This window comes from Streptomyces sp. NPDC017979 (genome assembly GCF_044328175.1).
Lineage (GTDB): Bacteria > Actinomycetota > Actinomycetes > Streptomycetales > Streptomycetaceae > Streptomyces.
The window spans coordinates 114,759-171,489 of sequence record NZ_JBIRGU010000017.1; the positions used below are offsets into that span (position 1 = coordinate 114,759).

Genomic DNA, 56,731 nt, shown 5'->3' on the forward strand with positions numbered 1-56,731 from the left:
CGCAGGAGCGTTCCGCTGCGGGGCGCTCGGCTACGGCGCGTTCGTGCACGCAGCCGGCCGCGGGCTGTTGGGGGAGGGCCTGGAGTTGGTGTTGGACCACGCCTTCGGACCGGCGATGTCCCTGCACCGGCTGGAGGCCAACATCCAGCCGGGCAACGCCGCCTCCATCGCCCTGGTGAAGCGGGCCGGCTTCCGCCTGGAGGGCTACTCGCCCGACTTCCTCCACATCGCCGGGGCGTGGCGCGACCACGAGCGCTGGGCGATCACCACCGAACTGCGCGAAGCCCTTGGGCCCAGAGCGAACCCCCGTTGAAGCGCCCGCCCCTTGAGGTGAGGATGGGGCCATGCGAGACATCGTGGTGATCGACGCGCCCTCCAACCTCGGGCTGCGGCCGCCCGCCCCCGGCACCGTCCCCGGCTGCTACAAGCTCGCCGGCGCCCTGCGCGAGCAGCGGATCGTGCAGCGGCTGCGCGCCCTGGAGGGCGGGGTCGTCGTGCCGCCGCGCTACGACCGCGGCACGTGGCAGCCCGGCGACGGCGTCTTCAACGCGGCCGCGATCGCCGCGTACACCCCCCGTCTCGCCGACCGGATCGAACAGCACGTGCGCACCGGTGCGTTCCCGCTCGTCCTCGGCGGCGACTGCTCCATCCAGCTCGGAGCCTCGCTCGCGCTGCGCCGCCTGGGGCGCTACGGACTGGCCGCCGTCGACGCCTCCGCCGACTTCCGGCACGTCGGCAACTCCGGCGCCGAAGCCGTCGGCGCGGCCGGCGGCGAAGAGCTGGCCATCGCCACCGGCCGCGGCCAACGGGACCTCACCGACCTGGAGGGACTCGGCCCCTACCTGCGCGACGAGGACGTGCGACTCATCGGCATCCGCGACGGCGACGAGGACCTCGTCGAACTCGCCGAGCTGAAGATCCCGGTGCTCACGGTCGGCGAGCTGCGCCGCTGGGGCACCGCCGAGACCGTCGCCGGCGTGGTGACCAGCCTGGAGACCGAAGCGCTCGACGGCTTCTGGGTGCACCTGGACGCCGACGCGCTCGACCCGGAGGTGATGCCCGCGGTGGACGCCCCGGACCCGCACGGACTGCTGCCCGACGAGGCCGCCACCGTGCTGCGGGCCCTGGTGCGCTCGCCGCGCTGCGTCGGGATGAACGTCACCATCTACGACCCCGACCTCGACCCGGACGCCACCGCCGCGGCCCTCCTCACCGACCTGCTGGTGGCCGCGTTCGCGGAGTGACCCGGCCGGCGGGCGCGGCGCGGGACGGCCGCCGTGGGCCAGGCGGGATCTTGACGACACGGCCTGGTGCGCGGGCCCTGTTCGCCGCGCCCCGGAACCTGTTCCATGGTCACCGAACCCCCGGGCGCACCGGGCCCCTGAAGAAGGCGCGAACGAAGCGAGGTTGCCTTGGCCACCACCGTGCGGCGTACCGTACTGACCCTGCCCGCGGCCCCCGTGGGCGCGGCGAATCCACTACCCGCCCTCCGGCCGCTCGACGAGGTGCACGTCCTCGACGAGCACGCGAAGCGGGACCTGCCGCGCGACATGGCGCGGCAGATCGGGTACGAACCGCTGCGCACCCTGCTGCCGGTGCGGATACTCGACGGCTACGGCCGCGACCGCGCCCCCGCCGAACTCGACGCGATCGTCATCGAGAACGACCGGCTGCGGGCCACCGTGCTGCCCGGTCTCGGCGGCCGGATCCACTCGCTGCACCACAAGCCGACCGACCGCGAACTCCTCTACGTCAACCCGGTGTTCCAACCCGCCGACTTCGCGCTCAACGGCGCCTGGTTCTCCGGCGGCATCGAGTGGAACATCGGTGCGACCGGCCACACCGCCCTGTCGTGCGCCCCGCTGCACGCCGCGGTGGTGCCCGCGCCCGACGGCGGCGAGATGGTGCGGCTGTGGGAGTGGGAGCGGCTGCGCGACCTGCCGTTCCAGGTCGACCTGTGGCTGCCGGCGGACTCCGACTTCCTCCACGTCGGCGTGCGGATCCGCAATCCGCACGAGCGGACCGCGCCCGTGTACTGGTGGTCCAACATCGCCGTCGAGGAACACCCGAGGACCAGGGTCGTCGCCCCCGCCGACGAAGCCTGGTACTTCGGCTACGAACGCACCCTGCGCCGGGTGCCGGTGCCCGAGTTCCGCGACGTGGACCGCACGTACCCGCTGCGCAGCGAGTTCCCCGGCGACTACTTCTACGAAGTGCCCGCCCCGGCGCGCAAGTGGATCGCCTCGCTCGACGAGGACGGCCGCGGGCTCGTCCAGACCTCCACCGACCTGCTGCGCGGCCGCAAGCTCTTCGTGTGGGGCGCGGGGCGCGGCGGCCGCCGCTGGCAGGAGTGGCTGACCGAGCCCGGCACCGTCGGGTACGCCGAGATCCAGGCCGGTCTGGCCCGCACCCAGTTGGAGCACGTGAGGCTGGAGCCCGGCGAGGAGTTCAGCTGGCTGGAGTCGTACGGTCCGCTGGCCGCCGACGCGGGCACCGTGCACGGCGACAACTGGCCCGCGGCCGTCGCCGAGGTGGAACAGAAGCTCGCCCGCGCACTGCCCAGGTCGGCCGTGGACGCGGCGTACGAAGCCTGGCGGCCCAGCGCCGACGCCGAACCGGCCCGCACCCTGGCGGTCGGCTCCGGCTGGGGCGCGCTCGAAGCGCTGCGCTCCGGGGTGAAACTGCCCGGCACGCCCTTCGACGAGTCCACCATCGGCGACGAACAGGCGCCCTGGCGCGAACTGCTGACCACCGGCGCGCTGCCGCAGCCGCGCCGCGTCGCCCCGCCGGGGCCCTCGCTGGTCTCCCCGGCCTGGCGCGACATGCTGGAGACCGCGCCCGCCGACCCGCTCACCGAGTACCACCTCGGGGTCGCCCAGTGGCACGCCGACGACCGCGCCCAAGCCGTCCGCAGCTGGGAACGCGGCCTCGAACTCGCGCCGTCCCGGTGGCCGCTGCTGCGCTGCCTCGCCGTCGCCGACCAGGAGGGCGGCCACCCGGAGCGGGCGGCGGAGCGCTGGCTGGACGCCTTCGACGACCTGTGCCAGGAGCGCCGGGACGACGGGGAGGGCTGGACCGCGGCGACGGCCGCGCTGGGGCGGGAGGCGATCGAGGCGCTGCTCGCCGTGGGCCGTACCGCCGACGCCCGCTCCGTGTGGGCCCGGCTGCGCCCCCGGGTCCAAGAGCGCGGACGCTTCCGGCTGATCCACGCCCGGCTGCTGGTCGCGGAGGGCCTTTTGGACGAGGCCCGGGCGATCTTCGACGCCGGGTTCGAGGTGGCGGACCTGCGGGAGGGCTCCGAGGTCCTCAACGAGGTGTGGGCCCGACTGGCCGACGGGCCGGTCCCGGACGCGTACGAGTACCGGATGCGCCCGGGGTCGTGACCCGCCGCCGGGACCGCTCGGCGGCGGTCCCGGCCGGGCTCAGGAGGACGTCTTGCGGTCCGCGTACTCGAAGACGGAACCGTCGGGGTGGACTGCGAGCAGGTTGCGTCCCACCGGCGTGGTCAACGGGCCGGCGACCACCTGCGCGCCCACCGCGGACAGCTTCGCGTGCGTCTCCTCCACGTCGTTCACCGCGATGGTGGCGGTCACCTTGCGCAGCACCTCCAACTCCGCCGCCGGGCCGCTCATCAGCAGGAAGCAGCCGACCGCGGCGGCCGAGACGCCCCCGCGGTCGAAGCGGTGCGCGGTGCTGCCGGTGAGCTGCTCGTAGAAGGCGGTGGCGGTGTCCAGGTCGTCGACGCAGATGCGCAGGGTGGTTCCGAGGATTTCCATACGGGGGAGGGTAGTTCGCACCGCCGGACGGCGGAAACGGGGCCGTGGAACACCCCTTCGGCCGGTGGTGGGCTGTTCGCGCAGTCCCACCCCGTCGGCCCGTCAGGCGCGGCAGAGCAGTTCGCCGTGCGGCACGAGGAACCACGCGTCCTCGTGCGCACCCCACTCGCGCCAGCCGTCGGCGATCGCGGCCAGCTCGTCGCGGGTCGCGTGGCCGCCGTCGACCGCGATCCGGCCGTACTGCGACGCCGTGGTCCGGTCCGCCCACAGCCCGCTCCACCAGGCGCGGTCCTGCGGGGTCGCGAAGCACCACAGGCCGGCGCCGGGGGTGACGTCGGTGAAGCCGGCGGCGCGCGCCCAGGACTGGAGTCGGCGACCGGCGTCGGGCTCGCCGCCGTTGGCGCGGGCGACCGTGCGGTACAGCGCCGACCAGGTGTCCAGGGCGGGCACGGCCGGATACCAGGCGAACGCGGCGTAGTCGCTGTCGCGGACGGCGACCACACCGCCCGGCCGGCAGACCCGGCGCATCTCGCGCAGCGCCCCCACCGGGTCGCCGAGGTGCTGGAGGACCTGGTGGGCGTGGACGACGTCGAACGAGCCGTCGTCGTACTCCAGCGCGTTGACGTCCGCGACGGCGAACCGGACGTTGTCCACGCCCCGTTGCGCGGCGTGCGCCCGTGCCTGCTCGACGACGTCCGACGCCAGGTCCACCCCGGTGACGTGGCCGCCGGGGACCAGTTCGGCCAGGTCGGCGGTGATCGTGCCCGGCCCGCAGCCGATGTCCAGGACCCGCATCCCCGGGCGGAGTTCACCGAGCAGGTACGCGGCGGAATTGGCGGCGGTGCGCCAGGTGTGGGAGCGCAGCACGGACTCGTGGTGCCCGTGGGTGTAGACGGCGGTCTCGCGTACGGCGGGGTCAGACACGGCAGTGGGTCCTCTCGACGGTGGCCGACGGTGACTTCACTTTAGAGGTGCCGTATCGCATTGCGGGATATGCGTCTCACCATGTGAGCCATCGGTTGTGTCAGAGCAGGCGCTCGGGGCGGTACACCACCAGGGCCCGGGGCAGCTTGTCGACGGTGAGCGTGCCCGGGCAGTCGGTCACCTCGCCGTCGTATGCGAGCGGGGTCCCCGGTGCGATGCCCGCGACGCGCACCCGGTGGCGCTGCTGGGCCGCGTGGACGGGGGAGCGGCTGAGCGGACCCGCGAGCGCCGCGGCCACCAGCCGCAGCCCCGGATTGGCGCCGCCGTGCACGATCCGGACGTCCAACAGCCCGTCCGAGAGGTCATGGCGGTTGCCGGGCGCCGGACCCGACTGCCGGTACAGGCCGTTCCCGGCGAACAGCAGCCACACCGGGCGCCGCCGCCCCGCGACCTCGACCACCAGCGGACGACCCCGGCGCAGCACCTTCGCCGCCGCCAGCACCCCCGCGGGCCAGCCGCCCACCCGGTGCTCCCAACGCTCCCGGTAGGTCACCAACTCCGGATAGACCCCCAGGCTGAGCGTGTTGACGAAGTACCCGACCGACGCCCGCCCCGCCGAGGCGACCGGGCCCGGCGTGAAGCGCCCCAGGTCCACCCGCGCCGCCTCGCCGGCCGCGAGCGCACGACAGGTGTCCTGCACCGACTCGATCCCCAGGTCGTGCGCGAAGTGGTTGTACGTGCCGCCGGGGAACACCGCGAGCGGCAGACCGCGGGAGACCGCGACCGTGGCCGCGGCGTTGATCGTGCCGTCGCCCCCGTACACCCCGAGCACCCGCGCCCGCTGCGCCGCCCGCGCCAGCTCCGCGGCCACCTCGTCCGGCTCGCACTCGACGACCTCCGCACGCGGCAGCGCGGCCGTGACCAGGCCCGCCAGCGCCGCCGATCCCGACCGGCGGTTGACCACGACCACCAGGCCGTCGCCGTCCGGCAGCGCCGGTGGATCCACCGCGTGGGCCGCCGGCGGCGACAGTTGGGAACGGGTCGGCACCAGCCCGCGCACCGCGAACGCCGCACCCACCCCGAGCGCGGCGCCCACCAGCACGTCACTCGGATAGTGCACGCCCGTGTAGACCCGGGAGAACGCCACCGAAGCGGCGACCGGGGCGACCACCGCGCCCCACCCCCGCGACTCCATCGCCACGCCCGTCGCGAACGCCGCGGCGGATGCGGCGTGGCCCGAGGGGAACGACGTCGTGAACGGCTGCCGCTTCAACTGCCGCATCAGCGGCACCGAGTCCAACAGCGGACGCGACCGGCGGACCGCGCGCTTGCCGACCGTGTTGATCAGCGCCGATGCGACGGCGAGCGAGGCCACACCGCGCCCGGCCGCGCGACGGGCCCGCGCGTCGCGCCCGACGACGGCGATGCCGGCCGCAGCGCCGAACCACAGCACTCCGTGGTTGGCCGCCCGGCTCAGCCGGGGCAGCACCGGCTCCGCACCCGGCCACTGGTGCCGGGCCACGCCCTGGAAGATCCGTCGGTCCCACCGGCTCATCCACCGGTGTCGGGGTTCGGTGTCGTTCATGGCTCGCGGTTACCCGCCATCGCACCCGTCCACGCTCCCCACCCGCCGATCGGCCCCCGACCACCGCACGGCGGCCCGGCGCGGGTGGCCCCGGTCGACGGGCGGACGGCCCGGGGCGTCCGTATAAAGGGTTGGGGAGGGCGGTACGGCACGAGGACGCCGCGGCACGAGCGACGGAGGTGACGCGCATGGCCCCCGGCCGCACCGAGGGCGACGGGCCCGCACCGGACCACGGGCCGGTCCGCTTCGGCCCGGGTGCGCCCGAGGCGGGACTCCCGGTGGTGGCGGAGCTCGTCACGGTCGTCGCCGAAGCCGCCGCCCGCGTCTCGGGCGAGCCCCCGGGCGGCACCGTAGCGGTGCGCGAGAACGCCGCCGGGTACTGGGCCCGCCGCGGACTGCGCACCCGCCCCGACGAGGTCGTGGCCGCCAACGGGGCGCAGTCGCTGCTGTTCGCCCTGCTCGCCGCGTACGACGGGGACGTGCTGCTGCCCCGGCCGGGCCCCGCCTGGTGGACGCCGCAGGCCCGGCTGCTGCGGCACGCGGCGTACCACGTGCCCACGCCCGCGGAGAGCGGCGGCGTACCCGATCCGTACGCGCTGTTGGAGACCGTGCGCAGGGTGCGGGCCGAGGGCGGCCGGCCCGGCGTGCTGCTGCTCTCCGTCGCCGACGACCCCACCGCGAGCGCGGCGCCGCCCGAACTCGTGCGGGAGGCGTGCGAGGCGGCCGTGTCCGAGGGGCTGCACGTCATCAGCGACGAGACGTGGCGGGACACCCTGCACCGGCCGCACGAGACCGTGCTGGTCAGCCCGGCGGAGATGTGTCCCGACGACGTCACCGTCCTCACCGACCTGGTGGGCGCGCTGTTGCCGTCGTCGTGGCCGGCCGCCGTCGCCCGGTTCCCGGAGTCCGACCGGGCGCACCGGGGGCGGACCCTGGACGTGCTGACCGCCCTCGGCGCGTTCGTCGCGGAGCCCGTCGCGGCCGCCGCCGCGTACGCCCTGGACGAACCGGCACCCGTGTTGGACCGGGCGGAGCGGGCCGCCGCCCTGCACTGCCAGCTCGCGGAGGCGGCCCACCTCGCCGTCCTCGCGTCCGGCGCCCTCGCCCGCCCGCCGCAGGCCGGGCGCCATCTGTACGTCGACCTCGGACCGCTGCGCCCCGCCCTCGCCGACCGCGGGGTGAACGACTCGATGGAGTTGGAGGAGTACCTGACGGGGCGGCTGGGTGCGCCCGTGCCCGGTGGACACCGGTTCGGGGACGAGTTGGGCGCCCTGCGGGTGCGCGTCTCCACCGGGCCGCTCGCGGGGGCGACGCCCGAAGAGCGCGCACGGTCGCTGGCGTCCCCGGCGCCCCTGGAACTGCCGCACGTCGCCGAGGCATTGAGCACTTTGGGCACGGCCTTCGATGAACTGCGGTGATCGGAGCCGCGGATGACGGACGGCATGAGGGGAAGGACCGCAGTCGAGACCGTGCGGCACGCGGCGGCACGCGAGGACCGGGCACAGGGGGCGCTGTGGACACCATGGACCTGGCGAAGACGATGAGCACGCCGAAGACGACGCAGGAGACCGCGTCGAGGACCGCGCAGGAGACGCAGGCCGCCGGTGCGGCGCGTACCGCACCACCCGGCTCCCGCACCCGGAAGATCGGCGAACTGCGCCGCTGGCCCCGGTCGTTCGCGGACCGGCTCACCGCCCCCATGCCGGGCTTCGCCGCCGTGCTGCGGCTCGCCGGCGAGGGCGGACTGCGCCCCGGGGCCCGGGGACTGCGCGACGTGCCCCGGCTGCCGTTCGCGCCCGGCCCGCTGCCCGTCGTGGACGCCGCGACGATCGCCGTGACCTGGGCCGGACACGCCAGTTGGGTGCTGCGGGTGGGCGGGCTGACCGTGCTGACCGACCCGGTGTGGTCACGGCGCATCCTCGGCACCCCGGCCCGGCTCACCCCCGTCGGAGTGCGCTGGGAGGACCTGCCGCCGGTCGACGCGGTCGTCATCAGCCACAACCACTACGACCACCTGGACGCCCCCACCCTCAAGCGGCTGCCGCCCGCCACTCCGGTGTTCGCCCCCGCGGGCCTCGGGCGCTGGTTCCGCAGACGGGGGTTCACCCGGGTGACGGAGCTGGACTGGTGGGAGGGCGCGGAGTTGGCGGGCGTGCGCTTCGACTTCGTACCGTCCCACCACTGGTCGCGCCGCACCCTCACGGACACCAACCGCACCCTGTGGGGCGGCTGGGTGCTCACCGACGGCAGCGGCGGATCGGTGTACTTCGCGGGGGACACGGGCTACGGCCACTGGTTCGGGGAGATCGGGCGCCGGCACCCCGGCATCGACGTGGCGCTGCTGCCGATCGGGGCGTACGCGCCGCGGTGGTGGTTGAGCGACGTGCACACCGACCCGGAGGAGGCGGTGCGTGCCTTCGAGGACCTGGGCGCCCGCCACTTGGCGCCCATGCACTGGGCGACCTTCGCGCTGTCCGCCGAGCCCGTGATGGAACCGCTGGAGCGGCTGCGGGCGGCCTGGGAGGGCACGGGAAGGCCGCGCGAGCTGTTGTGGGACCTGCCGGTCGGCGGATCGCGCGTCCTGGAGGGGTGACCGTACGGCCACGGCGTACGCAGATCCATCAGAAATGCCCTAAGCGTGGCCGCCGGCGGAGTCCGGGCGGTGCGGGCGGCCCTGGCGCAGCCGGCGCCACACCGCGGGGGCGCCGCTGATGACCACCGTGAGCGCGACCGCGAGCAGCACGCCCTTCCAGGGCTCGTCGAAGAGCGAACCGCCCAGGATGCCGATGAGCTGGTACGTCGCCGCCCACGCCAGGCACGCGGGCACGTCGCCGCGCACGAAGGCGCGCAACGGCATCCGGGCGAGCAGGCACGCCAGCATCACCGGGATCCGTCCGGCCGGGACCAGTCGGGACAGCACCAGGACGGCCACGCCGTGGTCCGTCAGCTTCTCTTGCGCCTGCTCCAGCCGCTCGGGGGCGGCGCGGGCGCGCAACTCCGCCAGCCAGCGGGAGCCGTTGCGGGACCGCACGCCGCGCTGACCGAGCCAGTACAGGGTCACGTCGCCGAGGAACGCGGCGGCGGCGGACACCAGGAAGACGTAGAGCAGCGCCAGCGGGTCGGTCTGGTGGAAGGCGACCACGGCGGCGGAGCTGACCACCGCGCCCGTGGGCACCACCGGCACCAGCGCCCCCAGCGCCACCAGGAGGAAGAGGGAGGGGTATCCGACGGCCTGCTGGGTGGACTCGGGCGGCAACCGCGCCACGGTGTCCGACAGCCCGCCCACCGTTTCCGACAGCCGTCCGACGACCTCGGACAGGCGTGCTGTCACCGAGCGGCCTCCGGCCCGAAGCTTTCCCGTTCGCCGTGGCCGAGGCGGTGCACCCGCACCCGCGGGGCGAGCCGGGCCGCCTTGCGGACGAACTCGTCGCCCGGCGAGTGGAACTCGTGCGGTCGTACGCCGTCCATGCCGATGGGCCAGTACGTGCCGTAGTGCACGGGGACCGCGGAGCGGGGCGCGAGGGCGGCGAGGGCCTGGGCCGCGCGCCCCGCGTCGAGGTGGCCGTGCCCGAGGTAGGGGCCCCAGCCGCCGACGGGCAGCAGGGCGACGTCGACCGGGCCGACCTCGTCCGCCATCGCGTCGAAGAGGCCGGTGTCACCGGCGAAGTACGTGCGCGCCGCGCCGTTGATGACGTAGCCGAGCGCGGGCGCCCGACGCGGGCCCATGGGCAGCCGCCGACCGTCGTGGAGCGCGGGCACGGCGCGTACGGAGACGTGCCCGACGTCGACCTCGTCGCCGGGGGCGACCTCGGTGACCCGCAGGTCGAGCCGGGCGAGGGCGGGGACCGCGCGGGGGGCGCCGCGCGGCACCACCAGGCGCGTCCCGGGCGCCAGCCGGGCCAAGGAGGGGAGGTGCAGGTGGTCGGAGTGCAGGTGCGAGACGAGGACGGCGTCCGCCACCGCGGCCTCCGGCGGGGGGAGCGCGCCGCGGCGGCGGCGCAGGTGGGCGAGGCGGCGCACGAACAGCGGGTCGGTGAGCACCCGCACCCCGGAGTCCTCGACGGTGCAGGTGGCGTGCCCCCACCAGGTGACCTCCACCGCCACGCGGCCCCTCCCTCGTCTTCCTCGTCCCTGAACGCGTCTGCGTATCCGAGCCTAGGCCCTTTGCCGCGGTGATGGCCTGCTCCGTCGAACGACCGGACGGCGGGCGCACGGGTGTCGGATGCCGGTATGACCGGTGTCGGCGCAGGTCGGAGGGCGGAGGCTGGTGTTCCATGGCACGTTATCCACAGGGCAGGACGGGGTTGGCGGCGGCTGTGCCAGGCTGGTAGCGGCGTCCTGAGACAGCAGCGAGACGTCAGTGAGGAGCGGGAAGCGGGAAGCGGGACACGAGCACGGCGCAGGCACGGGCGTGGGCGTGGGCAGGGCACAGGCACGGCGCGGGTGAGGCGCCAGCACGGCAACGGGGACGGTACGGGGTGAAGCGGCAGTGACCGAAGGGCGATGGCACAGGGCGGGGGGCGCCCTGTTCCGGGTGATCGTGGTGTGGGCGGTGTCCACACTGACGATGCTGGCGCTCGCGGGCGCCCTGCCGGACTTCCGACTCCAGGCCGCCGACGGCGACAGCATCACCCGTACGGCGCTGACCGCGGCGTGGGGCGCGGGCGCCTTCGGCCTGTTGACCGCGCTGGTGTGGCCGCTGGTGGTGCGGGCGCTGCTGCTCGTGCCCGCGCTCGTCCTCGGCCTGCTGGTCTTCTTCTTGAACGGTTCGTTGTTGCTGGTCGCGCTGCGGCTCATTCCGGACGGCAGGGGCGACGTCGGGCCGGAGACCGCGGTGGTGGTCGCCGCCGTGATGTCCGCGGTCGCGTCGGCCACCTCCACCGCGCTCGCCGTGCGCGACGACAACGCGTACCGGCGCCGGCTCTCCCGCCTCGCCACCCGCCGTAGAAGGCGCCAGGGCGCCGACTGCGACGACTGTCCCGGCCTGGTCTTCGTCCAGCTCGACGGGGTGGGGCACGAGGTGCTGCTGAGGGCGGCCAAGGACGGCCTGATGCCGACCGTCGCCGAGTGGATCGCCACCAGCCACCGGCTCACCCCCTGGCGCACGGACTGGTCCAGCCAGACCGGCGCCAGCCAACTCGGCATCCTCCACGGCAGCACCTTCGACGTCCCCGCCTTCCGGTGGTACGAGAAGGACACCGGCCGGCTCATGGTCAGCAACCGCCCGGCGAGCGCGGTGGAACTCCAGCGCCGCGCGGTCGAGCGGACCGGCGACGGCGGGCTGCTCGCGGTGGACGGCGCCAGCCGCGGCAACCTCTTCAGCGGCGGCGCCGAGCAGGTCGCGCTGGTGCTGTCCGTCGCCGCCCGCCGCGGCCGGGCCAACCGCTCCCGCGCCGGCTACTTCGCCTACTTCTCCGACCCCGCCAACGCCGTCCGGACCGCGGTGTCCTTCTTCGCCGAGGTCGTGCGGGAGGTCGCGCAGTCCCTGCGGGCACGGCTGCGCGACGAGGGCCCCAGGGTGCGGCGGGGCGGGCTGTATCCCTTCATCCGGGCGTTCGCCACCGTCGTGGAGCGGGACGTGGTCGTCGCCGCGGTGATGGGCGACATGCTCGCCGGACGCACCGCGGTGTACGCGGACCTGGTGGCCTACGACGAGGTGGCCCACCACTCCGGGCCGCACGGCCGGGACACGGCCCAGGTGCTGGAGCGCCTCGACCGCTCGCTGGCGCTGATGGCCAAGGTGGCCGAGCACGCCCCTCGGCCGTACCGCATCGTCCTGCTGTCGGACCACGGCCAGAGTCCGGGCGAGACGTTCGAGAGCGCCTACGGCCTGACGCTGAAGGACCTGGTGCGGGCCGGGTGCGGACTGCCCGTGCCCCGGCGCGCCGAGCGGTCCAAGAGCGGTGCGGAGGCGCGCGAGGCCGCCCGGACGGCGCTGCGGAACGCGCTGCACCGCGGACCGGGCAAGGGCGCCGAGGAACGGCCGGACCCGGGCGCCGATCCGCTCGTGCTCGCCTCGGGCAACCTCGCGCTGATCTCCTTCGGCGACACCTCCGAGCGGCTCAGCAGGGAGCAGATCGACGCCCGCCACCCCGCCCTGTTGAGCACCCTGGCGAACCACCCCGGCGTGGGCTTCCTCCTGGTGCGCAGCGAGGAGCACGGCTCGGTGGTGCTGGGCGCTGCCGGACAGGAGGTGCCCGTCGCCGAGTTGTCCGACGACGGTCCGCTGGCCGGCTTCGGCAAGGGCGCGGCCGACGCCGTGCGGCGCACGGACTCCTTCCCCCACGTCGCCGACGTGATGGTCAATTCGATGTACGACCCGGAGACGGGGCGGGTGCACGCCTTCGAAGAGCAGATCGGCTCGCACGGCGGGCTCGGCGGCGAGCAGTCCCAGCCGTTCGTGCTCGCCCCGGTCGAACTGTCCCCGCCCGTCGACGACGGCGCGGAGCTGGTCGGCGCGGAGGGGGTGCACCGGGTCTTCCGACGGTGGCTGCGCGAGTGCGCGGGCCGGCAGATACCGGTCCAGGACACGACGCAGGAGCAGGGGGAGCCGGCCGCGCGCGGTGTGACCGACGCGACCGACGCGACCGGGGGCGCGGACTCCGGGACGGGGGCCTGAGGGTAGCCCTGCGCGGACGCAGTGACGCAGGGGGCTTGGACGCACGGGGGCGCGGGTGCCGGGCTGCGGCGGGTGGGCGTTCGGGTGGCGCCGACGGCGGTGAACGGCGTAACGCGCGTCCCCCGGGAGAGGGGACGGTGACCGGGGTCGGTCGTGTCGGGGCGAAATCCGGGGACAGGATGCCTGTCCAGGAGGTTGCGCCCCATGAATCAGCCACCGGCCGTTGCCCCGCGCGTGCGGCGTCGCGCCCGCGAGTGGTGCGGCACGCGCGGTGGGGCACTCGGACTGCACGCCGTGCTCGTCCTCCTGGTCGCGCTGTTCGCCCTGGCGGGGACCTCGGCGGGGGCGGCCGGAGCGCAGCCCTTGGAAGCCACCGAGGTGCGGGCCCCGATGTCGGCAGCCGGTGACGCCGCCGGTGGGGGCGGAAGCGGTGGCGGCACGACGGGGCAGGCCGAGGAGGCGTACGCGAGTGCCGCGCCCGCTGCTCGGGCCCGTGCCGCCGTGCGACCGTACGGCGCGCGCTCGGTGAACTCCTTCGGCCAGGCGCCGCCCGTCTCTTCGAGGCTGCGGCCCCCGCCGCCCCTGCCCGACGCTCCTCGGTGCGTGGTCCTGCGCTGCTGACCCGCCCGCACGCCCGGTCGACCGCCGACCGGTCGCGTGCCCCGCAGCAACAGGCAGCCACGCACCCCCCCAGAATCACCAGAGGAGCACCGTCATGCCCATCGACCCCTTTGCCGCCCTGAACGCCATGCTGCGCGCCGAGGCCACCCGCGCCGCCGACGAACGGCAGGCGCGCCAGCGCCAGCAGGCCGCCGAGAGCGGCCCCGTCAAGGAGTCCGAACCGCGCCCGCCGTTGGCCCGCACCGTCGACGACCGCAGGCGCTGAACCACCGGCGGGCGGCCGGTCTGGTCCCGCGGGCCGGCCGCCCGCCGGGCGCCTCCATTTCGTCAGGAGGGCCGCTGCGAGCTGGGCATTACCTCCGGCGTAATCGACCGGACCCCGTCCCCACCGGCAGGCTCTGTCCCACCGGAACCCGGGCGGCGCACTCCGTCCGGGCTCCGGAGCCAGCCGGCCCGACGGCCGGTCAGTCACGCTCCCGATGGAGGCTGGTCCCCATGTCCGCAACCACCCTGCTCGCCGGTATCTCCCGCACCACCGAACCCACCGTGATGCTGCGCCGCTTCCTCGGCCTGGACGCGGTCGTCACCGGGACCAACGGCATCGCGTACATCGCCGCCTCCGGCCCCCTCGGGCGACTGCTCGGCGTCGACGCCGGGGTGCTGCTGGGCGTGGGGATCGTCATCCTCGCGTACGGCCTGGGCGTCGCCCTCGTCGCGGCCCGGCGCGAGCCCCACCGGGCCGCCGTGACGGCCGTCGTCGACATCAACCTGGTCTACGCCGTGGTCAGCATCGTCTCGGTGCTGCTCTGGTTCGAGCCCACCACCGCCGGCGCCGTGTGGATTCCGCTCCAGGCCCTGGTCGTCGCCGGGTTCGCGGTGGCCCAGTGGGCGTCCCTGCGGGCCGTCCTCAAAGGCTGAGGGACTGGAGGTGGGCGTGCGTCGCCGGGTCGGCCGGGAGCATCGTCTCGATGGCCAACTCGGCGACGGTCACGTCCATCGGCGTGTTGAAGGTGGAGATGGACGAGACGAAGGAGAGCACCTCGCCCTCGTGCTCGATCCGCAGCGGCAGCGCGAAGTAGGGGTACGGAGCGGAGCCGGGGGCGCCGGCCTCCGGCCCGTCGTCGTCGCCCGACGGCACGGGATAGCCGGCCACCTCGTCGTACAGCGCGCGCAGTTCCTCCGAGCGCACCAGCGCCAACTGGCGCTCCATCTGGTGCAGCAGGTGCTGCCGCCACTCGGGGAGGTTGCGGATGCGCGGCGCGAGCCCCTCCGGGTGGAGGGTGATCCGCATCCCGTTCAGCGGCGGCGTCAACAGGTGCGGTGCGATGCCCTCGATGAGCCGGGTCATCCCCAAGTTGGCGGCGACGACGTTGTACAGCCCGTCCACGATGATCGCCGGATAGGGGTCGTACCCGTGCAGCAACTGCTGCATCCCCTCCCGCAGGCTGCTCATCGCCGGGTCGTCGAGCGAGGTCTCGGTGTAGCGCGGGGCGTAACCGCCCGCCAACAGCAGCGCGTTGCGCTCCCGCACCGGCACGTCCAGGTGCTCCGCGAGCCGCAGGATCATCTCCTCGCTGGGGCGGGAGCGCCCGGTCTCGATGAAACTGATGTGACGGGCCGAGGAGTCCGCGCGCAGCGCCAGCTCCAACTGGCTGACGCGGCGGCGCTCACGCCAGCTCCGCAGCAGCGGTCCCACCCCTGTGTCCGACGCGAGAGTTGTCATAGCCAGACCGTAATACGCCTCGGGCGTGACCTGCGACGACGGTGCTCAGCCCCGGGTCGGCCCCAGCAGTTCGGCAAGCGCCCGGTCGACGTCGACCGCCCGCTCCTCCAACTCGGCGGGGACGGTGGCGTACGAGTGCAGCAGGAAGTGCCGCAGCCGGGCGGTGGTGAACCGCAGCAGCGCCACCCCCTCGGGCGAGCGCAGCTCCACCAGCGTCCGCCCGTCCTCGCACGGCCGCACCCGCACGTCCCCCAAGCCGGCCGGGGCGCGCAGCCCGCGGTCCAGCAGCACGCGGGCGAACGTCCAGGTCACACTGGCGCCGCTGAGACAGGCGGATGCCGGGAAGGTCATCCGTACCGCCAAGGGGTCGTCGACGCGGTACGTCAGGCAGACCGGGACCGACACGGGCTCGGGGGCCTGGCTGATGAGGTGCGCCGGGACGGACTGCTCGACGGTCGGGAACATGAGGTGCTCCTTCGTGGCTGCTGGTGCGGCTCCTCGTGTGCACTACGACGCACGAGGACACCGGAGCACTGCACCCCACCCCACAAACGCCCGGGTGATCTGCGTCACATCACCGTCGCGTCGCTGCTCGCCGCGGGCGGTGGCGCCTGTGACGCCGCCTCGACCAGGTACGGCGAGCGGAGCGCCCCCGACAGGCGCACCAGCCGCTCCCGGCCGGCCGCGAGCGCGGCCGCCAGCTCCTCCGCGCCGGCCTGCGCGTACTCCTGGTCCGCCTCCTCGGGCGGCCGCCCCTGCCCGCGCGCGGCGATCGCGGCGCTCAGCATCGCGGCCACCCCCACGATCCGCGCCTGCTCCGGTTCCGAGCGCTCGGCGAGCGCCGCGTCGTGCACCCGGCGGCGGACCCGGTCGTCCAGGTACGGCTGGAGCTTCAGCAACTCGTCGTGGATGACGGTCTCCCGCACCGTCAGCCGTAGCTCGGGCGAGGCCCACCAGGAGATCCCCGGCAGCGGAGCGAGCCCCACGGGCCGTAGACGCCGCCACAGCACCCCCAGCCGCACATGGGCGACCCCGGCCCGCAGCGCCTCGGAGAGCTGCGGTCCCAGCAGCGGCAGCAGGAAGCCGACCGTGGTCACCACGCCGCCGAGGGCGGCCAGCGGCGGCGCCACCGTGGTGGACAGCCCGTCCCAGTCGCGGCCGTTCCAGCGCGCGACGACCGCGGTCAGCTTGGCGATCCCGAAGCCGAGGTTGAGCACGAAGCCGACCACCAGCACCACCAGGCCCGCGCGCAACCACTGCCGCACCTCCCGGGCCCACCGCAGACACATCACGCAGGTCACCAGCGCCGACGTGACGTGCGCCAGCAGATAGGTGACGACCATCTCGCGGATGAAGGGCGTGTTGGCGTAGTAGGTGTCGAGGTCCCGCAGCCGCTCCACCGGCGCGTCGCCGAGCGCGAACAGCACCGAGATGAGCACGATCGCGGCCCCGTACACCGCTATCCACCGCCGGGTGCTGCGGCGGACCCGCTCGGCCGGCCCGCCGCGCCAGTTCACGATCAGCACGAGGCAGGCGCAGCCGAAGGCGCACATGATGTTGTAGACGAGCGGGCCGGAGAGGTTCGCCACCCCGGTGATCCGGTTCACGGCCGTGATCGACGGCGGCGCGGCGAAGAAGAAGCAGACGCTCGCCGTCAGCAGCAGGAAGTGCACGGAGCGCACCAGTGGGTCGCGCCAACCGCGCAGCAGCGCCGGCAGCTTGGCGACGAAGGCGATGCCGAGGGCGATGGCGGGGAGGTAGTAGTCGCTGTTGCGCATGGCGCTTCCCGTCCGTCAGCCGGCGCGCCCCGCCCGGCGGTTGCCGAGTGAGGTGTGGATCCGTCGGGCGAGTTCGCTGTGAGGTCCGCGGCCCGCCGTCCCCTCCAACCATGACCGCAACTGGGCGCCTAACTCCAGCCCGAAGGTCTCCGCTTCGGTCTCCTGGCGCTGGTGGAAGTCGGTGCGCGCGGCGAGTCCCTGCACCGCGGCGGCGGTCCCGCCCGAAGGCGCACGCTCCTCGGGCGGCGGGACGGCGCCGCCCGGGAGATCGGTGTGACCGCCGCCGTGACCGGCCATCATGTGCCAGACCTCGTGGCCGAATATCACCAGTTGGTGCGAGGGTTGGGTGTTGGCCTGGACGCAGATCACGTCCTGGTCCGTCATGTCCAGGTAGAGCCCGCTGGCGGTGCCGGGCGGAAACTCCACCAGCCGCAGCACCACCGGTCTGCCGCGCCGCTCGCTCAGCCGCGCGCACAGGGCGGCGAACACGTCGTCGGGGCCGTCGGGACCGGCCTGCTCCAGGGCGTGGGCCAGGTCGTCACGGAGTTCGCGCATGGCACTCCGGGTGCTCTTGGTGCTCACTCGCCTCCCCTGCTCGTTCGGACCACACCGTACCCACGCTCGCCCCAGGGCACTATTCTGACCTGCGTTTATGCACGTCAGAATGGCTGTGATTGGTCGCTCTCACAGGTGTGCGGAACCGGGCCACCCCGTGTGCACACGCGAAGCGGTCACGGAACGTCGGCGGCAGCGGCGACGACGTCCGCCGGGGCGAGGAAGCCGAGTTCACGGTCGGTCAGCGGCGGCTTGGCCAACCGGGGGCGCAGCGGGCCGCGGGCCGCGCCGAACAGGACCCGGGGCCGGACCAGCCGCCCGGGGCCCGATTGGAGCGTCATCACGTCCGTGAGCGCCTTCGCCATCGCGTACGAACCGGTGGACGTCCGCACCAGCCGGTTCACGTAGCGGCTGACCAAACGGTCCACCGGATTGGGTGAACGGCCCACGGAGCCGGGGTAGAAGACGTCCTGGCCGGTGGCGAGCCCCCACGCCACCCCGGCCGGCCGGGCGATCGCGCGCCGGATCCGTCGGGTCAGGCCCGGTGCGGTGACGCCCCCTCGGCGCAGTTCGCCGCGGAGCGCGACCGCGCCGAGCGCGGCCACCGACAGCCCGTGGCCGTAGACCGGGTTCAGGGCGGCGGCGGAGTCGCCGAGCGCCACGAAGCCGTCGGGGAGGTTGCGCGCCCGCTCGTACAGCCGCCGGCGGTTGACGGTGCTGCGGGTCACCGCGATGTCGCTGAGCGGTTCCGCGTGCGCGAGGAGCTGCCCGACCAGGGGGTGGCGCACCCCGCGGGCGAAGTCGAGGTACGCGGCCTCGTCGGCGGTGGGTTCGCCGCCGCGGGTGCCCGACAGGCTCACCAGCCACCGCCCGTCCTCGATCGGGATGATCGTGGCGATCTGGCCGGGGCCGCCGCGGCGCGGATCGGCCTGGATGGTGAAGACGGGACAGTGCTCGTCGGCGCCCTTCGGCGCGCGGTAGATCCGACTGGCGTACGCCACCCCGGCGTCGACCGTGAGCTCGCGGACCGGGCCGGCGCCGAGCGCGGCGAGCCAGCGGGGCGCCCGGGAGGCCCGCCCGGAGGCGTCCACCACCAGATCGGCGCAGATCCGCCGCGCCGGGCCGGCGTCCTCACGGATCCACACCCCGTCGACGCGACGCGCGTCACCGGTCAGGCCCAGCGCCTCCGCCCCCGTGAGGACGGTGATCCCGCCGCCCGGCAGCACCCGGTCCCGTACGGCCCAGTCGAGCAGGTCCCGGCTGCACGCGAGGATGTAGTGCGACTCCGGCCAACGCCGGTACCAGCCCTCCGGGGAGAGCGACACCATGCCCGTGGGCAGCGGGATGCGGTGGGCTCCGGCGTCCAACAGCGTGCCCGTGACCCCCGGCGCCAGCGACTCGATCGCGTCCGCGCCGCCCGACCAGAGCATGTGGGCGTGGCGTGCCTGGGGCAGCCCCTTGCGGGGCGCGGGCCGGTCCGGCAGGACGTCCCGCTCGATGACGACGACCTCCTGGACGAAGGCCCGGCACGCGGCCGCGGCGAGGAGGCCCGCGATCCCCCCTCCGACGATCACGGCCCTGCGGGGGGCTCGTTGCCGGGGGGACGAGAAGGGTTCGGTCATGGATTGCCGCTCTCAGACATGGCCGCCCTGCGGCGGCCCGCTTCGTGGACAAGTGCTTCCCGGACCACGGGGCAGCGGTCCAGGGCGAGCGAGGTCCGCACCAGGCCGTCCGCGCCGACGGCCGGCAGCAGGGGCGGTGCGCCGCCGGCGCCCGAGCCGCCGCCGTCCCGCCAGTCCGCGTCGTCCCGGTGGGCGGCGGTGCCGTCGGGGTCGGCGTCCCGGGCGTCGTCGGCCGCGGCGATCATGGCCGCGTCGGCGGCGGCGAGGGCCCGTTCGGGAGTGTGGCCGACGGCGAGCGCCCGCGCGAGGACCTCCCGGTGGATCCGGGCGTCGAAGTACGGGCGCAGGGTGATCAGACCGTCGTGGATGGCGGCTTCGCGCTGGGTGAGCCGCAGTTGCAGGGCGGCCAGCGGCCCGATCGACGCCCGCGCCGCACCGGCGGCCCCCGCCGTCGCCAACAGGTCTGCCAGCGGCTTGAGGTGCCGGTGGCGCACCGCGGTGCGCCACTCGATCACCACCCGCTCGGTGACCAGCGGCAGCACGAACCCCACGGCGATCAGCAGCGCCGACGCGGACGCGAACGGCCGGGCCACGTGCGTGGACAGGTAGTCGAGGTCACGGCCCGCCCACCGGGCGCCGATCGCGGTGAACTTGGCCGCGTCGTAACCGGTGTTCAGGACGTAGCCGACGACGATGAGCACCAGCCCGACCCGCAGCACCCCGCTCACCCGGCGCGACCAGCGCCAGCACAGCACCGTCATCACCACGGCCGCCGTGGTGTGCGCCAGCAGGTAGAGGACGATCATCTCGCGGATGAAGGGCGTGGTGGCGTAGTACGTGTCGAGGTCGCGCAGCCGCTCCACGGGCGCGTCCCCGAGTGCGAAGAGGACGAACAGCGCGACGCACACGGCGCCGTACGCCAGCGAGCACGCCCACGTCGCCCGCCGGGTGCGCTCGGTGACGCCCCCGCGCCAGATGATCACCAGGATGATGCAGGTCCCGCAGAACGCCGACAGCACGGCGTACACCAGCGGCGCGGCGGCGTTCGGGACCCCGACGATCCGGTTCACCGCGGCGATCACCGGGATCATGCCTAAGAGGAACACCATGCTGGCGAGGAGCAGCAACACGCAGACGCAGCGCAGCAGGGCGTCCCCGCGGTTGCGGTGCAGCGCCGGCAGTTTCAACAGGAACGCCCCGAAGAGCAGGGCACCGGGCACCAGCATGGTCAGGTCTGTGGCCATACGGAACGGACTCCAGGTGTCGTGGTCACTACGAGGCCGGTCCGACCGGGCCCGGGCCGTCCGCCCGTCGGGGGTGCTCAGCCCGCCCGGCGCGGCCGGCCACCGCCCGCGAGCACGACGGCGGGGGAGCGGGACGCACCAGGCGCCCGTCGAGCCACGCCCGGCACACTGCTTCGGTTCCGTCGCACACTGCCCACGCCCCTCGTCGACCGATGCGGACCCGGTCACCTGCGCGGCCCCTCGGGCCGCGCGCCTCCCCAACTCCCCCGTACGCGCCGCATCGGGACCGTCGCCGGCCGTGCGATCGTGCCACCGTACTTCGTACACGTGTGCAAAAGATATCCCGCATCCGGACGCGCGCCGCCTCGTTCCCGGGCCCCGCGCCGCTCCGGTCGGCCAGCCCCCAGCGGGTGCGGCTGCGGGCCGTACGGGGCACGATGGCGGCATGCTCCTGGCACGGCTCGCCGAAGTGTCCCGGGACGTGGCCGCCGCGTCCGCGCGATCGCGCAAGACCGCCCTGCTGGCCGAGGTCTTCGCCGATGCCGCGCCCGAAGAACTCGGCCCGGTCGTCTCCTATCTCTCCGGCCGGCTCCCGCAGGGCCGCATCGGAGTCGGCTGGAGCACCCTCAAGGACCCGCCGCCGCCCGCCGCATCCGCCGCGCTCACGCTCGCCGAAACCGACGCCGCGCTGACCGCGCTCGCCCGCGTCGCCGGCGCCGGTGCCCAGGGCGAGCGCCGACGGCTGGCCCGGGCGCTGCTGGCCGCCGCCACCGCGCCCGAGCAGCACTTCCTCACCGGGCTGCTGCTGGGCGAGGTGCGCCAAGGCGCCCTCGACGCGATCGCGTTGGAGGCCGTGGCCCGGGCCGCCGGCGCCGCGCCGGCCGCGGTGCGCCGGGCCGTCATGCTCGACGGCTCGCTGCCGCGCGTCGCCGCAGCCGTGCGCGCCGACGGGCCCGCCGCGCTCGACCGCTTCCGGCTGCGCGTCGGCACCCCCGTACTGCCGATGCTGGCGCACACCGCCGCCTCGGTCACCGAAGCCGTACGCACCCTCGACACCGCCTGCTCCGTCGAGGAGAAGTTGGACGGCATCCGCGTCCAGGTGCACCGCGACGGCGCCGAGGTCCGGATCCACACCCGCTCCCTCGACGACATCACCGACCGGCTGCCGGAAGTCGCGGCAGTGGCGCGGGCGCTCGCCGGCGACGGGTTCGTGCTGGACGGCGAGGTCATCGCGGTGGACCGGAACGGCCGGCCCGTCGCCTTCCAGGAGATCGCCGCCCGCGTCGGCTCCCGCACGGACGTGGCGACGGCCCGCGCCGCCCTGCCCGTGACGCCCGTCTTCTTCGACGTCCTCGCCGCCGACGGCGCCGACACCCTCGACCTCCCCGGGGACGAACGCCACGCCGCGCTCGCCCGGCTGGTGCCCGAGGAGTTCAGGGTGCGCCGCACCGTCGTCACCGACCCCGCCGACGGAGCGCAGCTCGCCGCCGCCGAGGACTTCCTGACCCGGAGCCTGGCGCGCGGTCAGGAAGGCGTCCTGGTCAAGGCGCTGGACGCGCCGTACGTCGCCGGGCGCCGGGGCCGCGCCTGGCTGAAGGTCAAACCGGTGCACACCCTGGACCTGGTGGTCGTCGCCGCCGAATGGGGCCACGGTCGGCGCACCGGACTGCTGTCCAACCTGCACCTCGCGGCCAGGGCCGCCGACGGTTCCTTCGTGATGCTCGGCAAGACGTTCAAGGGGCTCACGGACGAGATGCTGCGCTGGCAGACCCGACGGCTCGGCGAACTCGCGGTGTCCGACGACGGGTTCACGGTCCGGGTCCGACCCGAACTGGTCGTGGAGATCGCCTACGACGGGGTCCAGCGCTCGTCGCGCTACCCGGCCGGGGTGACGCTGCGCTTCGCCCGCGTCGTACGCCACCGCCCCGACAAGCAGCCGGGCGAGGCGGACGCCATCGAGCAGGTGTCGGCCGGACCGAGCCCCGCGCCACCCGACCGCGGACCGGTCTGATCAGGCGGAATGCCGAAAAATGAGTACGCAGCCGGTGGACTCGGCGCCCATGATGACGGCGTGACGACGTACATCGCGGCCCCGGCGCGCACCGGGGAAGAACGACTGCCCGACGGACGGCTCCTCGGCTGGGCCGAGTGGGGACCGTGCGACGGCACGCCCGTGCTGCTCTGCCCCGGTGCGGCCACCAGCCGCAGCCTCGGCTTCGGAGCGGACGCGCTCACCGAGCTCGACGTCCGGCTCGTCTCCGTCGACCGGCCGGGGCTCGGCGCCTCCACCCCGGCGCCGGGGCGCACCCTCGTGGACTTCGCCGCCGACGTCCGACAGCTCGCCGCGCGCAGGGGGCTCGGCCGCCCGGCCGCGGTCGGGAACTCCCAGGGCGCCCCGTTCGCCCTGGCCTGCGCCGCCGCCGACGCGGTCGGCGCGCTCGCCCTGGTCGCGGCGGCCGACGAGATCGCCGACGCCCGCTTCGCCGACGGACTCCCGCCCGAACTGCGGCACCTGGTGGACCTGTCCGTACGGGACCCTTCGGCGGCCGAGGCGGTCTTCGCCGGCTTCACGCCACAGCAGATGCTGGACCTGGTGTTGGGCGGGAGCCCGCAGTGCGATCTGCTCGTCTACCGGGAGGAAGCCTTCGCCGCCGCGTACCGCCGTGCACTGGACGAAGCCTTCGCCCAGGGGGCCGGGGGCTACGCCCGGGACACGGTGCTCGCCATGGGGCGGTGGGGCCTCGACTTCGCGGCGGTCCGGGTCCCCGTGGACGTCTGGTACGGCACGGAGGACCGCAGCCACTCGCCGGACCACGGAGCCGGTCTGACGGCCCGCATCCCCGGTGCCGTACGGCACCTGGTCCCCGGCGCCGGCGGTGCGGTCCTGTGGACGCACGCCCCGCAGATCCTCGCCACCCTGCTCGGGCACGTCCGGCCGGCCCAGTGACGCGGGGGCGGGGGAGCGGGCGGGCCGTGCGCCGACGGGGCACGCTAAGGGGTGTCCGGCAATCCCCGGCGGGCGTACGGGTCACCCCTCAGGGAGCGTGCAGAGTCCCGCATCCGTGCTCCCGTGTACGCGAAAGGAACATTCGCCATGTCCGCGCAGCCGCTCTCCCCGCAGCAGCTTGAGGAACACCTCCGCGAACTCCCCGGCTGGGCCGTCGTCGACGGCCGCCTCACCCGCAGCTACCGCCTCGCGTCCCACCTCGCGGCGGCGGCCTTCGTCCAGCACGTCGCCGTCGTCCAGGACGAGCTGAACCACCACGCGGACCTGACGCTGGGCTACCGCACGGTCGCCGTCGCCGTGCAGACCCACGACGCGGGCGGCGCCCTCACCGACCTGGACGTGGGCCTCGCGGCGCGCGTCGAGCGCGTGGCGCCGGCCCACGGCGCGACCTGACGGGCCGTCCGCCCGGTGCCGGCGCCACTGCCCCGGTCATCCCGCGGCACCCCACTCGCGCCGGGCGAAGGCCGCGAAGGTGCCGGGCTCGCGGCCCAGCACCTCGCGCACACCGGTGGTGCTGGACGCGTTGTGCCCGTCGAGGAGCGTGGTGAACAGGTCGGTGAGCCAACTGGCCTCGGGCTCCGAGAGCCCCGCCTCCTGAAGGGCCGCCTGGTACGCGGCGCCGGGTACGGGCACGTAGTGGACCTCCCGCCCCAGGACGGCGGAGATCTCCGCGGCGACCTCGGCGAACGTGATCGGGCGCGGCCCGGTGACCTCGTGCGTACGACCCTCGTGGCCGTCCTCGACGAGCGCCGCTACCAGCACGTCCGCCAGGTCCTCCGCGTCGATGAAGGGTTCCGCGGTGTTCCCGGCGGGGAAGGCGATCTCGCCGCGGCCCAGACCCTCGGCCATCGGGCCCTCGCTGAAGTTCTGGGCGAAGAAGCTGGCGCGCACCACGGTGAGCGGGACGCCGCACTCCGCGAGCGCCTCCTCGGCGGCCACCGCGGCCGGCTCGCCCCGCCCGGAGAGCAGCACCAGCCGGCTGACGCCGGACTCGGCGGCCGTCGCTCCGAAGGCGCGCAGGACCTCCACCGCGCCGGGGGCCGCGAGGTCGGGGTAGTAGTTGACGTACGCCCGCTGCACCCCCTTGAGGGCGGGCGCCCAGGTGTCCGGCGCCTGCCAGTCGAAGAGGGTGTCACCGGTGCGCGAGCCGGCCCGTACGGCGATTCCCCGGGCGGTCAGCCGGGGGACCACCCGTCGGCCGGTCTTCCCGGTGGCCGCGGTCACCAGCACCGTGAGGTCGCCGGTCGTGGCCGTCGGCAGGTCCGTCTTGTGCGAAGTCGTGTGCTCTGTCATGCCTCCAGGTTCGCGGCCCGAGCGTGGACGCTCCATGCTCCACAGGCTCAATCCCATACGCGTACGTCTCGGCCCGCTGGCGCGGAGCCACCGTACGCTGGGCGCCATGGACGTACTCGCCGGACTGCTGGACGGCCCCCGGGCCCGCGGTGCCTTCCTGCTGCGGATGGTGATGGCACCGCCGTGGTCGGTGCGCGTCGAGGACCGGGCCCCGCTGGCGCTGATGTGCCTGACCGAGGGCGAGGCGTGGATCGTCCCCGATGCGGGGAAGCCCGTGCTGCTGCGCCCCGGTGACGTGGCGATCGCCCGCGGACCGGCCCCGTACACCATCGCCGACAGCCCGACGACCGCGCCCACGGCGCTGGTCGGACCCGGCGGCGACTGCCGCACCCTGAGCGGCGAGCCGCTGGCGGAGCGCATGTCCATGGGCGTGCGCGCCTGGGGCAACGACCCCGAGGGCTCGGCCGTGCTGCAAGTGGGGACGTACCCCATGGCCGGCGAGGTCAGCGGGCGGCTGCTGGCCGCCCTGCCGGACCTGGTGCACCTGCGGGCCGACGAGTGGTCCTGTCCGCTGCTGCCGGTCTTCGAGGAGGAGATCGGGCGCGACGACCCGGGCCAGAGCGTGATGCTGGACCGGATCCTGGACCTCCTGCTGGTGGTGGCGCTACGGGCGTGGTTCTCCCGGCCGGAGGCGGGCGCCCCCGCCTGGTACCGGGCGATGGGCGACCCCGTGGTGGGGCGGGCCCTGCGGCTGCTCCAGGACGACCCGGCGCACCCCTGGACGGTCGCCTCGCTCGCCGCGAAGTGCGGGGTGTCCCGGGCGGCCCTGGCCCGGCGCTTCCACGAACTCGTGGGCGAGCCGCCGATGGCGTACCTGACCCGCTGGCGTCTCGACCTCGCCGCCGACCTGCTGCGCGAGTCCGACGCGACGATGGAGGCGATCGCCCGGAAGGTGGGCTACGGCGGTGCCTTCGCCTTCAGCTCGGCCTTCAAACGGGTCCGCGGAGTCAGCCCCCAGGAACACCGCACGGCAGGCACGGGCGGCACATTCGTTTTGCCACAACGGCAACAATCCTCGCTCTGAACGCCGACCCGGGCGAACCTGTGGCCATGACCCGACACGACGAGCACCACGCACCGCACGACGGCCACCAGCAGCACCGGCACGGCCACGCGCATGACCACGGACACGGCGACGCCGGCCACATGGACTGGGCGACGATGGGCCCGCTCCTGGAACGCGGCGCCGAGGTGTACGCCCCCCTGTACCGGCAGGCCGCGGCCTGGCTGGGAGAGCTGGCCCCGGAGTCCGGGGTGCGCCGGATCCTGGACGTCGGCAGCGGCCCCGGGGTGATCGCGGGGCTGCTCGCCGAGGCGTTCCCGGACGCGGAGGTCGTCGCCGTCGACGCCACGCCCGAACTCTTGGCGCAGGCCCGGGCCCGGGCCGAGCGTCTCGGCTACGGCGGGCGCTTCGACACGGTCGAAGCCGAACTGCCCGCCGGCTTCGACGCCCTCGGCACCGCGGACCTGATCTGGGCCGGGGACTCCCTGCACCACGTCGGCGACCAGCGCGCCGCGATCGCGGGGCTCGGCGCGCTGCTGCGCCCAGGCGGGGTGCTCGCCCTGGTGGAGGGCGGCCTGCCGGCGCGTCATCTGCCGCGGGACATCGGCATGGGGCGCCCCGGCCTTGAGGTCCGGTTGGACGCCGCGAACGCGGAGCGCTTCGAGGCGATGCGGGCCTCCTTGCCGGACGCCACGGAGGAGGTCGAGGACTGGCGGGCGCTGCTGGGCGCGGCCGGTCTCGAACCGACCGGAGCCCGGTCCTTCCTGCTGGACGTGCCGGCGCCGGCCCCCGCGCAGGTGCGCGAGCACCTCGCGGTCAACCTCGCCCACCGGAGCAGCGGCAGCGAGGAGTTCCTCCAGGAGGACGACCTCGCGGTCCTCGCGCGTCTCGCGGACCCCGAGGACCCCGCGGGCGTCCTGAACCGCTCGGACGTCTTCCTGCTGGCGGCCCGCACGGTCCACACGGCCCGCCGTCGTTAGAAGGCGCCTTCAAAGTCCCGCCGGGCAGGCGGGACTTTGAAGCCCCTGGAACCCGCCCGCACGTTCCGCGTTCCGCTGCGCCCCGCGCGGTTGCGCCGTGCGGCCGGCCGTACAGGCGAATGCTCCCGCAGGGATGCGGCTGCTCCGTCCTCAGACACGGGCGCGCTCACGGGCACGGTTCGAGGCGCCACTGTTGGGCCGGGGTGTCCAGGTCCTCCCACTGCTGGAGGCGGGCGCCCTCGTCGGTGGAGCCGTCGACGACCTCCAGCAGCAGTCCGCTGATGAAGCTGACGATGGCGACCGTGCCGGGGGCGTCCAGGTGCTGCTCGATGATCCACTCCTGGGCGCCGAAATTGTTCGCCCGCCACTGCTGGATGCGGGTGCCGTTCTCCGTGGCGGCATTGGCGACGTCCAGACGCTTGCCGCTGGCAACGTTGACGAAGTGGTACAGCCCGCTGCCGTTCGGCACCGGGTCGATCTGCCACTGCTGGGCCGGCTCCCCGGTCTCCTTCGCCTGCTGGACGACGGCGCCGCTCCCCCTGGCGCCGCCGTACACCTCCAGGACCAGCCCGCTGCCCACGTTGCGCACCAGATGGCGCCCCGGTGTGAAAGCCCCGCTCAACGTCCCGCACTCCTCGTCCGTGCCGCCCGCCGGCGCTGGGTCGTGTCGTCACAGTCGCGCCGGGAAGATCGATCGTACGAGAAGGGTCCGACAACCGCCCCGGCGCACGCGGGCGGGCACCGGGGCGCCCGGTCAGCCGAGCGTCGCCGGGTCGGGGCCGAGCCGACGGCCCTCGTCGAGCGCGGCCAGCGCCGCCAGGTCGTCCGAGTCCAGCTCGAAGTCGAACACCGCGAGGTTCTCCCGGATCCGGGACGGGGTCACCGACTTCGGGATGGCGATCAGCCCCGACTGGACGTGCCAGCGCAGCACCACCTGCGCCGGGCTGCGCCCGTGCTTGCGCGCCACGGCGACCACCGCGGGCGCCTCCAGCAGGCCCTTGCCCGAGCCCAGCGGCGACCACGCCTCGGTCGCGATGCCGAGCCGGGCGTGCACCTCGCGCGCCGCGTGCTGCTGGAGCTGGGGGTGCAGCTCGATCTGGTTGACCGCGGGGACGACCGACGTCTCCTCGACCAGCCGCTCCAGGTGCTCGGGGAGGAAGTTCGACACGCCGATGGCGCGGGCGCGGCCCTCGGACAGCACCTTCTCCAGCGCCCGGTACGTGTCCACGTAGGCGTCCCGGCGGGGGAGCGGCCAGTGGATCAGGTACAGGTCGACGTAGTCCAGACCGAGCCGGTCGAGCGAGGCGTCGAAGGCGCGCAGGGCCGGGTCGTAGCCCTGGTCGCTGTTCCACAGCTTGGTGGTGACGAACAGCTCCTCGCGGGGGAGGCCGGAGGCGGCGAGCGCCCGGCCGGTGCCGGTCTCGTTCTCGTAGGCGGCGGCGGTGTCGATGCTGCGGTACCCGGCGTCGAGGGCGGTGGTGACCGCGGCCGTCGCCTCGTCGTCGGGCACCTGCCAGACGCCGAAGCCCAACTGCGGCATGGTGACGCCGTTGTTCAGGGTGATCGAGGGGACGGTGCTCACGTGGGATGTGTCCTTACCTGGTCGTGTACCGGTCGTGCCCGGTCGTTTCGGCTCGTCGTGCTTGCTCGCCGTGTTGCTCGTGGCGGGAGGTCCGCGGTCGCCCGTGCGGACGGACGTGCGGCGCGGCGGACCCGTGGCGGAGCGCACCTGCGCCCGCACGCGTTCGCCCGCGGACCGAAGTGCCCGTACAGGTCCATGGAAAACGATCAACTGCTCGACGGCATTCCCAGCGACCCCGGTCGTGACGCCCTGCCCGGCCACATTGGCGTGATGACGCCACGATCCACCCGTTCTTTCCCGGCCCCGACCATTGACCGTGTCCCAACAAGCCGCGACCCTATGACACATAGCTGAACATCGGTCGCCCACGTGAACGTATGTTCAGGGTGTTGAACCGCGAAGTGCTGAGCTGCTGGATCATCCTGACCGACCCCCACCCTCAGGAAGGCAGGCACCACACATGAACCCCACCGCTGCGACCGCCGAAGACCCCCGAGCCGTCGCCACCACCACCGCGCCAACCGTCACCGGCGCCGCTCCGGCCGAATGGCGGTCTCCGGGCTACGAGGTCGTGGACACCGCGCTGGAAGTCACCGCCTACCTCCACGCCGACCGGTAGGCAGGGCCCGTGCTGCTCCAGGTGCTCGGCACCGCGGCGGGCGGCGGACTGCCCCAGTGGAACTGCGCGTGCCCCGGCTGCTCCGGGGCGCGCGCCCACCCGAGTCGGCGCCGCCGCCACGCCTCGCTCGCGGTGCGCGCGGACGAGGGCCGCTGGTACCTCGTCAACGCGACGCCCGACATCGGCGACCAGATCGAGGACAGCGCCGCCCTACGACCCGGGCCGGGTCCCCGGGACACCCCCGTGGCCGGCATCGTCCTCACGGACGCCGAACTCGACCACACCCTCGGCATCGCCCGCTTGCGGGAGGCCGACGGCTTCTCCCTGGTGGCCACCGCGCGGGTGCGCCGCGCCCTGACCGACCGGCTGCACCTCGACGACGTGCTCGCGCCCTACACCCGGATCACCTGGCGCGGGCTCGACGTCGAGCCCGAACCCCTGCACAAGGGCGGCAGCGTGGAGGCGTCCGCCGTCCCGGTGTCCGCCAAACGGCCCCGGTACGCCGCCGACGTCACCCCAACGGACCCGACCGGGGGCCATCCCGACCCGGCCGCGGCCGAAGGGAACACACCTGCGGCCGAAGGGAACCCGCCTGCGGCCGGAGCGGACGGACTCGGTGACCACGGCTGGGTCACCGCACTCAAGCTGCGCGACACCGACACCGGCCGCAGCCTCCTCTACGCCCCCGCGCTCGCCGCCTGGACGGCGGCCTTCCAAGAAGCCGTCGACGCAGCGGACTGCGTCATCCTCGACGGCACCTTCTGGGACGACGAGGAACCGCGGGACACCGGCATCTCCGCCTGCACCGCCACCGAGATGGGCCACCTCCCGATCGCCGGCCCCCGCGGCACCGCGCGCCGGCTCGCCACCGCCCGCGCCCGCTGCCTCTACACCCACCTCAACAACACCAACCCCCTCACCAACCCCGAGTCCCAGCAGCACGCCCTGCTCGGCTCCTGGGGCCTGGAAGTCGCCGCCGACCGAATGGTGATCGAGCTGTGAGCACTGCCGTCGCACCCCGACCGGACACGGACGAGCCGTGGAGCGCCGTCGAGTTCACGGCACGGCTGCGTGCCGTGCCCGCCGCCCGGTACCACGACCGCCACCCCTTCAACGTCCGGATGCACGAGGGCTCGCTGACCCCCGACGAACTGCGCCGCTGGATCCTCAACCGCTTCCACTACCAGCGTCACATCCCGGTCAAGGACGCCCTGATCCTCGCCAAGTTCGACGACAGCGCACTGCGCCGCTCCTGGCTGCGCCGCATCCAGGACCACGACGGCACGAAGGCCGGCGAAGGCGGCATCGAGCGCTGGCTCCGGCTCGGCGAGGCCGCCGGCATCGACCGCGGCCGACTGCTCGCCGGCGCCGACGTGCTGCCCGGCGTACGGCTCGCGGTCGAGGGATACGTCAACTTCTGCCGGCTGCGCCCGCCGCTGGAGGCCGTCGCCGCCTCGCTCACCGAACTCGCCGCCCCCTCCATCATGCAGACCCGCATCGACGCCTTCGAGACCCACTACCCGTGGATCGAAGCCGATGGGCTCACCTACTTCCGCACCCGCATCGACCAGGGCGGACGCGACAGCCGCGAGGCGCTCGCACTCGTCGTCGCCTGGGCGGGCACGCGCCGCGAACAGGAGGCCGCGGTGGCCGCCCTGCGCTTCAAGTGCGACGTCCTGTGGGCGCTGCTGGACGCCGTGGACGGCGGGGGAGCGGCCCGCCCCGGCCCGCCGTCGGGCGGCGCCGAATGAACGCCGGCCAACGCCCGGCGCCCTCCGCAGCGCCCGCGCCGCCCGCCGGCGACTGGCAGCCGGCGCTCGCCCGGTCGGTCCTGCTGCGGTACGACCGGGTGCGCGCCGTCGACCTGCTCGTCATGCCCGAGAGGGTCGTCGTCCTGACCGGGAACGCCGGTACGATCCTGCGGCTGTGCGACGGCTCCCGTCGGGTCGACGACATCGTTGCCGAACTGCGCGGGCGCCACCCGGGCGCACCCGTCGCCGTCGAGGTCCCCGCCTTCTTGGCCCGGGTGCGCGCGGAGGGCTGGCTGACGTGATGACGAACCCCAGCGCGAACGCGACCCCGGCCCGGGGCCCGAGCCCGCCGTGGGCCCTGCTCGCGGAGCTCAGCCACGGCTGCCCGCTGCGCTGCGCCTACTGCTCCAACCCCACCGAACTGGTCAGTCGGTCAGCCGAGTTGACCGCGGACGAGTGGGGCGACGTCTTTCGTCAAGCCGCTGACCTCGGTGTCGTCCAAAGCCATCTCTCCGGGGGCGAGCCCCTGCTGCGCCGCGACCTGACCGCGATCGTCGCCGCAGCAGACGCCGCCGGCGTCCACACCCAGCTCGTGACCAGCGGGGTGGGGCTGTCGCGCCGGCGGCTGGCCGAACTGGTCTCCGCCGGACTGCGCAGCGTCCAACTGTCCGTACAGCACACCGACCCCGCGGCGGCCGAACGCATCGCCGGTGCACGAGCGTTGCGGGCCAAGGAGCGCGCCGCCGCACTCGTCCACGAGGCCGGGCTCCCGCTCGGCCTCAACGTCGTCCTGCACCGCGCCAACCTCGACGCGCTCGACGCCCTCGTGGAACTCGCCCTGGACTGGCGCGCACAGCGCCTGGAACTGGCCAACACCCAGTTCTACGGCTGGGCGCTGCGCAACCGCGCAGCCCTGCTCCCCGGCCGCCACCAGGTCGCCGCCGCCCGCGCGTCCGTCGAACGCTGGCGGCACGCCCTCCGGGGCCGGCTGGAACTGGTCTGGGTGGTGCCCGACTACGTCGACGGCACGGCCAAGCCCTGCATGGGCGGCTGGGGCGCGGTCTCCCTCACGATCGCCCCCGACGGCACGGCCCACCCCTGCCCGGCCGCCACCGCGCTGCCCGGCCTGGACGCGCCGAACGTCAAGGAACGCTCCTTGCACTGGATCTGGTACGAGTCCGGCGCGTTCAACGCGTACCGCGGGCAGTCCTGGATGCAGGAGCCGTGCCGCAGTTGCGAGTTGCGCACCGAGGACTTCGGCGGTTGCCGCTGCCAGGCGTACGCGCTGACCGGCGACGCCACCCGCACCGACCCGGCGTGCGCCCGCTCCCCGGACCACGCACGCGTCCGCGACCTGGTCGACCGCGCCGACGGACCCGCACCCCGGCGAACCAACCCCCGGCGAACCGTCCCCGCGCCCGGTTACGCCTACCGCACGGAGGAGCCATGAGGCGTACGCCCCGGCACGTCGCCGCCGTGCTCGCCACGTACGACGTGAGCGCACGACCGACGACCTCCACGGTCCCGGTGCCTTCCTCATCATCAACGAACAGCCGGCAGTGAGGTGTAGATCATGACCGCATCACGCAGGACGATCCTCGGCGCAGCCATCGGCGGCGCGGCCGCGGCCGGCCTCCCGGGGCTGGTGCCCCCGGCCGCCGCCGACCCCCGCGGCGCGGCGCGGGCGGCGCAGTGGCAGTTGCGCTGGTCGCCGTCGGCGGCCGTCGACAAGCTGCGGGCCTTCGAGACCCTGGAGGACGACCGGGCCGACTCGCACACCTCGTACGGGCCGCACATCACCACCGAGGGCGACAACTTCCGCTTCACCATGCACACCCAGGACCGGGACACCAGCACCGACCGCCAGCGCCACGAGGTCACCGGCTGTCGCTCCGGCGACTCGTTCCTGCGCTGGAAGAGCGGCGAGACCTGGCGCGTGACGTACTCGATGTTCATCCCCGCCGCGCTGAAGGCGACGAGCACGTTCACCCACATCATGCAGATGAAGCAGCCGGGCGCCGGCTCGTCGCCGATCATCGTGCAGTCGCTGCGGCGCGACGGCGGCCGGCAGACCATCGAGCTGAAGATCTTCACCTCCAACACCCTGGTGGGCCGCACCGACCTCGCCCCGCTCCACGACAAGTGGACCGACGTGGACTTCCAGATCAAGATCGGCAACGGTACGTCCGGCTCGGTCCGCTGGATCCTCAAGAGCGGCGGGAAGACGGTGATCGACGCGTCGAAGAACGGCGTGGACACCTTCCTCGCGGACCGGGTCCGGCCCAAGTGGGGCATCTACCGGTCCCTCGGCGACAACTCGGGCTCCCTCCAGAACTGCCACCTGCTCCTGACCAACATGCGCGGCTACCAACTCGTCTAGGAAGCCGAGGCGGAGCGTCGCCGGCCGGGACCTGGACCAGGACGTGGACCAGGACCGGAACCTGGACCAGGGCGTGGACCGCCACGGTCCCGGCCGGCGCACCGCGTCACGCGAAGGCGGGCATGATCCGATCGTGGATCAGCCGCAACTGCTCCCGGGCCGGCGGGACCTCGGGCAGGTCCCGCCCGGTGAAGGCCCGCACCAGCGTCCGGTCGGTGATCCCGCAGATCACGTGGTTCACCCCGGCCGGCGCCAATTCGGTGCGGATCTTCTCCGCACACTCCTCGGGGGTGCCGGAGATCGACAGCCGCTCGGTCACCCCGGGGCTCGTCAGCTCGATGCCCCGCGCCAGGTCCCCGACCCGGATCGCGTCCACGACCGGCTTCAACTCCGCGGGGTCCACCCCGTTGCGCACCAATTGCTCGTCGGACATCGCGGACGCGTAGATGCCGACCATGCTGCGCGCCGCCTCCCGCGCCGCCGCCGAGTCGTTCGCGGTGGCGAACACCACCCAGGCGCCGATGTCCAACGAGGCGACGTCCTTCCCGGCGCGCTCCGCACCGACCTTCAGGTGCTCCACCATGTACGCGTACGCCTCCCTGGTGTAGCTCAGCGCGTGGTGGCAGCCGTCCGAGAACTCCCCGGCGACCTCGAAGGTCCGCGGCCCCCGCATCCCGCCGAGCTTCAGCGGCAGCCGCTCCTGCACGGGCCGGGCGAAGGTGAACAGCCCGTCGTACGCGTAGAACTCGCCCTCGAAGGTGATGGCCCCCTCGTCCAGCAGGGTCCGCACCACGTGCAGGGCCTCCTTCGTGCGCGACAGCGGCTTCGCGCGCGCCGGGTCGATCCGGTACTGCTCCAGCAGACCGGTGTTGCCGCTGGAGAGCACGGCCTCCGCGCGCCCGCCCGACACCTCGTCCAGGGTGGCGAGCGCCTGCGCGATGTGGGTGGGCTCGCGCAGCAGCACGGGGGAGACGCTGGGGCCGAGCCGGATCGACCGGGTCCTGGCCGCCGCTGCGGCGAACAGCACCCACAGGTCCTTGTGCCAGGTCTCGTCCGCCGCGTAACAGGCGTGGAAACCGAGTTCGTCGGCGAGTTCGATCGCCGCCAGGGCCTCCGCAACGGGGTGGTCCGGCAGCATCGCGTAGCTGAATCTCATGGCCGGCATTGTGGGATCAACACGGCCGCACCATCAGGGGGTCGGACGTATTCGGCCGAAACTCCACACCCGGGGGCGACCCGGCGCCCGGGCCGGCAGGCGGCCCGCGCAGCCGGTTGGCGCGAACCGGTCGGGGCCCTGCCCGGCCTCTGACAGGCTGCGTTTCATGATCCGTGTGATGACGTGGAACGTGTGGTGGCGCTTCGGCCCCTTCGAACAGCGGCAGGAGGCGCTGGCGCGCGTTCTGGAGCGGACGCGGCCGGACGTGGTCGGCCTCCAGGAGGTCTGGCTCGACGACTCGGGCGACGGCCTCGCGCACCGGCTCGCCGAGCGGCTCGGGATGCACGTCGTCGCCGCTCCGTACCGGCTGCCGGACCGCTGGCACCGGCGCGCCGGCGACGACCGCCACGGCGTGGGGCTCGCCGTGCTCAGCCGCTGGCCCGTCCTGGCGAGCGAGGTGCTGACGCTGCCCGCCGCCGACGGCCAGGACGACGGCCGGATCGTGCTGCACGCGCTGTTGGACGCGCCCACCGGCCCGCTGCCGTTCTTCACCACGCATCTGAACTCCGCTCCGCACGAGTCCGCCGTACGGTGCGAACAGGTCACCGCGCTCGCCTCCTTCGTCGCGTCCCGCGCCCGGGGGCACGCCTTCCCGCCGGTGGTGACCGGCGACTACAACGCCCTTCCCGACTCCGACGAGATGCGGCTGCTCGGCGGCTACCGGACCGCACCCGCGGCAGGCGGGCTGGTCCTCCTGGACACCTGGGAGTACGCGGCACCGGACGCCCCGGCCGCCACCTGGGACGCGGCCAATCCGCACGTCGCCCGCACCTTCCCCCTCAGCTCCCGCGTCGACTACGTCCACGTGGGGCTCACCGGGCCCGGCGGGCCCGGCCGCGTGCACGCCGTGCGCCGCGCCGGCGACGGCCCCGTGGACGACGTCTGGCCCTCCGACCACGCCGCGGTCGTCGCCGACCTCACCTCCTACTCCGTGGACCCGGACGTGGAACTGCCGCAGCCGAAGGAGGGCGAACGCTGGGCCGTCGGCGCGCTGATCCGCAACGAGCGGGGCGAGGTCTTCGCCCAGAAGCGCGGCCCTGACCGACGGCTCTTCCCCGACTCCTGGGACGTCGTCGGCGGCCACGTCGAAGCGGGCGAAGACCTGCTGGTGGCGCTGGCGCGGGAGGTCGAGGAGGAGACCGGCTGGCACCTGCGGCGGGTACGACGGCTGGTCGGCGTCGCCACCTGGACCGGCGACGACGGCGAAGGGCTGCGCCACGAGGCCGACTTCGTCGTGGACGTCGCCGGCGACCTGGAGCGGCCCGTGCTGGAGGCCGGGAAGCACACGGCGTACGGCTGGTTCGACGCGGGTGGTCTCGAACGCCTCAAGGAGAACCGGCCCGCGGACGACACCTTCGTCCACGACCTGATCGCGGCGGCGCTTGCGTAGGGCGTCTGCGCGATTCCCTCCCGGGGCGCCCGTGGACGGACCCGCCGTTCCCCGTGGGAGCGTTGGTCCCTACCGGCCGGTGGCGGGTTGTTCGCGCACTTCCCCGCGCCCTTAAGACCCTCGTCCCGCAGGTATGGCGACGGGGCGGCGAATCAGGTGGTGCTGAGGGTCCCCCAGGCCCCTGGGGCCGAGAGGGCGGAACTGCGCGAACAGCCGCAGACGCGACAACACGGCGCGCCGCACGGCGAAACCGCACCCGCCGAGGCCAACCGCCCGCCCGGACGGGCCCCGCGCGACCGGGACCGGAAATGCGCGCCGCACGGCGAAGCCGCCGTCACCGATACAGCGCGTCCACCTCCGCCGCGTACGCCTCCTCGATCGCGCGTCGCTTCAGCTTCAGGGACGGGGTCAGCAGCCCGTGCTCCTCGCTGAAGGGGTGCGCCAGGATGCGGAAGGTGCGGATCGACTCCGCCTGCGACACGGTGGTGTTCGCCGCCACCACCGAGCGTCGGATCTCCGACTCCAACTCGGGGTCGCGCACCAACTCCGCCGGCGGCGGCAACGGCTTGCGGCGCATCCGGAGCCAGTGCTCCACCGCCTCCGGGTCGATGGTGACCAGCGCCGCCACGAACGGCCGGTCGTTGCCGACGACCAGGCACTGCGCCACCAGCGGATGCGAGCGCACCCGTTCTTCCAGCGCCACCGGCGACACGCTCTTGCCACCGGAGGTCACCAGGATCTCCTTCTTCCGCCCGGTGATCGTCAAGTAGCCGTCGTCGTCCAGCACCCCGAGGTCCCCGGTGGCGAACCAGCCGTCGCGCAGCACCGCACCGGTGGACTTCGGGTCCCCGTGGTAGCCGGTGAACAACTGCCGGCCGCTCAGCCACACCTCGCCGTCCTCCGCGATCCGCACCGACGTCCCGGGCACCGGCCGGCCCACCGTGCCGTACTTGGTGCCCCGCGGCGGATTGGCGACGGCCGCACCCGTCGTCTCCGTCAGCCCGTACCCCTCGAAGACGGTGACGCCGGCGCCCTCGAAGAAGAGCCCGAGCCGACGGTCCATCCCGGAGCCGCCGGACATCGCGTGCCGGACCCGGCCGCCGAGTGCCGCCCGCAGCTTGGCGTACACCGCCCGGTCGAAGAACTGGTGCTGCATCCGCAGCGCCGTCGACGGGCCCGGGCCGATGCCGAACGCCCGGTGCTCCACCGCCTCCGCGTACCGCACCGCGACCTCCACGGCCTTGTCGAAGGGGGCGAGCTTGCCCGCCTCCTCGGCCCGGCACCGCGCCGCGCCGAAGATCTTCTCGAAGACGTACGGCACGGCCAGGAAGAAGGTGGGGCGGAAGGTCGCCAGGTCCGCCAGCACCTCCTGGGCCCGCAGCACCGGCTGGTGGGCGAAGCGCACCCCCTTGCGCACCGCCGCCACCTCCACCATCCGCCCGTACACGTGCGCCAGCGGCAGGAACAGCAGGGTGGACGGCTCCTCGTTCGGCCGGGAACGGAACACCGGACCCCAGTGCTCGGTCACCGTGTCCGACTCGTACATCAAGTTGGCGTGGGTGATGACGCAGCCCTTCGGCGGGCCGGTGGTGCCGGAGGTGTAGACGATCGTGGCCGTCGAGTCCGGGGTCACCGCCCGCCGGTGCCGGTGCACCACCTCGTCGTCGATGTGCCGACCGGCGTCGAGCAGCCGGGGCACCGCGCCGGTGTCCAACTGCCACAGCCGCTTCAGCAACGGCAGCCGGTCCACCACCGACCCCACGGTCATCGCGTGGTCCTCGTGCTCCACCATGCAGGCCGAGACCTCGGCGTCGAGCAGGATCCAGCAGACCTGCTCCGCGGAGGACGTCGGGTAGATCGGTACGGACTGGGCGCCGATCGTCCAGATCGCGAAGCCGAACAGCGTCCACTCGTAGCGCGTGCGGCACATCAGCGCGACCCGGTCGCCGAACCGCACCCCGTCCGCGATGAGCCCCTTCGCCAGTGCCAGCACCTCGTCGCGGAAGCCCGCCGCGGTCACCTCGGCCCAGTCGCCGGCGGCGTCCTTGCGACAGACCGCGATGCGCCCGGGGTCGCGCTCGGCGCGGTCGAAGACTGCGTCGGCCAATCCACCGACCAGCGGGGGCGCGTCGAGAGGGGGGACGGTGAACTCGCGCAATGGACTGCTCCTCGTGGCGCTCCGCACAGCGCCGCGACGCTACCTCACCGCCGAAGCCCCGGGCGGAGCGTTCGAAAAGCCTGGACGAATGGCATCACGACAGGTCAGACGCAGAAATCCGGGCACAAGGGGAAGGGCCGGACGGACTTCTGACCGGTGGGTAACCGAGCGGGGATGGAACCTCCACCGAATCTGTACGGTCCCGACACTGCGGTTCGGTCGTTACCCGCGGGCCGCCCGGCCGGGGATCACCGCGGCTGATCGAGGTCGATGCGCTGCTGTCCTGCGTACACGTTCATGTTCGCCCCGCGCAGGAAGCCGACGAGGGTGAGCCCCGTCTCCTCGGCCAGGTCCACCGCGAGCGACGACGGCGCGGACACCGCGGCCAGCACGGGGATCCCCGCCATCACCGCCTTCTGCGCCAACTCGAACGACGCCCGCCCCGACACCAGCAGGATCGCCCGGGACAGCGGCAGCCCGCCGTTCTGCACCGCCCGGCCCACCAGCTTGTCCACCGCGTTGTGCCGCCCCACGTCCTCGCGCACGTCCAGCAGCGCCCCGTCCTCGGAGAACAGCGCCGCCCCGTGCAGCCCGCCGGTCTTAGCGAAGACGGGCTGCGCAGCCCGCAGCCGGTCGGGCAGCGCGGCGAGCAGCGCGGGGGAGACCCGCAGCGGGGGCTCGTCGGCGATCGGGAAGCGCGCCGTGGTGCGGACCGCGTCCAGGCTCGCCTTGCCGCACAGCCCGCACGACGACGTGGTGTAGACGTGCCGCTCCAGGCCGGTCTCCGGGACCGGCACGCCGGGGGCGAGCCGGACGTCCACCACGTTGTAGGTGTTCTCGCCCCGGTCGTTGGTGCCGGCGCAGTACTGGATCTGTCGGACGTCCTCGGCCGCGGCCACCACGCCCTCGCTCACCAGGAAGCCGGTGGCCAGCGCGAAGTCATCGCCGGGGGTGCGCATGGTGATCGTCAGCGGACGGCCGTTGAGCCGGATCTCCAGCGGCTCCTCGGCCACCAGGGTGTCCGGGCGCGCGGAGACGGCGCCGTCCCTGATGCGGAGGGTGCGGCGGCGCTCGGTGACCCGTCTCATGGTGATCGATCCCGGTTCTCTCGCTGGTCCTCGTGGCGGACACGTCCGAGGCCGTGTCGTCCGGCCATTGTCCGCCACGTCCGTGCGCGCGGGTCCCGCCGGGGCCCCCGGTGCCCGGGTGCTGGGGTGAGGCTACAGAAAATGGGGTGGTAATCCTGTCGGGTCACCTAGCGTCGTACCAGGTGGTAGCCGCCAAGACTGGTTCTGTCGAACGCCCTCGAAAGGGGACCCCCGCCCATGACCGGCTCGCGCATCGTCGCCCTGGGACACCACCAGCCCGCCGCAGTGCTCACCAACGAAGACCTGGCAGACCTGGTCGACACCAGCGACGAGTGGATCCGCAGCCGCGTCGGCATCCGCACCCGGCACAAGTCGGCGGCGGACGAGCCGGTGGACGAGTTGGCCGCGCACGCCGGAGCGAAGGCCCTCGCCGCGGCCGGCCTCGCGCCGGCGGACGTCGATCTGGTGGTCGTCGCCACCTCCACCGCGGAGCACCGCTCCCCGAACACGGCCGCCCGGGTCGCCGCCCGCCTCGGCATGGGCGCGCCCGCCGTCATGGACCTGAACGTGGTCTGCGCCGGGTTCACCCACGCACTCGCCACCGCCGACCACGCCGTACGGGCCGGGGCCGCGGCCCGCGCCCTGGTCATCGGCGCGGACGCGATGACCGCCATCACCGACTGGAACGACCGCACCACCTGCGTGCTGACCGGCGACGGCGCGGGCGCCGCGGTGGTGGAGGCGAGCGGCCCCGAGGGGCCGGGCATCGGGCCGGTGCTGTGGGGATCGGTGCCGGAGCTGGGACACGCGGTGCGCATCGAGGGGACCCCGCCGCGGTTCGCCCAGGAGGGGCAGACCGTGTACCGCTGGGCCACCACCCGGCTGCCGGCGATCGCGCGCGGCGTCTGCGAGCGCGCGGGGGTGGCGCCCGAGGAGTTGGCGGGCGTCGTCCTGCACCAGGCGAACCTGCGGATCATCGAGCCGATCGCGGAGCGGATCGGCGCGGTGAACGCGGTCGTCGCGCGGGACGTCGTGGACTCCGGCAACACTTCGGCGGCGTCGATCCCGCTGGCCTTCTCCAAGCTGGTCGAGCGGGGCGAGATCCCGAAGGGCGCGCCGGTGCTGCTGTTCGGCTTCGGCGGGAACCTGTCGTACGGGGGACAGGTCGTCGCCTGCCCCTGAGTACGGCGGTTCGACCCGGGCGGGCCCGGGGCGGCCGGCACACTGGCCGCATGGCGGCGAAGCGGAGTGCGGGCCTGGTGCTGTTCCGGCGCCCGGGCGGCGGGAGCAGAACCACGGGGGACGACGTCGAAGTGCTCATCGGGCACATGGGCGGTCCGCTGTGGGCCAAGCGGGACGAGCGGGCGTGGTCCTTCCCCAAGGGGGAGTACGCACCGGACGAGGAGCCGACGGCGGCGGCCCGCCGGGAGTTCCGGGAGGAACTGGGCCTCGCCCCGCCCGAAGGCGACTGGCTGCCGCTCGGGAAGAGCCGTCAGTCCGGTGGCAAGGTGGTGACGCTCTGGGCGCTCGCCGGCGAGGTGGACCTCGACTCGGTCGCGCCGGGCACCTTCACCATGGAGTGGCCGCCGCGCTCGGGCCGGATCCAGGAGTTCCCGGAGATCGACCGGGTGGCGTGGGTGGACGTCGCGCAGGCGCGCGAAAAGCTGGTGGCCGGCCAAGTGGTCTTCCTCGACCGGCTGCTCGACCTCCTCGCCGCCGCCCCTTCCTCGGGCGGCAAGCAGGACGAAAGCTAACAACCTCCCCGTCCTTCCGGGGGCCGTCGACAGGATCGTCCTCGCGTCAACCAGGCTTTGTCCAGGGTGTGGAGAAAGTTGGTGCTGAACTCCGCTCAAGTTCTTCCCACTCGGTGAAAGCACTGCTACGTTCCCCTCGAAAGCCTGATCAGTCAGGGCCACCAGGGTCCCCACGCCGATGGCAGGGGAGGGGAGGGGCAATGAGGCGCATGACCGCTCGACCCGCCAACGCGCATCAGGCGCGGCTGCTCAGGCTGCTGCGCGACGGAGGCCCCAACTCCCGCGCCCAACTGGGCGACCTGGTGGACCTGTCGCGGTCCAAGCTCGCCGTCGAGGTCGATCGGCTGCTGGAGACCGGGCTGGTCGTCGCGGACGGCCTGGCCGCATCGCGCGGCGGGCGCCGCTCGCACAACATCCGGCTCGCCCCCGAGCTGCGCTTCCTCGGCGTGGACATCGGTGCCACATCGATAGACGTCGCGGTCACCAACGCGGAGTTGGAGGTGCTGGGGCACCTCAACCATCCGATGGACGTCCGCGAAGGACCGGTCGCGATCTTCGAGCAAGTGCTGTCGATGGCGGCCAAGCTCAAGGCCACCGGCCTCGCGGAGGGCTTCGACGGTGCGGGGATCGGCGTCCCCGGCCCCGTCCGCTACCCCGAGGGCGTCCCGGTCGCCCCGCCGATCATGCCCGGCTGGGACGGCTTCCCGGTCCGCGAGGCGCTGAGCCAGGACCTCGGCTGCCCGGTCATGGTCGACAACGACGTGAACCTGATGGCCATGGGCGAGCAGCACGCGGGCGTCGCCCGCTCCGTCGCCGACTTCCTCTGCATCAAGATCGGTACGGGCATCGGCTGCGGCATCGTCGTCGGCGGCGAGGTCTACCGGGGCACGACCGGCAGCGCCGGCGACATCGGCCACATCCAGGTCGACCCGTACGGACGGGCCTGCGCCTGCGGCAACAAGGGCTGCTTGGAAGCGCACTTCAGCGGCGCGGCGCTGGCCCGCGACGCCGAGGAGGCCGCCCGCAGCGGGCGCTCGCCGGAACTGGCCGAGCGGTTCGCCGCCGGCGGCCCGCTCACCGCCGTCGACGTGGCCGCCGCCGCGGCGGCCGGCGACGCCGCGGCGATCGAGCTGATCCGCGAGGGCGGCAACCGAGTGGGTCAGGTCATCGCCGGGCTCGTCAGCTTCTTCAACCCCGGGCTCGTGGTGATCGGCGGCGGGGTGACCGGCCTCGGCCACACCCTGCTGGCCGCCGTGCGGACCCAGGTCTACCGGCAGTCACTCCCGCTGGCCACCGGGAACCTCCCCATCGTGCTGGGCGAGTTGGGCGCCGTCGCCGGAGTCATCGGCGCCGCCCGGCTCATCAGCGACCACCTGTTCTCGCCGGCCTGACCCCGGGCTCGGCGCGGTACGCGCACCACCAGTACACCTGCACCAATCGCAACACCTGCACCACCAGTACACCCGCACCAATCGCAGCACCAGCACCAGCACCAATGCCAGTGCCATGTGCAGTACTACCGGCGCCACAAGCGCCACCGGTACCGCACCCGTATCTGCATCCGGCCCCTGCACCACGGACGAACAGCGCCGCCGCACCCTCGATCCACCCCCGTGCAACCGCACCAGGTAACACGTGCCACCAGTCGGCACGGGCACCCGCACGCTCCTCGTGAGCGCCCTCAACCGTCCACCACGAGTGCCCCCCACACGTACCCACGCCGCACCGCACCGTGCGTCCGCGCCCCGCCGCGCGGACCGCGCCGCACCGCCGTGCGGCAGCACCCGCCGAGGGGATTTGTCATGGCACCAGAACCACCCTTGCTCACCATGTCCGGGATCACCAAGTCGTTCCCCGGCGTCCGCGCGCTCGACGGCGTGGACCTGGAAGTCCAGGCCGGTGAAGTGCACTGCCTCCTCGGCCAGAACGGCGCGGGCAAGTCCACCCTGATCAAGGTGCTCGCCGGCGCCCACCAGCCCGACGGCGGCACCATCACCTGGCGCGGCGAGCCCGTCCAGCTCAAGTCGCCCATCGCCGCGATGCGCCTCGGCATCGCCACCATCTACCAGGAACTCGACCTGGTCGAAGGGCTGTCGGTGGCCGAGAACGTCCACCTCGGCCACGAGCCCACCACCGCCGGCTTCGTCATCAGGGGCGGCGCGGCGCGGGCCGCCACCCGCCAACTCCTCCAGCGCCTCGGCCACCCCGAGATCGACCCAGCCCGCCTCGTCGGCGACCTCTCCGCCGCCCAGCAGCAGATCGTCTCCATGGCCCGGGCCCTCTCCCACGAGGTGCGGTTGATCGTCATGGACGAGCCGTCGGCCGCCCTCGACCCCGACGAGGTCGACAACCTCTTCCGGATCGTCGCCGACCTCACCGCCGACGGCGTCGCGGTCGTCTACATCTCGCACCGGCTGGAGGAGATCCGCCGCATCGGCGACCGCGTCACCGTCCTCAAGGACGGCCGGGCCGTGGCCGGTGGACTGCCCGCCGAGTCGACGCCGACGAGCGAGGTCGTCTCCATGATGACCGGCCGGAACGTCGCCTACGTGTTCCCCGAGCGCCCCGCCCCGCAGGACGCGCCGGCCGACGCCGCACCGCGCACCCCGGTGCTGGCCGCCGAAGGGCTCGCCCGCAAGGGCGAGTTCGCCCCCCTCGACCTCCAGCTGTACCCCGGGGAGATCGTGGGGCTCGCCGGCCTCGTCGGCTCCGGCCGCTCCGAGATCCTGGAGACGATCTACGGCGCCCGCAAGCCGACCGCCGGACGCGTCCTGATCGACGGCGCGCCCCTGCGGCCCGGCAGCGTGCGCGCCGCCGTCAACGCCGGCATCGGCCTCGCCCCCGAGGAGCGCAAGGCCCAGGGGCTGCTGCTGATCGAGTCCGTCACCCGCAACGTCTCCATCTCCTCCCTCTCCCGCTTCTCCCGCGCCGGCTGGATCGACCGCAAGGCGGAGCGCACCGCCGCGCAGGCAGCCACCCGGGAGCTCTCCCTGCGCCCCGACAACCCCGACGCCCGCATCCGCACCCTCTCCGGCGGCAACCAGCAGAAGGCCGTGCTCGCCCGCTGGCTGCTGCGCGGCTGCAAGGTGCTGCTCCTCGACGAACCCACCCGCGGGGTGGACGTCGGGGCGCGCGCCGAGCTCTACGCCGTGATCCGCCGGCTGGCCGACGAGGGCCTGGCCGTCCTCCTCGTGTCCAGCGAAGTGCCCGAAGTGCTGGGCCTCGCCGACCGGGTGCTGGTGCTGCGGGAAGGCAGCGTCGTGCACGCGGCCGACGCCCGCGACCTCGACGAGCACCGCGTACTCGACCTCGTGATGGAAGGAAACCCGACGGCATGACGCAGCCAGCATCCGCGGCGCGCCAGGACGCGCCGAGCCTCGTGAAGTCCCCGCCGCACGACGGCGGTCCGCGGCGCTCCCTCGGTCTGCGCCTGGACGTGCGCAACCTGTCGCTGCTCGGCGTCCTCGCCGCGCTGATCGTGGTCGGCGGGTTCACCAAGCCCGACGAGTTCCTCGCCACCAGCAATCTGCAACTGGTGCTCACCCAGGCGTCCATCATCGGCGTCGTCACCGTCGGCATGACCTTCGTGATCACCAGCGGCGGCATCGACCTGTCGGTGGGCGCGATGGTGGCGCTGGCGTCGGTGTGGGCCACCACGGTCGCCACCCAGGAGTACGGCTTCGCCGGCATCCTCTTCACCGCGGTCGTCGTCGGCCTCGGGTGCGGCCTGGTGAACGGGCTGCTGATCGCCTACGGCGGGATGGTGCCGTTCATCGCCACCATCGCGATGCTGGCCTCCGCCCGCGGCCTCGCCCTCCAGATCACCGACGGCAAGACGCAGATCGTCACCGTCGACTCGGTGCTCGACCTCGGCGTCAAGGACGCGTACGTGCTCGGCATCCCGCCGCTGGTGCTGGTCTTCGCCGGGGTCGTCCTGGTGGGCTGGCTGGTGCTGAACCGCACCACCTTCGGCCGGCGCACCTTCGCGATCGGCGGCAACCCGGAGGCCGCCCGCCTCGCCGGCATCGACGTCCGGCGCCAGCGGCTCTACCTGTACCTGCTGTCCGGGCTGTGCTGCGGGATCGCCGCGTTCATGCTGGTGGTGCTCGCCGGCTCCGGCCAGAACACCAACGGCAACCTCTACGAACTCGACGCCATCGCCGCGGCGATCATCGGCGGCACCCTGCTCAGCGGCGGGCGCGGCACCATCGTCGGCTCCGTGCTGGGCGTCCTGATCTTCACCACGATCACCAACATCTTCGCCCTGAACAACCTGGAGACCGCGGTCCAGCAGATCGCCAAGGGCGCGATCATCGTCGCCGCCGTCCTGGTCCAGCACCGCACGCTGCGCGGCAGCGGCGACGCCTGACCGCGCACCCGCCCCGCCACGCCCCCGCACCACCCTCCACCACCGCCCCGTCGGAAGGGTCCGTCCGCCATGCCAAAGAACTCCACACCGAGCCGTAGAGGCATCCTCTTCGGATCGGCCGCCGTCTCCGCGACCGCCCTGCTCACCGCCTGCACCAGCAACGACCCCAAGGAGAAGGACGCACCGGCGCCCGCCAACGCGCCGGTCGCCGACGACAAGCCGGGCAAGGCCGTCACCATCGGCTTCGCCGGCCCGCAGGCCGACCACGGCTGGCTCAACGCCATCAACGACAACGCCAAGCAGCGGGCGAAGAAGTACTCCGACGTCACCCTGGAGATCACCGAGGGGTCGAACGACACCGCGGCCCAGATCGGCCAGGTCCAGACCCTGATCAACAAGAAGGTCGACGTCCTCGTCATCCTCCCCGCCGACGGCAAGGCCCTCACCCAGGTCGGCCTCCAGGCCATGAAGGCGGGCATCCCCGTCGTCAACCTGGACCGGATCTTCGCCTCGCCCCAGGCGTACCGCTGCTGGATCGGCGGCGACAACTACGGCATGGGCCTGAACGCCGGCAACTTCATCGGCGAACAGCTCAAGGACAAGGCCAACGCCAAGGTCGTCGAACTCGCCGGGGTGGACAACCTCGAACTGACCCAGCAGCGCACCCAGGGCTTCGACGACGCCCTGAAGAACTACCCCAACATCAAGAAGGTCGCCCGGCAGGCCGCCGACTTCACCGTGGAGTCCGGCCAGGCGAAGATGGCCCAACTGCTCCAGGCCCAGAGCCAGTTCGACGCGCTCTGGAACCACGACGACGACCAGGGCGTGGGCGCCCTGCGCGCCATCGCCCAGGCCGGCCGCAAGGACTTCCTGATGGTGGGCGGCGCCGGCGCCAAGTCCGCGATGGACGCCATCAAGGCCGACAACAGCGTGCTGAAGGCGACCGTGCTCTACCCGCCGACGATGGCGGCCTCCGCCATCGACATCGCCCGGGCCGTCGCCCAGGGCAAGGGCGTGGGCGGCATGGCCGAGATGGAGATCCCGGCCTCGATCACCCTGTACTCCGCCGTCGTCACCAAGGACAACGTCGACCAGTACCTGCCCACCGGCTTCATCTGACCGGTGCGCCCGCCCCCACCGAGCAGACCGACGAGGAGGAATCCGTATGGAACAGCGGGACAGTGAGGCCGCACCGCCGACTCTCGGCGTCGGCATGGTCGGATACGCCTTCATGGGCGCCGCCCACTCCCAGGGCTGGCGCAACGTGAGCCGCGTCTTCGACGTGCCGGCGAAGCCGGTGCTCGCCGCGATCGCCGGACGTGATCCGTCAGCCGTGCGCGCCGCGGCCGACCGGCACGGCTGGGCCGCGGCGGTCACCGACTGGCGCGACCTCATCGCCCGGGACGACGTGCAGTTGGTCGACGTCTGCACGCCGGGCGACTCCCATGCGGAGATCGCCATCGCCGCGCTGGAGGCGGGCAAGCACGTGCTGTGCGAGAAGCCGCTGGCGAACTCGGTGGCCGAGGCGCGGGCGATGGTGGCGGCGGCCGAGCGCGCCCGGGCGCGCGGCCAGGTCGCGATGGTCGGGTTCAACTACCGGCGCGTGCCCGCCGTCGCCTACGCCCGCCAGCTCATTGCCGGCGGCGCCCTCGGACCCCTGCGCCACCTGCGGTTCACCTACCTCCAGGACTGGCTGGTGGACCCGGCCTTCCCGCTGACCTGGCGGCTGCGCAAGGAGAGCGCCGGTTCGGGCGCGCTCGGCGACCTCGGCGCCCACATCGTCGACCTCGCGCAGTTCCTGGCGGGGGAGCACCTGGCAGGGGTGTCCGCGCTGACGGAGACCTTCGTCAAGGAGCGGCCCGTCGCCTCCGGCGGTGAGCGGACCACGGGCCGGGTCACCGTGGACGACGCCGCCCTGTTCAACGGACGGCTCGCCTCCGGCGCCCTGGCCTCCTTCGAAGCCACCAGGATGGCGGCCGGCCGCAAGAACTCCCTGCGCTTCGAGATCAACGGCGAACGCGGCTCCCTCGCCTTCGACCTGGAGCGCCTCAACGAGCTCTCCTTCCACGACGACACCGAGCCCGCCGCCTCCGCCGGCTTCAAGCGGATCCTGGTGACCGAGGCCGACCACCCCTACCTGGAGGCGTGGTGGCCGCCCGGCCACGCCCTCGGCTACGAGCACACCTTCACCCACCAGGCCCGCGACCTGCTCCACGCCATCGCCGACGGCACCGAGCCCGCGCCGTCGTTCGCCGACGGCCTCCAGGTGCAGCGGGTGCTCGCGGCCGTCGAGGAGAGCGCCGACAAGAACGCGTCCTACGTCCCCGTACCGGCCGAGTCGGGATGAGCGGCGGCACGACGGGACAGGAACAACGACGAGCACCCGAGAGCAACGACGACCACACGCACGCGGACAGGGAAGTCAGGAGAGGACATGTCACGTCCGTTCACGCTCTTCACCGGCCAGTGGGCCGACCTGCCCCTGGAGGAGGTGTGCCGGCACGCCCGTGACTTCGGCTACGACGGGCTGGAGCTCGCCTGCTGGGGCGACCACTTCGAAGTGGACAAGGCGCTCGCCGATCCCGACTACATCCCGGGCCGGCACGCCCTGCTGGAGAAGTACGGCCTCAAGTGCTGGGCGATCTCCAACCACCTGGTCGGACAGGCCGTGTGCGACCACCCCATCGACGAGCGCCACCAGAACATCGTGCCCGCCCGCATCTGGGGCGACGGCGACCCCGAAGGGGTGCGCCGCCGCGCCGCGGACGAGTTGAAGGACACCGCACGGGCCGCGGCCGCCTTCGGCGTGAACACCGTCGTCGGCTTCACCGGATCCTCCATCTGGCACCTGGTGGCGATGTTCCCGCCGGCGCCCGAGTCCATGGTGGACCGGGGGTACGAGGACTTCGCCGAGCGCTGGAACCCGATCCTCGACGTCTTCGACGCGGAGGGCGTGCGCTTCGCCCACGAGGTGCACCCCAGCGAGATCGCGTACGACTACTGGACCACCCAACGCGCCCTCGAAGCCGTCGACCACCGGCCCGCCTTCGGGCTGAACTTCGACCCCAGCCACTTCGTCTGGCAGGACCTGGACCCGGTCGGCTTCCTGTACGACTTCCGGGACCGGATCTACCACGTGGACTGCAAGGAGGCGCGCAAGCGCCTGGACGGCCGCAACGGTCGGCTCGGCTCCCACCTGCCGTGGGGCGACCCGCGGCGCGGCTGGGACTACGTCTCCGCCGGCCACGGCGACGTCCCCTGGGAGGACGTCTTCCGGATGCTGCGCTCCATCGGCTACGACGGCCCGATCTCGGTGGAGTGGGAGGACGCCGGCATGGACCGGCTCACGGGTGCGCCGCAGGCCCTCGCGCATCTCAAGCAGTTCGACTTCGACCCGCCCGCCGCCTCCTTCGACGCGGCCTTCGGGAGCAACGACTAACACCCCCCCCGCAGCTACCGAGCAGCTGGAGACCCGGCGGCCGACGGCGCCGCCGGGTCGGTCCACCCTGCCCCGAACCTGCTTTGTCCTGGCTTGAGGGAAAGTGAACTCAACCGCTGCACAAGGGGTTTCCGTTCAGGACGAACCCGTCTACCGTCCCTGATGTGTACAGGACTTAGGTGTGGTCCCCGGTGTGACGGCGCACTCCGGTTCCACGGCACCCCGCCCGTTCAACCGGTCCATCCCGGAGGAGATTCGTGCACCCGAAGAGAACCAGACCCCGAGCGCGCAAACTGATCGCGCTCCTCACCGGCGGACTCCTCGCCGCCACCTCACTGAGCCTCACCGTCCAGCCGGCAGCGGCCGACCCCGCGGCGGCCCCCGAGCCCGCCGCGGACTCCTTCCAGCAGATCACCCTCGCCAAGGGCGCCGCCGAGACCGGCGAGCCCATGTCGATGGCGGTGCTGCCGGACCGCAGCGTGCTGCACACCTCCCGCAACGGCGAGCTGCGGATGACCGACTACGCGGGCAGCACCCGGATCGTCGGCAAGATCCCGGTGTACTCGCACGACGAGGAGGGCCTCCAGGGCATCGGCCTGGACCCGAAGTTCGCCGAGAACCGTCAGGTGTACCTCTACTACGCGCCGCCGATGGACACCCCCGCGGGCGACGCCCCCAACGAGGGCACCCCGGAGGAGTTCGCCAAGTGGGAGGGCGTCAACCGGCTCTCCCGGTTCGTCCTGAAGGCCGACGGCACCCTGGACGCCACCAGCGAGAAGAAGATCCTGGACGTCCCCGCGACCCGGGGCATCTGTTGCCACGTCGGCGGCGACATCGACTTCGACGCCCAGGGCAACCTCTACCTGTCGACCGGCGACGACACCAACCCGTTCGCCTCCGACGGCTACAGCCCCATCGACGACCGCCCCGGCCGCAACCCCGCGTACGACGCCCGCCGCACCTCCGGCAACACCAACGACCTGCGCGGCAAACTGCTGCGCATCAAGGTGAACGCGGACGGCTCGTACTCCGTCCCGGAGGGCAACCTGTTCGCCCCCGGGACCGCGAAGACCCGGCCCGAGATCTACGCGATGGGCTTCCGCAACCCGTTCCGCTTCAGCATCGACCAGAAGACCGGCACGGCGTACGTCGGCGACTACGGCCCGGACGCGGCCAACGCCGACCCCAAGCGCGGCCCCGCCGGCGCCGTCGGCTTCTTCAAGGTCGACAAGCCGGGCAACTTCGGCTGGCCGCTGTGCAACACCTTCAACCAGCCCTACGTCGACTGGGACTTCGCCGCCAAGCAGCCCGGCGCCACCTTCGACTGCAAGGCGCCGAAGAACGACTCGCCGCACAACACCGGCCTCGTCGACCTGCCGCCCGCGCAGAAGGCGTGGATACCGTACGACGGCGGTTCGGTGCCCGAGTTCGGCACCGGCGGCGAGTCCCCGATGGGCGGCCCCGTCTACCGCTACGACGCGAACAACCCGTCGCCGGTGAAGTTCCCGGAGGCGTACGACGGCGACTACTTCGCCGGGGAGTTCGGGCGGCGCTGGATCAAGCGCATCGAGCAGAATGACGACGGCTCCGTCGCCAAGATCAACCCGTTCCCGTGGAGCGGCACCCAGGTGATGGACATGCAGTTCGGGCCGGACGGCGCGCTGTACGTGCTGGACTACGGCACGGCGTGGTTCGGCGGCAACGAGCACTCCGCGCTGTACCGCATCGAGAACGCCACCGAAGGCCGCTCGCCGGCCGCCGAGGCACAGGCGAACAAGACCTCCGGCAAGGCGCCGCTGCGGGTCCGCTTCACCTCGAAGGGCACCGCCGACCCGGACGGCGACCCGCTGACCTACGCGTGGGACTTCGGTGACGGCGGCAAGTCCACCGAGCTGAACCCCACGTACACGTACAAGAAGAACGGCACCTACACCGCCACCCTCACGGTGAAGGACCCCACCGGCCGCACCGGCGCCGCCAGCATCCGCGTCGTGGTCGGCAACACCGCCCCGAAGGTCGAACTCCAGGCCCCGGCCGACGGAGCCCTCTTCGCCTTCGGCGACGAGGTGCCCTTCAAGGTGAAGGTGACCGACCCCGAGGACCAGGCGTCCGGCGGCGTCGACTGCAGCAAGGTCACCGTCAGCTACTTCCTGGGCCACGACAGCCACGCCCACAAGCTGACCTCCGCCAACGGCTGCTCCGGCACCATCAAGACGCCCGGCGACGGCGGCCACGACCCCAACGCCAACATCTACGGCGTGCTCGTCGCCGAGTACACCGACCGCGCCGGTGGCGGCCAGGAGGCCCTGAGCGCCAACGACCAGGTGCAGCTCCAGCCGCGCCACCGGCAGGCCGAGCACTTCAGCGCCCAGTCCGGCATCCGCACCTACGACAAGCCGAACGCCAACGGCGGCAAGACCGTCGGCGACATCGACAACGACGACTGGATCTCCTTCAAGCCGTACAACCTCACCGGGGCCACCAAGCTCACCGCCCGGATCTCCTCCGGCGGCGCCGGCGGCTTCCTCGAAGTCCGCACCGGCTCCCCGACCGGCAAGATCCTCGGTTCCGGGCCGATCCCGGTGACCGGCGGCTGGGAGACCTTCCAGGACGTCGACATCCCGCTGCGCTCCGTGCCGAAGAAGTCCACCGAACTGTTCCTCGTCTTCAAGGGCGGCGCCGGAGCCCTGTACGACGTCGACGACTTCGAACTCTCCAACACCCCCGTGGACCGGACCGCCAAGCGCGTCCTCGTCTTCTCCAAGACGGCCGGCTTCCGCCACGACTCCATCCCGGCCGGCACCGCGGCCCTGAAGGAGCTGGGCAAGACCAGCAACATCACGGTCGACTCCACCGAGTCCGCCGCCCAGTTCACCACCAGCAACCTGGCCCGCTACGACGCGGTCGTCTTCCTCTCCACCACCGGTGACGTGCTCAACGCCGAGCAGCAGAAGGCGTTCGAGAACTACGTCGCCACCGGCGGCGGGTACATGGGCGTCCACGCCGCGGCCGACACCGAGTACGACTGGAAGTTCTACGGCGGCCTGGTCGGCGCCTACTTCTCCAGCCACCCGCAGATCCAGTCCGCCACCGTGCGCGTCGAGGACCACCAGCACCCCGCGACCAAGCACCTCGACAAGGAGTGGGTCCGCACCGACGAGTGGTACGACTACGCCACCAACCCGCGTGACCAGGCTCGGGTCCTCGCCTCCCTCGACGAGACCACCTACCAGGGCGGCACCATGAAGGGCGACCACCCCATCGCCTGGTGCCAGACCTACGAGGGCGGCCGGTCCTTCTACACCGGCGGCGGCCACACCAAGGAGTCGTACGCCGAGCCCGCGTTCCGCGACCACCTGCTCGGCGGGCTGCGCTACGCCAGCGGTCAGGTGAAGGCCGACTGCAAGCCCCAGAAGGGCGAGCGGACGATCTTCAACGGCAAGACGCTGAACGGCTGGAAGCAGGCCGGCCCCGGCAAGTTCGCCGTCGCCGACGGCGAGCTGCGCTCCGAAGGCGGCATGGGCCTGCTCTGGTACCAGGCCAAGGAGCTGAAGTCGTACAGCCTCAAGCTGGACTGGAAGATGGCCGGTGACGACAACTCCGGGATCTTCGTGGGCTTCCCGGCCTCCGACGACCCCTGGTCGGCCGTGACCAAGGGCTACGAGATCCAGATCGACGCGACCGACGCACCGGACCGCACCACGGGCGCGGTCTACGGAGCCAAGTCGGCTGACCTCAAGGCCCGCGACCGGGTGCTGCGGCCCCCGGGCCAGTGGAACTCCTACGAGATCAAGGTCCAGGGCGAGCGCCTCCAGGTCTTTCTGAACGGCGCGAAGATCAACGACTTCACCAACACCGATCCCGCCCGCAGCCTGAAGGACGGCTACATCGGCCTCCAGAACCACGGGGCCAACGACCAGGTGTCCTTCCGCAACATCACCCTCAAGGAGCTGCCTTCCTAGGCAGGCCAGTTGAGACGGCGGCGGGCGGGGAGGCGCCGTACCACCGCCCGCCGTCCCCCACTCACTCACCACCTTCCACCCCCTCAGCACGAGCACGTGAACAAGGCAGGGAGGCAGTCCGTGTCGAACGAAGAAGTACGCACCGGAGTCTGGTTCGTCGGAGCGCGCGGGTCCGTGGCCACCACGGCCGTGACCGGCTGCGCCGCGATCACCGCCGGGCTGCACCCGCCCACGGGCATGGCCACCGAGACCCCGGCGTTCGCCCGGTCCGCGCTGCCCGCCCTGCCCTCCCTCGTCTTCGGCGGCCACGACGTCGCCTGCGCCCCGCTGCCCAAGCGCGCCGAAGAGCTCACCGCGGCCGGCGTGCTGCCGCACGGGCTGGCCCGCGCCGTGGCCGGCGACCTCGCCGTCGCGGACGCCGAGATCCGCCCCGGCGGCCCGCTGCCCGGCGACACCCGCAGCGACGAAGAGCTGATCGCCGCCTTCGCCGCCGACCTCGTCGACTTCCGGGACCGCCTGGACCTGGCCCGCGTCGTGGTCATCAACGTCTCCAGCACCGAACCGGTGCCGACGCCCGACGCACCGCGGCTCGCCCCCAGCTCCCTCTACGCGTCCGCCGCCGTGCGCACCGGCTGCCCCTACGTGAACTTCACCCCCTCCACCGGGCTGCACACCCCCGACCTGCTGACCGCCGCCGCTGCCCGCGGACTTCCCCACGCGGGCCGCGACGGCAAGACGGGCCAGACGCTGCTCCGTTCCGTGCTCGCCCCGATGTTCGTGCAACGCGCCCTGGCCGTACGCGCCTGGTCCGGCACGAACCTGCTGGGCGGCGGGGACGGAGCGGCGCTGGCCGACCCCGCGGCCGCCGCGGCGAAGAACGCCGGCAAGGAACGGGTGCTCTCCGACGTCCTCGGCGCCGCGCCCGAAGGCGAGGTGCACATCGACGACGTGCCCGCGCTGGGGGACTGGAAGACTGCGTGGGACCACATCGCCTTCGAGGGCTTCCTCGGGTCGCGGATGGTCCTCCAGACCATCTGGCAGGGGTGCGACTCGGCGCTCGCGGCGCCGCTCGTGCTCGACCTCGCGCGACTGGCCGCCCGCGCCCACGCGGTGGGCCTCAGCGGGCCGCTGACCGAACTCGGCTTCTACTTCAAGGACCCCGACGGCACGTCCGCGGCGCTCGCCGAGCAGTACGGCGAACTGCTCGCGTTCGCGGAACGCCTGCGGGAGCCGCGGTGACCCTGCTGGGCCGCGCGACGGCCCCGCGCCCGGGCAGCGGCTCGTCCGCCCGTCCCCGCACCCGCCCTTGGGACCGCCTGCGCAGCCGGGCGTCCCGGGCCCACGACCCCGGCCGGGCGGCCGGTGGAGACGTCCCGGGGGCGCGGTCGGCGCGTCCCCGGGACGCGGGGACCCCGCTCCGGGCCCGCGCCCGGGCCTGGGCGGAACTGCTCCGGGTCTCCGCCCTGTTCACCGTCCCCGGCGACGCCCTCGCGGGCGCGTCCGCCGCCGGACTGCGCCCCAACCGCGGCACCGCCCTCGCCGTCGGCGCCTCCCTGTGCCTGTACCAGGCGGGCATGGCCCTCAACGACTGGGCCGACCGCGCCGAGGACGCCGCGGACCGGCCCGAGCGGCCGATCCCCTCCGGGCGCATCGCGCCCGGCGCCGCCCTGACCGCGGCCACGGTCCTCACCACCGCGGGCCTCACCCTCGCGGCCCGCGCCGGCCGACCCACCCTGACGGTCGCCACCGCGCTGGCCGCCACGGTCTGGTCGTACGACCTGCGCCTCAAGCACACGAAGGCGGCCCCCGCGACGATGGCCGCGGCCCGCACCCTGGACCTGCTGATGGGCGCGACGGCCACGGCGACGCACCCGGCGCGCCGCACCGGTCGGGCTCCGCGGCCCGGCGTCAGCCCGGCGCGCGTGACGGCAGCGCCTGCCGCCGCCTCCGCAGTGGCCCAACCGTCAGGAGCCCGTACGACACCCACCCCGTCGGCTGCCGCTCGCACCCCCGGAATCGTCGCCGGCCGACCGGCAGTCCCACTCCCGCCGACGGCGACGACACCCGAACGCCTCGCGCGCGCCCTGCCCGCCGCGCTGCTGCTCGGGGCCCACACCTACGCCGTCACCGCCGTGTCGCAGCACGAGGTGCACGGCGGATCCACCCTCGCGCCCCTGGGCGCGCTCGGCGCCACCCTCGCCATCGGCGCGGCGACCGCGCGCGACGGAAGACCAGTGGCGACCGCACTCGGCGTCGGCTACGTACGGGCCGCCGCCGTGCCGTACGCCCACGCCGCACTCAACCCGTCACCCCCGCTCACCCGACGCGCCGTCGGCGGCGGCATCCGAGCGATGATCCCGCTCCAGGCCGCGCTCGCCGCCCGCGCCCGGGGCAGCGGCAACGTTGTCGGACCCGCCCTGCTGGCCCTCGTCCCGATCGCCCGCAAGCTCGCGCGGAAGGTGAGCCCCACATGAGCCGTACGCACCACCGAAACGAGCTCAGGTTCGGCTACGGCACCAACGGCCTGACCGACCTGCGCATCGGCGACGCCCTCGCGCTCCTCGCCGACCTCGGCTACGACGGCGTCGGACTCACCCTCGACCACATGCACCTGGACCCGGTGGCGCCCGGCCTCGCCGAACGCACCCGGCAGACGGCCGCACTGCTGGCCCGCCACGGCCTGGACGTCGCCGTGGAGACCGGCGCCCGCTACGTCCTCGACCCGCGCCGCAAGCACGGCCCGTCGCTGATCGACCCCGACCCGGCGGACCGGGCGGCCCGCGTCGACCTGCTCGTCACCGCCGTGCGCGTGGCCGCTGACCTCGGCGCCCGCGCCGTGCACTGCTTCAGCGGCACCACCCCGCCCGGCACCGACCCGGCCACCGCCTGGCAGCGCCTCGCGCACTCCCTCACCCCCGTGCTCGACGCCGCCGAGTCCGCCGGCGTACCGCTGGCGATCGAACCCGAACCCGGCCACCTCCTCGCCACCCTCGACGACTTCCACCACCTGCGCACCCTCGTCGGCGACCCGGAACAACTCGGCCTCACCCTCGACATCGGACACTGCCAGTGCCTGGAGGAGCGCACCCCCGTCGAGTGCGTCCGCGCCGCCGCCCCCTGGCTGCGGCACGTCCAGATCGAGGACATGCGGCGTGGTGTGCACGAACACCTGCCGTTCGGCGACGGCGAGATCGACTTCCCGCCCGTGCTGGACGCCCTCGCCGACACCGGCTACCAGGGCCTGACCGTCGTCGAACTGCCCCGCCACTCCCACGCCGGCCCCGAACTGGCCCGCACCTCCATCGAGTTCCTGCGCGCCAACGCGAAGGGAGCGCCCGCATGTTGATGTCCCGCCGGGAGCTGACCGCGGCACTCCCCGACGACGCCGCCCGCACCTGGCTCGCCGCTGCACTCGCCGAAGCGCTCGCGGCGGCCGCCGAGGGCGCCGCCGCGGCCCACGCGCCCTGGGAACTGCGCTACGCCGCCGCCGGCCGCCACTGCGGACCCGAGCCCGACCACGTCGACTCCGCCCGCGTGCTGCTCCTCATCGAGGCCCACGCCGGCCCCGACACCGTCACCCGGCTCTACCGGCAGGGCACCGGCGCCGAACGCCGCGCGGCGCTGCTGGCCCTGCCCTACCTGGACGCCCTCACCCCGCCCGCCGTCGCCCTGCCACTGGTCGAGGACGCGCTGCGGACGAACGACGGTCGGCTGGTGGCCGCGGCCGTCGGCCCGTACGCCGCCGCCCATCTGGACGCGCACGCCTGGCGGCACGCCGTCCTCAAGTGCCTGTTCACCGGCGTGCCGCTGGACGCCGTCGACTCCCTGGTGCGCCGGGCCCGCGGCGACGGCGAACTCGCCCGGATGCTGCGCGACTACGCGGCCGAGCGCACCGCCGCCCACCGCACGGTCCCCGACGACCTGCACCGCGTCCTCGCCCTGACAGCCGAGCCGTCCCCGCGGTTCGAGGAGGTATGAGCCCATGCGCATCTTCGATCCTCACATTCACATGACTTCTCGTACTACGGATGATTACGAGGCGATGTACGGGGCTGGGGTGCGGGCGTTGGTCGAGCCGTCGTTCTGGCTCGGTCAGCCCCGCACGTCGCCGCAGTCTTTCGTCGACTACTTCGACGCTCTGCTCGGTTGGGAGCCCTACCGCGCGGCGCAGTACGGCATTGCGCACCATTGCACCATTGCTTTGAATCCGAAGGAGGCCAACGATCCCCGCTG

The 56,731-nt window shown here is 73.5% G+C and carries 51 protein-coding genes and 2 pseudogenes (1 of these 53 running past the window's edge); 36 read left to right on the forward strand and 17 right to left on the reverse strand.

Annotation, left to right across the window (positions count from 1 at the left end; all coding sequences use genetic code 11):
- From ACH4E8_RS31735 to ACH4E8_RS31745, 3 genes are all read left to right on the forward strand, one after another.
- Positions 1-313, forward strand: the 3' portion of a protein-coding gene (locus tag ACH4E8_RS31735; RefSeq protein ID WP_398454833.1) for a GNAT family N-acetyltransferase. Its footprint begins 260 nt before the window's first position; the window shows 313 of its 573 coding nt (coding positions 261-573); its start codon lies off the left edge, out of view; the stop codon is at positions 311-313.
- Positions 314-344: 31 nt separating this feature from the next.
- The gene (locus ACH4E8_RS31740) at positions 345-1,244 is read left to right on the forward strand and encodes an arginase family protein (RefSeq protein WP_398454834.1); all 900 of its coding nucleotides are present in this window, start codon (positions 345-347) and stop codon (positions 1,242-1,244) included.
- Positions 1,245-1,412: 168 nt separating this feature from the next.
- Positions 1,413-3,383: a DUF5107 domain-containing protein gene (locus ACH4E8_RS31745; protein WP_398454835.1), complete on the forward strand. Its 1,971-nt coding sequence runs from the start codon at positions 1,413-1,415 to the stop codon at positions 3,381-3,383.
- A gap of 39 nt (positions 3,384-3,422) precedes the next feature.
- Here the strand turns inward: ACH4E8_RS31745 and ACH4E8_RS31750 are convergent, their stop codons facing one another.
- The 3 genes from ACH4E8_RS31750 to ACH4E8_RS31760 form a co-directional block, all read right to left on the reverse strand.
- Positions 3,423-3,776 (reverse strand): VOC family protein, encoded by a 354-nt coding sequence (locus ACH4E8_RS31750; protein WP_398454837.1) that lies wholly within the window; start codon positions 3,774-3,776, stop codon positions 3,423-3,425.
- A gap of 102 nt (positions 3,777-3,878) precedes the next feature.
- Positions 3,879-4,700 carry a class I SAM-dependent methyltransferase gene (locus ACH4E8_RS31755; RefSeq protein ID WP_398454839.1) on the reverse strand — a complete coding sequence of 274 codons (822 nt, stop codon included), beginning with the start codon at positions 4,698-4,700 and terminating at the stop codon, positions 3,879-3,881.
- A gap of 100 nt (positions 4,701-4,800) precedes the next feature.
- The gene (locus ACH4E8_RS31760; RefSeq protein WP_398454840.1) at positions 4,801-6,285 is read right to left on the reverse strand and encodes a bifunctional phosphatase PAP2/diacylglycerol kinase family protein; all 1,485 of its coding nucleotides are present in this window, start codon (positions 6,283-6,285) and stop codon (positions 4,801-4,803) included.
- 188 nt (positions 6,286-6,473) lie between these two features.
- On the opposite strand from ACH4E8_RS31760, the gene ACH4E8_RS31765 reads away from it, so the two are divergent.
- Positions 6,474-7,703 carry an aminotransferase class I/II-fold pyridoxal phosphate-dependent enzyme gene (locus ACH4E8_RS31765; RefSeq protein WP_398454841.1) on the forward strand — a complete coding sequence of 410 codons (1,230 nt, stop codon included), beginning with the start codon at positions 6,474-6,476 and terminating at the stop codon, positions 7,701-7,703.
- 104 nt (positions 7,704-7,807) lie between these two features.
- Positions 7,808-8,878 carry an MBL fold metallo-hydrolase gene (locus ACH4E8_RS31770; RefSeq protein WP_398454911.1) on the forward strand — a complete coding sequence of 357 codons (1,071 nt, stop codon included), beginning with the start codon at positions 7,808-7,810 and terminating at the stop codon, positions 8,876-8,878.
- 39 nt (positions 8,879-8,917) lie between these two features.
- On the opposite strand, the gene ACH4E8_RS31775 is transcribed toward ACH4E8_RS31770, so the two are convergent.
- A complete protein-coding gene (locus tag ACH4E8_RS31775; RefSeq protein WP_398454913.1) occupies positions 8,918-9,550 on the reverse strand; it encodes a DedA family protein in 633 nt (210 codons plus the stop codon).
- A gap of 62 nt (positions 9,551-9,612) precedes the next feature.
- The gene (locus tag ACH4E8_RS31780) at positions 9,613-10,389 is read right to left on the reverse strand and encodes an MBL fold metallo-hydrolase (RefSeq protein ID WP_398454842.1); all 777 of its coding nucleotides are present in this window, start codon (positions 10,387-10,389) and stop codon (positions 9,613-9,615) included.
- 463 nt (positions 10,390-10,852) lie between these two features.
- On the opposite strand from ACH4E8_RS31780, the gene ACH4E8_RS31785 reads away from it, so the two are divergent.
- The 4 genes from ACH4E8_RS31785 (at position 10,853) to ACH4E8_RS31800 (ending at position 14,443) form a co-directional block, all read left to right on the forward strand.
- Entirely contained in the window at positions 10,853-12,904 is a 2,052-nt protein-coding gene (locus ACH4E8_RS31785; protein ID WP_398454915.1) for an alkaline phosphatase family protein, read from the forward strand.
- Between the two features lie 204 nt (positions 12,905-13,108).
- Positions 13,109-13,525 carry a hypothetical protein gene (locus ACH4E8_RS31790; RefSeq protein WP_398454844.1) on the forward strand — a complete coding sequence of 139 codons (417 nt, stop codon included), beginning with the start codon at positions 13,109-13,111 and terminating at the stop codon, positions 13,523-13,525.
- Between the two features lie 94 nt (positions 13,526-13,619).
- The gene (locus ACH4E8_RS31795; RefSeq protein ID WP_398454845.1) at positions 13,620-13,790 is read left to right on the forward strand and encodes a hypothetical protein; all 171 of its coding nucleotides are present in this window, start codon (positions 13,620-13,622) and stop codon (positions 13,788-13,790) included.
- Between the two features lie 230 nt (positions 13,791-14,020).
- Positions 14,021-14,443, forward strand: coding sequence for a hypothetical protein (locus ACH4E8_RS31800; RefSeq protein WP_398454846.1), 423 nt, complete (start codon positions 14,021-14,023; stop codon positions 14,441-14,443).
- On the opposite strand, the gene ACH4E8_RS31805 is transcribed toward ACH4E8_RS31800, so the two are convergent.
- The 6 genes from ACH4E8_RS31805 to ACH4E8_RS31830 all read right to left on the reverse strand — a co-directional run bounded on the left by ACH4E8_RS31805 (position 14,433) and on the right by ACH4E8_RS31830 (position 20,447).
- Positions 14,433-15,248, reverse strand: a complete 816-nt coding sequence (locus tag ACH4E8_RS31805) for a helix-turn-helix domain-containing protein (protein WP_398454847.1) — start codon at positions 15,246-15,248, stop codon at positions 14,433-14,435. The genes ACH4E8_RS31800 and ACH4E8_RS31805 overlap by 11 nt on opposite strands.
- 45 nt (positions 15,249-15,293) lie before the next feature.
- Positions 15,294-15,713: an SsgA family sporulation/cell division regulator gene (locus ACH4E8_RS31810; RefSeq protein ID WP_398454848.1), complete on the reverse strand. Its 420-nt coding sequence runs from the start codon at positions 15,711-15,713 to the stop codon at positions 15,294-15,296.
- Between the two features lie 104 nt (positions 15,714-15,817).
- Positions 15,818-17,026 carry an MAB_1171c family putative transporter gene (locus ACH4E8_RS31815; protein ID WP_398454850.1) on the reverse strand — a complete coding sequence of 403 codons (1,209 nt, stop codon included), beginning with the start codon at positions 17,024-17,026 and terminating at the stop codon, positions 15,818-15,820.
- Positions 17,027-17,041: 15 nt separating this feature from the next.
- Positions 17,042-17,608 (reverse strand): hypothetical protein, encoded by a 567-nt coding sequence (locus ACH4E8_RS31820; protein WP_398454851.1) that lies wholly within the window; start codon positions 17,606-17,608, stop codon positions 17,042-17,044.
- 149 nt (positions 17,609-17,757) lie between these two features.
- Entirely contained in the window at positions 17,758-19,155 is a 1,398-nt protein-coding gene (locus ACH4E8_RS31825) for an NAD(P)/FAD-dependent oxidoreductase (RefSeq protein WP_398454853.1), read from the reverse strand.
- A 44-nt stretch (positions 19,156-19,199) separates the two neighbouring features.
- The gene (locus ACH4E8_RS31830; protein ID WP_398454855.1) at positions 19,200-20,447 is read right to left on the reverse strand and encodes an MAB_1171c family putative transporter; all 1,248 of its coding nucleotides are present in this window, start codon (positions 20,445-20,447) and stop codon (positions 19,200-19,202) included.
- A 445-nt stretch (positions 20,448-20,892) separates the two neighbouring features.
- Here ACH4E8_RS31830 and ACH4E8_RS31835 point away from each other — a divergent pair, with 445 nt between their 5' ends.
- From ACH4E8_RS31835 to ACH4E8_RS31845, 3 genes are all read left to right on the forward strand, one after another.
- Complete coding sequence (locus ACH4E8_RS31835; RefSeq protein ID WP_398454857.1) at positions 20,893-22,458, forward strand: ATP-dependent DNA ligase; 1,566 nt, start codon at positions 20,893-20,895, stop codon at positions 22,456-22,458.
- A 60-nt stretch (positions 22,459-22,518) separates the two neighbouring features.
- The gene (locus ACH4E8_RS31840; RefSeq protein WP_398454859.1) at positions 22,519-23,394 is read left to right on the forward strand and encodes an alpha/beta fold hydrolase; all 876 of its coding nucleotides are present in this window, start codon (positions 22,519-22,521) and stop codon (positions 23,392-23,394) included.
- A 147-nt stretch (positions 23,395-23,541) separates the two neighbouring features.
- Entirely contained in the window at positions 23,542-23,847 is a 306-nt protein-coding gene (locus ACH4E8_RS31845) for a 4a-hydroxytetrahydrobiopterin dehydratase (RefSeq protein ID WP_398454860.1), read from the forward strand.
- Positions 23,848-23,883: 36 nt separating this feature from the next.
- Here ACH4E8_RS31845 and ACH4E8_RS31850 read toward each other — a convergent pair whose 3' ends face one another.
- Positions 23,884-24,747 (reverse strand): NmrA family NAD(P)-binding protein, encoded by an 864-nt coding sequence (locus tag ACH4E8_RS31850; protein WP_398454862.1) that lies wholly within the window; start codon positions 24,745-24,747, stop codon positions 23,884-23,886.
- Between the two features lie 106 nt (positions 24,748-24,853).
- On the opposite strand from ACH4E8_RS31850, the gene ACH4E8_RS31855 reads away from it, so the two are divergent.
- The gene (locus ACH4E8_RS31855) at positions 24,854-25,831 is read left to right on the forward strand and encodes a cupin domain-containing protein (RefSeq protein WP_398454863.1); all 978 of its coding nucleotides are present in this window, start codon (positions 24,854-24,856) and stop codon (positions 25,829-25,831) included.
- Positions 25,832-25,857: 26 nt separating this feature from the next.
- Positions 25,858-26,790 carry a class I SAM-dependent methyltransferase gene (locus ACH4E8_RS31860; RefSeq protein ID WP_398454864.1) on the forward strand — a complete coding sequence of 311 codons (933 nt, stop codon included), beginning with the start codon at positions 25,858-25,860 and terminating at the stop codon, positions 26,788-26,790.
- A 166-nt stretch (positions 26,791-26,956) separates the two neighbouring features.
- On the opposite strand, the gene ACH4E8_RS31865 is transcribed toward ACH4E8_RS31860, so the two are convergent.
- Both ACH4E8_RS31865 and ACH4E8_RS31870 read right to left on the reverse strand, forming a co-directional pair.
- Positions 26,957-27,412: an RICIN domain-containing protein gene (locus tag ACH4E8_RS31865; protein WP_398454866.1), complete on the reverse strand. Its 456-nt coding sequence runs from the start codon at positions 27,410-27,412 to the stop codon at positions 26,957-26,959.
- Positions 27,413-27,544: 132 nt separating this feature from the next.
- Entirely contained in the window at positions 27,545-28,372 is an 828-nt protein-coding gene (locus tag ACH4E8_RS31870) for an aldo/keto reductase (RefSeq protein ID WP_398454868.1), read from the reverse strand.
- A 460-nt stretch (positions 28,373-28,832) separates the two neighbouring features.
- Between ACH4E8_RS31870 and ACH4E8_RS31875 the strand changes: the two genes are divergently transcribed.
- From ACH4E8_RS31875 to ACH4E8_RS31900, 6 genes are all read left to right on the forward strand, one after another.
- A complete protein-coding gene (locus tag ACH4E8_RS31875) occupies positions 28,833-28,991 on the forward strand; it encodes a pyrroloquinoline quinone precursor peptide PqqA (protein WP_398454870.1) in 159 nt (52 codons plus the stop codon).
- 9 nt (positions 28,992-29,000) lie between these two features.
- Entirely contained in the window at positions 29,001-29,993 is a 993-nt protein-coding gene (gene pqqB, locus ACH4E8_RS31880) for a pyrroloquinoline quinone biosynthesis protein PqqB (protein ID WP_398454872.1), read from the forward strand.
- A complete protein-coding gene (pqqC, locus tag ACH4E8_RS31885; RefSeq protein WP_398454874.1) occupies positions 29,990-30,742 on the forward strand; it encodes a pyrroloquinoline-quinone synthase PqqC in 753 nt (250 codons plus the stop codon). Before pqqB ends, pqqC begins: the two co-directional genes overlap by 4 nt.
- On the forward strand, positions 30,739-31,044 hold the full coding sequence (pqqD, locus tag ACH4E8_RS31890) for a pyrroloquinoline quinone biosynthesis peptide chaperone PqqD (protein ID WP_398454875.1): 306 nt from the start codon (positions 30,739-30,741) through the stop codon (positions 31,042-31,044). The genes pqqC and pqqD overlap by 4 nt, the downstream gene beginning before the upstream one ends.
- Entirely contained in the window at positions 31,044-32,192 is a 1,149-nt protein-coding gene (gene pqqE, locus ACH4E8_RS31895) for a pyrroloquinoline quinone biosynthesis protein PqqE (RefSeq protein ID WP_398454876.1), read from the forward strand. The genes pqqD and pqqE overlap by 1 nt, the downstream gene beginning before the upstream one ends.
- Before the next feature lie 123 nt (positions 32,193-32,315).
- A complete protein-coding gene (locus ACH4E8_RS31900) occupies positions 32,316-33,122 on the forward strand; it encodes a Tat pathway signal sequence domain protein (RefSeq protein ID WP_398454877.1) in 807 nt (268 codons plus the stop codon).
- 106 nt (positions 33,123-33,228) lie between these two features.
- Here ACH4E8_RS31900 and ACH4E8_RS31905 read toward each other — a convergent pair whose 3' ends face one another.
- The gene (locus ACH4E8_RS31905) at positions 33,229-34,278 is read right to left on the reverse strand and encodes an LLM class flavin-dependent oxidoreductase (RefSeq protein WP_398454878.1); all 1,050 of its coding nucleotides are present in this window, start codon (positions 34,276-34,278) and stop codon (positions 33,229-33,231) included.
- A gap of 166 nt (positions 34,279-34,444) precedes the next feature.
- Between ACH4E8_RS31905 and ACH4E8_RS31910 the strand changes: the two are divergent.
- Both ACH4E8_RS31910 and ACH4E8_RS31915 read left to right on the forward strand, forming a co-directional pair.
- Positions 34,445-35,260 (forward strand): annotated as a pseudogene (locus ACH4E8_RS31910) (endonuclease/exonuclease/phosphatase family protein); the annotation flags it as partial.
- 21 nt (positions 35,261-35,281) lie between these two features.
- Complete coding sequence (locus tag ACH4E8_RS31915; RefSeq protein WP_398454917.1) at positions 35,282-35,728, forward strand: NUDIX hydrolase; 447 nt, start codon at positions 35,282-35,284, stop codon at positions 35,726-35,728.
- A 334-nt stretch (positions 35,729-36,062) separates the two neighbouring features.
- Here ACH4E8_RS31915 and ACH4E8_RS31920 read toward each other — a convergent pair whose 3' ends face one another.
- Together ACH4E8_RS31920 and fdhD are read right to left on the reverse strand one after the other, a co-directional pair.
- Entirely contained in the window at positions 36,063-37,886 is a 1,824-nt protein-coding gene (locus ACH4E8_RS31920; RefSeq protein WP_398454879.1) for an AMP-dependent synthetase/ligase, read from the reverse strand.
- Positions 37,887-38,134: 248 nt separating this feature from the next.
- Positions 38,135-38,974 carry a formate dehydrogenase accessory sulfurtransferase FdhD gene (gene fdhD / locus ACH4E8_RS31925; protein ID WP_398454880.1) on the reverse strand — a complete coding sequence of 280 codons (840 nt, stop codon included), beginning with the start codon at positions 38,972-38,974 and terminating at the stop codon, positions 38,135-38,137.
- Between the two features lie 237 nt (positions 38,975-39,211).
- Between fdhD and ACH4E8_RS31930 the strand changes: the two genes are divergently transcribed.
- From ACH4E8_RS31930 to ACH4E8_RS31995, 14 genes and pseudogenes are all read left to right on the forward strand, one after another.
- Positions 39,212-40,156 (forward strand): beta-ketoacyl-ACP synthase III, encoded by a 945-nt coding sequence (locus tag ACH4E8_RS31930; protein WP_398454882.1) that lies wholly within the window; start codon positions 39,212-39,214, stop codon positions 40,154-40,156.
- A gap of 50 nt (positions 40,157-40,206) precedes the next feature.
- The gene (locus tag ACH4E8_RS31935; protein WP_398454884.1) at positions 40,207-40,728 is read left to right on the forward strand and encodes an NUDIX domain-containing protein; all 522 of its coding nucleotides are present in this window, start codon (positions 40,207-40,209) and stop codon (positions 40,726-40,728) included.
- A 209-nt stretch (positions 40,729-40,937) separates the two neighbouring features.
- Complete coding sequence (locus tag ACH4E8_RS31940; RefSeq protein ID WP_398454886.1) at positions 40,938-42,119, forward strand: ROK family protein; 1,182 nt, start codon at positions 40,938-40,940, stop codon at positions 42,117-42,119.
- Between the two features lie 411 nt (positions 42,120-42,530).
- Positions 42,531-44,066: a sugar ABC transporter ATP-binding protein gene (locus tag ACH4E8_RS31945; RefSeq protein ID WP_398454887.1), complete on the forward strand. Its 1,536-nt coding sequence runs from the start codon at positions 42,531-42,533 to the stop codon at positions 44,064-44,066.
- Positions 44,063-45,097 carry an ABC transporter permease gene (locus ACH4E8_RS31950; protein WP_398454888.1) on the forward strand — a complete coding sequence of 345 codons (1,035 nt, stop codon included), beginning with the start codon at positions 44,063-44,065 and terminating at the stop codon, positions 45,095-45,097. Before ACH4E8_RS31945 ends, ACH4E8_RS31950 begins: the two co-directional genes overlap by 4 nt.
- Positions 45,098-45,166: 69 nt before the next feature.
- Positions 45,167-46,216 carry a substrate-binding domain-containing protein gene (locus ACH4E8_RS31955; RefSeq protein ID WP_398454889.1) on the forward strand — a complete coding sequence of 350 codons (1,050 nt, stop codon included), beginning with the start codon at positions 45,167-45,169 and terminating at the stop codon, positions 46,214-46,216.
- 46 nt (positions 46,217-46,262) lie between these two features.
- Positions 46,263-47,444 (forward strand): Gfo/Idh/MocA family protein, encoded by a 1,182-nt coding sequence (locus ACH4E8_RS31960; RefSeq protein ID WP_398454891.1) that lies wholly within the window; start codon positions 46,263-46,265, stop codon positions 47,442-47,444.
- Positions 47,445-47,531: 87 nt separating this feature from the next.
- Positions 47,532-48,536, forward strand: coding sequence for a sugar phosphate isomerase/epimerase family protein (locus tag ACH4E8_RS31965; RefSeq protein WP_398454893.1), 1,005 nt, complete (start codon positions 47,532-47,534; stop codon positions 48,534-48,536).
- A gap of 257 nt (positions 48,537-48,793) precedes the next feature.
- Entirely contained in the window at positions 48,794-52,498 is a 3,705-nt protein-coding gene (locus ACH4E8_RS31970; RefSeq protein ID WP_398454895.1) for a ThuA domain-containing protein, read from the forward strand.
- A 120-nt stretch (positions 52,499-52,618) separates the two neighbouring features.
- Positions 52,619-53,737 (forward strand): inositol-3-phosphate synthase, encoded by a 1,119-nt coding sequence (locus ACH4E8_RS31975; RefSeq protein WP_398454896.1) that lies wholly within the window; start codon positions 52,619-52,621, stop codon positions 53,735-53,737.
- 2 nt (positions 53,738-53,739) lie between these two features.
- Positions 53,740-54,972, forward strand: coding sequence for an SCO3242 family prenyltransferase (locus ACH4E8_RS31980; RefSeq protein WP_398454918.1), 1,233 nt, complete (start codon positions 53,740-53,742; stop codon positions 54,970-54,972).
- Entirely contained in the window at positions 54,969-55,844 is an 876-nt protein-coding gene (locus tag ACH4E8_RS31985; RefSeq protein WP_398454898.1) for a sugar phosphate isomerase/epimerase family protein, read from the forward strand. The genes ACH4E8_RS31980 and ACH4E8_RS31985 overlap by 4 nt, the downstream gene beginning before the upstream one ends.
- The gene (locus tag ACH4E8_RS31990) at positions 55,838-56,476 is read left to right on the forward strand and encodes an EboA domain-containing protein (RefSeq protein ID WP_398454899.1); all 639 of its coding nucleotides are present in this window, start codon (positions 55,838-55,840) and stop codon (positions 56,474-56,476) included. Before ACH4E8_RS31985 ends, ACH4E8_RS31990 begins: the two co-directional genes overlap by 7 nt.
- 4 nt (positions 56,477-56,480) lie before the next feature.
- Positions 56,481-56,731: pseudogene (locus tag ACH4E8_RS31995) on the forward strand (hydrolase TatD); the annotation flags it as partial.

Bases quoted from the DNA above. Each gene is read 5' to 3' on its own strand.
- ACH4E8_RS31740 (WP_398454834.1), top strand. From the start codon at position 345: ATGCGAGACATCGTGGTGATCGACGCGCCCTCCAACCTCGGGCTGCGG.
- ACH4E8_RS31750 (WP_398454837.1), bottom strand. From the start codon at position 3,776: ATGGAAATCCTCGGAACCACCCTGCGCATCTGCGTCGACGACCTGGAC.
- ACH4E8_RS31760 (WP_398454840.1), bottom strand. From the start codon at position 6,285: ATGAACGACACCGAACCCCGACACCGGTGGATGAGCCGGTGGGACCGA.
- ACH4E8_RS31765 (WP_398454841.1), top strand. From the start codon at position 6,474: ATGGCCCCCGGCCGCACCGAGGGCGACGGGCCCGCACCGGACCACGGG.
- ACH4E8_RS31770 (WP_398454911.1), top strand. From the start codon at position 7,808: ATGGACCTGGCGAAGACGATGAGCACGCCGAAGACGACGCAGGAGACC.
- ACH4E8_RS31785 (WP_398454915.1), top strand. From the start codon at position 10,853: ATGCTGGCGCTCGCGGGCGCCCTGCCGGACTTCCGACTCCAGGCCGCC.
- ACH4E8_RS31790 (WP_398454844.1), top strand. From the start codon at position 13,109: ATGAATCAGCCACCGGCCGTTGCCCCGCGCGTGCGGCGTCGCGCCCGC.
- ACH4E8_RS31795 (WP_398454845.1), top strand. From the start codon at position 13,620: ATGCCCATCGACCCCTTTGCCGCCCTGAACGCCATGCTGCGCGCCGAG.
- ACH4E8_RS31800 (WP_398454846.1), top strand. From the start codon at position 14,021: ATGTCCGCAACCACCCTGCTCGCCGGTATCTCCCGCACCACCGAACCC.
- ACH4E8_RS31805 (WP_398454847.1), bottom strand. From the start codon at position 15,248: ATGACAACTCTCGCGTCGGACACAGGGGTGGGACCGCTGCTGCGGAGC.
- ACH4E8_RS31810 (WP_398454848.1), bottom strand. From the start codon at position 15,713: ATGTTCCCGACCGTCGAGCAGTCCGTCCCGGCGCACCTCATCAGCCAG.
- ACH4E8_RS31815 (WP_398454850.1), bottom strand. From the start codon at position 17,026: ATGCGCAACAGCGACTACTACCTCCCCGCCATCGCCCTCGGCATCGCC.
- ACH4E8_RS31830 (WP_398454855.1), bottom strand. From the start codon at position 20,447: ATGGCCACAGACCTGACCATGCTGGTGCCCGGTGCCCTGCTCTTCGGG.
- ACH4E8_RS31835 (WP_398454857.1), top strand. From the start codon at position 20,893: ATGCTCCTGGCACGGCTCGCCGAAGTGTCCCGGGACGTGGCCGCCGCG.
- ACH4E8_RS31845 (WP_398454860.1), top strand. From the start codon at position 23,542: ATGTCCGCGCAGCCGCTCTCCCCGCAGCAGCTTGAGGAACACCTCCGC.
- ACH4E8_RS31850 (WP_398454862.1), bottom strand. From the start codon at position 24,747: ATGACAGAGCACACGACTTCGCACAAGACGGACCTGCCGACGGCCACG.
- ACH4E8_RS31855 (WP_398454863.1), top strand. From the start codon at position 24,854: ATGGACGTACTCGCCGGACTGCTGGACGGCCCCCGGGCCCGCGGTGCC.
- ACH4E8_RS31860 (WP_398454864.1), top strand. From the start codon at position 25,858: ATGACCCGACACGACGAGCACCACGCACCGCACGACGGCCACCAGCAG.
- ACH4E8_RS31875 (WP_398454870.1), top strand. From the start codon at position 28,833: ATGAACCCCACCGCTGCGACCGCCGAAGACCCCCGAGCCGTCGCCACC.
- pqqD (WP_398454875.1), top strand. From the start codon at position 30,739: ATGAACGCCGGCCAACGCCCGGCGCCCTCCGCAGCGCCCGCGCCGCCC.
- pqqE (WP_398454876.1), top strand. From the start codon at position 31,044: ATGACGAACCCCAGCGCGAACGCGACCCCGGCCCGGGGCCCGAGCCCG.
- ACH4E8_RS31900 (WP_398454877.1), top strand. From the start codon at position 32,316: ATGACCGCATCACGCAGGACGATCCTCGGCGCAGCCATCGGCGGCGCG.
- ACH4E8_RS31905 (WP_398454878.1), bottom strand. From the start codon at position 34,278: ATGAGATTCAGCTACGCGATGCTGCCGGACCACCCCGTTGCGGAGGCC.
- fdhD (WP_398454880.1), bottom strand. From the start codon at position 38,974: ATGAGACGGGTCACCGAGCGCCGCCGCACCCTCCGCATCAGGGACGGC.
- ACH4E8_RS31930 (WP_398454882.1), top strand. From the start codon at position 39,212: ATGACCGGCTCGCGCATCGTCGCCCTGGGACACCACCAGCCCGCCGCA.
- ACH4E8_RS31935 (WP_398454884.1), top strand. From the start codon at position 40,207: ATGGCGGCGAAGCGGAGTGCGGGCCTGGTGCTGTTCCGGCGCCCGGGC.
- ACH4E8_RS31940 (WP_398454886.1), top strand. From the start codon at position 40,938: ATGACCGCTCGACCCGCCAACGCGCATCAGGCGCGGCTGCTCAGGCTG.
- ACH4E8_RS31945 (WP_398454887.1), top strand. From the start codon at position 42,531: ATGGCACCAGAACCACCCTTGCTCACCATGTCCGGGATCACCAAGTCG.
- ACH4E8_RS31950 (WP_398454888.1), top strand. From the start codon at position 44,063: ATGACGCAGCCAGCATCCGCGGCGCGCCAGGACGCGCCGAGCCTCGTG.
- ACH4E8_RS31955 (WP_398454889.1), top strand. From the start codon at position 45,167: ATGCCAAAGAACTCCACACCGAGCCGTAGAGGCATCCTCTTCGGATCG.
- ACH4E8_RS31960 (WP_398454891.1), top strand. From the start codon at position 46,263: ATGGAACAGCGGGACAGTGAGGCCGCACCGCCGACTCTCGGCGTCGGC.
- ACH4E8_RS31965 (WP_398454893.1), top strand. From the start codon at position 47,532: ATGTCACGTCCGTTCACGCTCTTCACCGGCCAGTGGGCCGACCTGCCC.
- ACH4E8_RS31985 (WP_398454898.1), top strand. From the start codon at position 54,969: ATGAGCCGTACGCACCACCGAAACGAGCTCAGGTTCGGCTACGGCACC.
- ACH4E8_RS31990 (WP_398454899.1), top strand. From the start codon at position 55,838: ATGTTGATGTCCCGCCGGGAGCTGACCGCGGCACTCCCCGACGACGCC.